Here is a 43196-nt window from a genome sequence, read left to right as displayed (position 1 = left end):
AGCCGTCTTCCGCCGAGCTGCGAGGAGGAACGATGGCTGTTGTCGAGCATGCCGTCGCGCCCGCACACCCAGGACCCCACCCCGTCGACGTACGGCCGCCGTGGCGGCGGCTCGTGCCGCTGAGCCTGCAGCATCTGCTGGTCGCTTACGCGGGCATGGCCACGATGCCGCTGCTGGTGGGAACCGCGCTTCATCTGCCAGAGGACCGGATACGGCTGCTCATCAGCGCGAACCTGTTGGTCAGCGGGATCGCCACCGTGTTGCAGTCGCTGGGTCTGAAGTGGTTCGGGGCGCGGTTGCCGATCGTGATGGGCTCCACATTCACCGCGATCACCCCCGCCATCCTCATCGGGCAGCAGCACGGGCTCGCCGCCGTGTTCGGGGCGACCGTCGTGTCCGGCCTGGTGACTCTGGCCGTCGCTCCCTGGTTCGGGCGCTGCCTGCATCTGTTTCCGCCGCTGGTCACCGGGACGGTCATCGCTGTCATCGGATTCTCGCTGGTGCCTTCGGCGGCCGGTCTTGTCGCCGGGGAGGGGGCCGACGGCAGCGGTGGCCGCGGGCTCGCGCTCGCCGCCGGGACGGTGCTGCTCGTGGTCATTGTGGAGCGCGTCGCGCCGCCCGCGCTCGCCCGGTTCTCGGTGCTTCTTGCCATGGCCGTGGGCACCGTGGCCGCGTTCCCGCTGGGACTGTTCGACGGATCGGGGGTTGCGGACGCGCGCGTCGTCACGGCGCCGGATCCAGTCGCCTTCGGGGCACCCACGTTCGTGGTGCCCGCCATCGCGGCGATGCTCGTCGTGCAGCTCGTGAACATGGTGGAGTCCGTCGGCGATACCCTCGCGGTCGGCCAGATCGTCGGCCGTGGCGACGACGCGCGCACCGTCGTGCGGGCGCTGCGCGCGGACGGGGCCGCCACTGTGCTGTCGGGGACGCTCGCCTCCTTCCCTGTCGTGACGTTCGGGCAGTCGGTGGGTCTGGTGAGCGTGACGCGTGTGAAGAGCCGTCACGTGGTGGCGTTGTCGGGAGCGTTGATGGTGGTACTCGCGTTCGTGCCCGTGCTCGGGGCCGTCGTTGCCGCCGTGCCGGGGCCGGTCCTCGGCGGGGTCTCGATCGTCATGTTCGGGACCGTGGGCGCCGTCGGGCTGCGCATCCTGGCGCGCGCCGGTCTGACCGATCCGCGGAATCTGCTGACCGTCGCCCTCGCCTTCGCGCTCGGCATGATCCCCCTCGGCGCACCGGACTTCTACGCGCCGCTCCCCTCGTACCTGCGCACCGTCCTGGACAGCGGCATCGCCGTCACCGGGATCGTGGCGTTCCTGCTCAACCTGCTGTTCCACCACACGGGCGCGGCCCGTCGCCGGAAGGAGTCCGACCGATGACGCTCGGGACGATCACGGATGTCACCGTCCACAGCGGAGGCCGCTGGCTGCCCGGGATGGACGTGCACATCGCCGGCGGGAGGGTCACGGCGATTTCGGCGCACGGTGAAGTCCCGTGCAGCGGTGAGGTCCTGGCCGGACGCGGCGGACACCTGACGCCCGGCCTGGTCAACACCCACACCCACCTCTTCCAGGCGGGACTGCGCGGCATCGGCGAGGGTCTCGGGTTGCTCGCGTGGCTGAGTGCCGTCGGCGAGGAGGCGGCGCGGCTCACGCCCGAGCGGGCCTACGCGGCCGCGGCCGCCGCGGCGGTTGAAGCGCTGCGCAGTGGCACCACCACGCTCGTCGAGCACATGTGGCCGCACCCGTCGCCCGAGGTGCACGACGCGGTACTTCGGGCCCTCAAGGACAGCGGTGTACGGGCCGTGCTGTGCCGGGGCGTCGCCGACCGGGCCGACCCGAGCCGCAAGTGGGGCTTCGATCCGCGGCTGATGCAGCCATTGAAGGAAGCCCTCGCGCACACCGACGAGCTGATCGCGCGGGCGCGCGGCACCCGGGTGGACATCGGCGTGGCCGTGCCCAATCCGCGGTGCCTGACCCCGAAGGGCATGGGCACCGTGCGCGCGTACGCCGAGGAGCGCGGGCTGCCCGTCTCGCTGCACCTGCTGGAGACCACCACGGACGACACGATGTGCCATGGCCGTACAGGAGCCGGCGCCGTCGAGTATCTGGAGCGGGCCGGGTTCCTGTGGGAGCGACTGCTCGCCGTGCACTGCGTGGAACTCGACGCAGAGGGGCGGGCCACCCTCGCCCGCCACGGCGTCGGTGTCTCGTACAACCCGCTGAGCAATATGCGGCTCGGCAGCGGGATCGCACCGGTGCCCGAGATGCTGGAGGCCGGCCTGAGTGTCGGTCTCGGGGTCGACGGGGCCGCCAGCAACGACACGCAGGACATCCTGGAGGCGCTGCGCATCGGCGCGTATCTGCAGCGGGCCGCGCACCGCAAGGCGGACCTGTTCGGATTCCCCGAGATGTTCGCAATGGCGGCGGGCGGCGCGAACCGGGTGCTCGGGATCGAGGAGAACCCTGACGGCGCGGTGCGGGTGGGAATGCGGGCGGACCTCGTCCTGCACCGCTTCGACCGCGACTACGGCTGCCTTCCGGTCCGCGATCCGGGGGCGACGCTGCTGACGTGCGCGGGCAGCAGAACGGTGGCGGCCGTGCTGGTCGAGGGCGAGGTGCTGGTACGCGACGGGGAACACGTCCGGCTGCCGTCGCGGGAGCTGGCGGCAGGCCTCGCCCGGTGGGGCTCCTGCGGCGACTGACCGGCAGAGCACCGAGACCTCGACCGGGGTCTCCTTGAGCTTTACGGCCGCGTAACAGCACGATCCCCACCGGTAACACACACCGTGCAGGCTGAGCACATCGCGTGCGGGCCCCGGCGACCGGGGCCCGTGCCAGCCCACGGCGCCGGGCCCACGAAGGGGTCCGCCGCGACCGTGCACACGGGCGTCTGAATGCCCGTGCTGGGGATCGCAGGGGCGGTGACTGCATCCCGTACGCAACTCCCTGTCACAGGAGCGACAGCCGCGATGACGAACACCACGTACATACTGGACGAGTTGGCCAAGGAGACGCGCATGGGCGGGGCCGGGACGGAGACGTCCGCCCGGGAGATCCGCCGCATCGACCTCACCGACTTCGAGCACCGCAAAGCGGAGATCACCGAGGAACTGTGGGCCGCCGCCACGGACATCGGCTTCTTCCAGCTGGTCAACCACGGCATCGAAGCCGCCGTCGTGGACGGCGTGTTCGCCGACGCCGAGGCCTTCTTCGCCCTGCCGGAGGAGGCCAAGGCGCGGCACGCCCTGAAGAAGGGGCTCAACTCCGGCTGGGAGTCGATGACCCAGGTGCGGCCCTCGATCGGGACGCCCGACCAGAAGGAGTCGTACCAGGTGACCCGCCCACACATGGAGGGGCTGTGGCCGGACGACGCGCTGCCAGGGTTCCAGGAGCGCGTGCTGGCGTTCGAGGCGCGCTGCCGGGACCTGGCGATGCGGGTGCTGTCCTGCTTCGCGGACCGGCTGGGGATGCCCGAGGGGTTCTTCGCGCGCGCCCACGACCCGGCGAGTCCGCAGTACCAGTCGACCCTGCGGATGCTGCACTACTTCGCCGTACCCGACGACGCCGTGATCCCCGCGAACGTGTGGCGGGCGGGGGCGCACACCGACTTCGACTGCCTGACGCTGCTGTTCCAGCGGGACGGGCAGGGCGGCCTGCAGGTGTGTCCGGGCAAGGAGGCCGAGGCGCAGGAGTGGACGCCGGTCGAGCCGGCGGACTCCGTGATCACCTGCAACATCGGGGACATGCTGATGCGGTGGAGTGACGACCGGCTCCCGTCGAACTTCCACCGGGTCAGGTCGCCGGGGCCCGACGACGACCGGTCGGCCCGCCACAGCATCGCGTTCTTCGCGCAGGCCGATCGCGACGTGGTGATCGAGGGCCCGGAGGGCCGCTACCAGCCGATCACCGCGGCCGACTACATCCAGCAGCGAATCGCTGCGAACTTCGCCCGATAGGCAGGCGGTCGACGTGACGATGCCTGCGAAGGGCGGACAGCGGGCCGGTTTCGGGCGGCTCGCGGTGCTGGGGCTCCAGCACGTGCTCGTGATGTACACGGGATGTGTGACGGTGCCGCTGGTATTCGGCGCCGCAGCCGGACTCGATGCCGCGACGATCGCCCTTCTGATCAACGCCGATCTGCTCGTCGCGGGCGTCGTCACGATGATCCAGGGTGCCGGCGTCGGCCGCTTCCTCGGTGTACGGATGCCGGTGATGGCAGGGGCCGCGTTCACCGCGGTGACGCCGATGGTTCTGATCGCCGGAGAGTACGGCCTCCAGGCGGTGTACGGGTCGATGCTCGCGGCTGGAGTGTTCGGGCTGCTGATCGCCTATCCGTTCGCGAAGGCGGTCCGCTTCTTCCCGCCGCTGGTGAGCGGTGTGGTGATCACGGTGGTGGGGCTTGCGCTGATCGGCGTGGGCGTGAACCTGGTCATCGGGAACGATCCGAAGGCCGCCGATCACGCGGCACCTTCGCGGCTCGCGCTCGCCGCATTCGTGGTCCTCGTGATCCTGCTGGTGGCGCGGTTCGGACGCGGGATCCTCGCTCAAACCGGTGTACTGCTGGGCCTGCTGGCAGGGACAGCGGTCGCCGTTCCGCTCGGCCTGGTCGACTTCTCGGCAGCGCGGACGGCGGACTGGATCGGGGTCAGCGCCCCGTTCCACTTCGGTGCCCCGGAATTCCCTGCGGTCGCCGTGCTGTCGATGTGCGTGGTGATTCTGGTCCTGTTCGCCGAGTCGACAGCCGACCTGATCGCGGTCGCGGAACTGACCGGGAAGCGGCTGACCACTGCCGACATGGCGCGTGGACTCGCCGCAGACGGGCTCTCCGGGGTACTGGGAGGCGTCATGAACGCCTTCCTCGACACGGTGTTCGCGCAGAACGTGGGGCTGGTGACGATGACGAAGGTGCGCAGCCGGCACGTCGCGACGGTCGCGGGCGGCATCCTCGTGCTCCTCGGCCTGGTTCCCAAGCTCGGGGCGCTGGTCGCCGGGTTGCCGCAGCCAGTGGTCGGCGCGGCGGGGCTCGTGATGTTCGCGACGGTCGCCGCAGTCGGTGTCGGCACGCTCCGCAAGGTCGACTTCGACGGCACGCACAACCTGCTGATCGTCGCGGTGTCGCTCGGCGTCGGCATGGCCCCCGAGGTGGCACCCGACCTGTACTCACGCTTTCCCGAAGGCGTCGGCATCGTCCTGGGTTCGCCGGTAACGAGTGCGACGCTGCTGGCGTTCTGTCTCAACCTGTCCTTCAACGGCGGGAATCCACGATGTGACGCCGGGCTCGTGCGGGCGCCGGTGGTGGAAGGAAGGCGCGAGGCGCCCGCGGGGCGGACGGGAATGCGACGACAGCCTCTGGGCCCTTAGAGGCGGTCCGGTTGGCGACCGGGTGCCGCACCCGGCCAGGTGCCGCACCCGGCGCAACACGGCCCTCTCTTGCGACGAACGAAGTCGCGGACTCGGGGAAGCGTCTCACGACGCCACCGCACGCGACAGGATGGAGAAGGTGTGCGGGCCCCGCCGATGGCCCCTCAACTCGCCCTTGGGGCATGGGTTGTGGACGCATTCGGACCCGTCGCATCGAGTGACGGACCCGAGCGTCAGGCCCGGGACGTCGCGTTCATTCCGGGGTGACCGGCGTGAGGTCCGGAAGGCCCGCGGCGGCCAGCACGCCGACGCGGTCGACGGCGAGACGACCGTCCTTGACGACGGCGTGGATGTGGGAGGGGCCGGCGAGACCGTCGAGGTCGGTGAGCGGGTCGACCCCGCAGACGACGAGGTCCGCGGCCATCCCCGCGGCGAGCGTGCCGGTGAGGTCGTCCACCCCGCACACGCGGGCCGCGTCGGCGGTCGCCGCGCGGATGGCCTGGAGGGGCGTCATGCCGCCGAAGCGGACCATGAGGCCGAGTTCCCTCAGGTTCTGGCCGTGCGGTGCGGTCAGTCCGGCGTCGGTGCCCATCGCGACGGGGACGCCAGCCTGCACCGAGCGGGCGAACGCCTCCTGGGCGACGCGGTGCCAGTGCACGGCCTTGGCGTGGATGTGCGGGCCGACCCGGGCGGGATCGGGCTCCGCCATGGTCTCCAGCAGGGTGGGGACGAGGAACTGGCCGCGTTCGGCCATCTCCGCCCGCAGTTCGTCGGTCAGGGCGTAGCCGTGCTCGACGCTGTGGACGCCGGCCCGGACCGCCGCGGCGATGCCCGGCTCCCCGATCGCGTGCACGGCGACCCGCAGGCCCCCGTAGGCCTCGGCCTCCTCGACGGCTGCGCGGACGAGTTCGGGACGCAGGCCCAGCCATTCGGGGCGGTCGTGCGGGGAGGTGACCCCACCGCTGGTGGCGAGTTTGACGCAGTCGGCGCCGGCGGCCACCAGGGCCCGGACACGGGTGCGGATGTCGTCGACGGTGTCGACGATGCCGGAGGGGCTGCCGGGGAAGGCGACGGCGGCCGCGAGTCCGTCGACGCCGCCGGGGAGGCGGAAGTCGGCGTGGCCGGCGGTCTGGCTCAGCATGGCGACGGCGACCAGGAGCCGGGGCCCGGGGACACGCCGTTCGGCCACCGCGCGGCGGAAGCCCGCGTCGAGGCCCATGAGGTCGCGTGCCGTGGTGACGCCGTTGTGCAGGGTCGTCCGGAGCCGTTCGAGCACCTTGAGGGTGCGGTACGTGACGGGCTCGGCGGCGCCGAGGGCGGGGTCGCCCGCCGGGCCGGGCAGGGCGAAGTGCACGTGGGTGTCGATGAAGCCGGGGCACACCGTCCGGCCCCCCAGGTCGATCCGTGCCGCGGACCGCAGGTCCGGGTCGTCCGGCAACAGTGCCGCGGGCCCGCACCAGCGGATCCGGGTGCCCTCCACGACGAGGACCGCGTCCGGGACCGGCGCGGCTCCCGTGCCGTCGATCAGCCGGGCGTGATCCAGCACGACGGGACGCAGGGTCATGGGCTCCTCCGATTCGTCGGAACATGGCCCGCTCCGGTTCCGGGGTGGGTTCGCGAGCTGTTCGAGCCCGCGCGTGTGTGGCTCCCGGGTGGTGGCGGGCCTGCGGGGTTCCGGCTCTACGAGGGGGAAGGGGGCAGCGCGAACCGGAAGACGCCCTGGCCGTTCCCCAGCTGGAGCCAGAGACGGCCGGGCTGGGTGACGACGCGCAGGGCGAGCTGCGCGCATCCCGGACAGCGGCCGGTGAGGCCGGGTCCGGGGCCAAAGACGTGCAGCTGGCCGACCGAGGAGGCGATGCGGCAGTCCGGGCACGTCCACCAGGCCGTGGTGGGATCGAGCGCGAAGACCTGGGCGAGCGGACCGGCGAGGCAGTTGCCGTCGAGATGGTGGACAGGTCGCTGGTTCACGGTGGTGTCCCTCGGATCGCGGGGAGGCGGGCAGGGCGGATGTGCGCGCGCCCGGCTCAGCCGAAACGTTCGGTGCGGATGGCGGCCGACGGATGACCGCGGGACTGGAGGAGGGCGGCGGCGTGTTCGACGAAGCCGGTCGGCCCGCAGACATAGCAACGGGTCTCCGGAGACGCGGACAGGCCCTCCAGGTCGTCCGGTGCGAGGCGGTGGGCCGGACGTTCCTCGCCCGAGGGCGCCTGGCGCGTGTAGAGGACGCGGACGTCCTCGGTGCCTGCTGGGTCGGCAAGCTCCGTCGCGTACCAGAGTTCGCCCAGGTCGCGTACGGAGCAGACGAGCGCGCAGGGATCGATGGAGGCTCTCGCCGCGCGCCGGGCGCGGAGCATCGCCATGAGGGGAACGACGCCGCAGCCGCCCGCGACGAGGAGCAGCGGGCCCCGGGTCTCCGGCGTCCACACGAACCATCCGCCCAGCGGTCCCTTGACCTCGACCTCGGCTCCGACGGGCAGGTCCTCGTTCAGGTACGGGGAGACCTCGCCGCCCGGTGCGGTCTGCACGCCGAGCTCGATCGTCTCGTCGGCGGCGGGTGCCGCCAGCGAGTAACTGCGGACGGCCTGGTAGCCGTCGTCTGCGGTCAGACGCACGTCGAGGTGCTGGCCGGGCCGGTGGCCGGACCAGCCGGGCACCTCGAAGCGGAGGGTGCGACCGGTCGTCGTCTGCTCCCGGCGTGCGGTCAGCCGAGCCCGCCGCCAGCCGCCCGCAGCACTCGGACCGGTCGTGGGGGTGCTCACCGGTCGCCCCGGTAGCGCTGCTCGCGCCAGGGATCGCCGTAGTCGTGGTAGCCGGCCCTCTCCCAGAATCCCGGCTCGTCATGGGTTGTGAAGCGCAGGCCCTTGACCCATTTGGCGGACTTCCAGAAGTACAGGTGCGGGATCAACAGCCGAGCCGGGCCGCCGTGGTCCGGAGACAGCGCGTAGCCGTCGAAGGAGTGAACGAGCCAGGCCTTAGCTCCCGTGACGTCCGCACGGGGCAGGTTGGTGGTGTAGCCGTCGAAGGACTCCGCGACCACGTACCCGGCGGAGGTCCCCACCGCGTCGGTCAGCACGTCGAGGGAGACTCCCTCCCAGCGTGTGTCGAACTTGGACCACCGCGTCACGCAGTGGATGTCGACGACCGGCCGCTCCTGCGGCAGCGCCCTCATCTCGTCCCAGGTCCAGCTCCGGCTCTCGCCGGTATCGCCGGTGACGGTGAAGGACCAGCGGTCCGTGGGCACGTGCGGGGTCGGACCGGCGGAGAGCACCGGGAACGACTCCGTGGGGTACTGGCCCGGGGGCAGTCGCTCGACGAGGCTTCGGTTGTTCCGGCCGTGGAAACCGGGCGACAGACTGGCCATCGGAACTGCTCCTCCGTTCGAGGGCGGCCGCCCGCTCGCGGTCGAGGCCGGACCTGGGCGCGGCGCGAGACCGAGGGCTCCGGCCGGAAGGCGGCTGAGGGGCGTCCCCGGGGCCGCCGCGGGCGGTCCCGGGGACGGGGCGCGGCAAGCGGGGACCGGCCCCGGGGGCGGGGTGCGGCAAGCGGGGACCGGCCCCGGGGGCGGGGTGCGGTCAGCTGTCGTGCAGGGCCGTGCGCAGGGCGTCGACGGCGAGTTTGCGCGCCACGTTCGCCGCGCGGGTGTCGCGCAGGCTGTCCAGAAGCAGGAAGTCGTGGACCATACCGGCGACCCGGACCGAGGTGACGTCGACTCCGGCCTCACGGAGCTTGTTGGCGTACTTCTCGCCCTCGTCACGCAGGACGTCCGCCTCGTCGGTGATGACCAGAGTCGTGGGCAGGCCCCTGAGCTGGTCGAGCGTCGACCGCAGCGGGGAGGCGTAGTGCTGCTTCCGCTCCTCGGGGTCGGTGGTGTACGCGTCCCAGAACCACTTCATGCCGTCGCGGGTGAGGTAGTAGCCCTCCGCGAACTGCAGGTACGACGGCGTGTCGAAGTCGGCGTCGGTGACCGGGTAGAGCAGGACCTGGGCCTTCAGGTCGAGGCCGTCCTCGCGCTCCTTGTTCATCAGCGCGAAGACCGCGGACATGCAGCCGCCGACGGACTCGCCGGTGACCGCCACGCGCGAGGTGTCCATGCCGTGGTCGGCGCCGTTCTTCCGCACCCACTGGCCCACTGCGTAGTTCTGCTCCACCTGGGTGGGGTACTTCGCCTCCGGCGCGCGGTCGTACACCGGGAAAACACCTACCGCACCGGCGCCGACGACGAGCTCGCGGAAGAGGCGGTCGTGGGTCTTGTCGTCACCGAAGACCCAGCCGGCCCCGTGGATGTAGACGACCACGGGCAGCGGGCCGGTGACGCCCTTCGGGCGGATGATCCGGGTGCGGACCGTGCCCCACTGGCCGGCGTCCACCTCCACCCACTCCTCGTCGACCTCCGGGCGCGGCACTCCCTCGCCGCTCTGCAGACCGGCGAGGATGTCGCGGCCCTGCTCCGGGGGGACCTCGTAGATCCGCGGGTGCGGATCGGTGGCCTCGGCCAGTTCTCTGGCGGCCGGCTCGAGGTAGGGGGTGACGGGCGGGGGAAGCTGCGTCATTCTGCACTCCAGGATGTGGGTGGCCCCGGGATGGGGCACGGTCCCCCCTCGGCGATCTCCCCGTAAACCATCCTGCCCGCTCGGGGCGACGGCGCAAGCCGACCTCCGCTCCAAGGAGGGCGGTGGCGGGACGGGTCGTCCATCCCCGAACGCGGACGCCCCGTCTCCGCGATACCGAAGGCCATGCGCGAGCGGGACGCGTCTCGGTGAGCGACGCCCCCGTAAGCGACGCTCCGGGCTTGATCGTCACGCCGTCGGTGCCGTCCTGCGCAGGACGCGGCCGGGGCGGGCCCGGGTCGGCTCGCCGTCACGGAGCACTGGCTCACCGGCCACGAGCCCGTCGCGTACTGACACGGCTCGGCGTAGGTGGACTGGTCGGTGATCCGGTCAGGGTCCAGGACGACGAGGTAGGCGACCTGCCCTGGCGCCACGGTGCCGCGGTCGGACAGGGGGAAGCGGGACGTGGGCAGGGAGGTCATCTTGCGGACGAAGCAGGCGAGTTCGAGGACGCCTCGGTTCCGGGTGCAGTGCCCCAGGGTGCGGGCGAAGGCGCCGGAGTTGCGGGGGTGGGGGCGCCCGTCGCCGGGGGCGTGCAGCACCTAACCGTCGCAGGCCACGGCGGCGGCATGTCCGAGGCGCTGATACAACTCGTCTCCGCTGCGGGGTTCCGGTGCGGGGCCACCGGTCACTCACCGGCCAACCGGGAGGCCGCCCGCGCCTTCGACCCTGAAACGGCCTTCCCCACGGGAGCGCCGCTGCCCGCACCGGTGGATGCCGTGATGGAAAGCGTGGGCAGGGCCGCCCGGAGTCCCTCCCTCAGGGCCCTGCGACCGGGCGGCACCGTCGTCGTCACCGGCGCAACGACCGGGACCGATCCTCCAGCCCTGCTCAACCGCATCCTCCGGCAGGAGTTGTGCGTCCTGGGATCCACCTCCGGATCACCAGGAGAACTGAAGCAGTTCATCACCTTCGTGCGGCACGAGCACCTCAAGCCCACCGTGTCACTCCGACTGCCCTTCGCCCGGGCCATCGAGTGATTCTGATCGATGGCCCGGGCGAAGTGAGCGGAGGCATCTCGCTGACCGGGCGGCCCATGGGCAGAACATCGTCATTGTCGTCACACCATCACCTCCGGTGACTTCGCCGGCGATCAGTTGATCTATGAGATCGTTCCCGTCAACACCGATCTGCTGGAGTGCCCCACCATCGGCATCGATCTGGTCGCCGGTCCCGCCAGCATCACGGTCCTCCCCGTGGAAGCGCTCTGGGTCCTCGGCTTCCGGAACGACGCCCCTGCGGACGACCGGGACGCGGGGATGTCACAAGATCTACGGCCGACGCGGAGGCACATCGGCCGGAATCAGCGGTAGACGAAGCGGTAGCCAGGTGTTGTCCTGGCAACCGGGGCGCCGACGCGCCCGCGTCCGGCCCCCCTTCTCGACGCCGGAGGTGCAGCATGGATCCGGACAACGACCTCCCGAGAACCGAAGCGGTGCCTCACGGCATCCCCAGGACCGTGCAGCTACCGAAGGATCTGTCCCGACTGAACGACCCCTTCCCACTGCTGACCGAACTGCGTCACATCGCCCCGGTGGTACGAGCCCGTCTGCACGACCGTTGGAACGTATGGCTCGTCACGTCGTACCAAGCCGCTCGGCACGTGCTGCTGGACACCGAAACGTTCCGCAGCGACCACTCATGGATCGCCGCCGCCGACGCGAAGTACGTGTCACCCATGCGGATGGGGCTGCTCGACTGGGATCCGCCGCTGCACACCGAGGCCCGTCGTCTGGTTCGGCCCGCTTTCGCCCCACCCGCCGTGCGCGACTTCGCCGACCAGGTGCGTCGCCGCTGTCCGCCGCTCCTGCAGGCGTTGCCCCCGGTGGGGACCGCCGACCTGGTGGCGGAGGTGATCGAGCCGTTGGTCAACAGTGCTGTGGGCACCTTTCTCGGAGTGCCGTGGGACGAGGCCCTGGGCCGCGGAGCCGCCGCGCTCATCGCCCCCGTCGACGACGACACGGCGAGAAAACATGCCGCTCGCGCCCGCGACGCTCTCGCGGCCCATGTCGACGCGTGTCTGAGCGAGTCGTCCAGGCAGCGCACGAGCCTCCTGGCACGCATCCTGACGGAAGGCGGTCCCGGCAGCCCGGAGAGCTGGCTACCCCGTGGTCAGGTGGTGCTGCAGATGTTCGTCGCCGGACGACAGAGCACCGTGGACTTTCTGGCCACGCTGATTCGGGGCCTGACCGGGACAGGGACCCTGGCGCGGCTCCGCGACCCGGGAGCGCCGCTCACTAGTACCGTGGAGGAGTACCTGCGTCACGACGGCCCGATCGTACGCGGCGTATGGAGGTTCGCCGCCCGGGACGGCCACATCGCGGGCACTCCGGTCGCGCGGGGTGACACGGTCCTGGTGTCCCTGGCCGCTGCCAACCGCGACCCCGCCGTCTTCGACTGTGCCGACCAGGTGGCACCACTGGGCCGTCCTCACCCACATCTAGGATTCGGCGCCGGCCCGCACCATTGTCCGGGAGCACCGCTCGTCCGGGTCATGGCCGGGACGCTCGTGACGGAGCTGGCCCGTCGCTTCCCCCGGATGAGTCTCGCTCCGCAGCAGCGGGACGGCTGCACGACGGACAGCGTGTTCCGGGGGCCGCGCGCCGTGTACGTACGTCCGGGCGGCGAGGACGCCGACGCGTGACGACGCACGTCAGGACCGCCGACATCTCTCCGACGTCTGAGAATCCGCATCCGGCCATCCGCACAGGAGAAAATCATGCGACGTGTCAAAATGACCTGGCCACGTCTGGACATCAGCGTCACAGCCCGTCTCGACGAGGCCCGCAACCCCGGGCTCGCCGACATCTGGTGGCGCATGCTGCCCTACAGGAGCATCCAGAGCCACGCCGTCGTCGCCGACGGTCACATGTATCACCTCGCGCCGGACATCAACGCGGTCTTCGCGGAGCGCCAGACGCTCGAGGACCGCACGGACGCCCCGGACGGCAGCGTCTACCTGACCCGCCTGCAGCACCTGCTCATCAAGTACGCCCCGGTCCTCGAACCGACCGTCTGCGCCCGCGTCGCGCAGGTCGAGGACGCGGACGTCCCGGCCCTGGCCACGGTGGCACGGCGCTGCTGGGAAGCCGTCTACCGCGGACCGGGTTACTTCGAGGTCGAGGTCGCACAGGAAGGCCCCCCGTCCGGGACAGGCCTCGGGCTGCCACCCAGCCACGACGCCGAACAACCAGCGGTCCGTGACCTCGTCGGTGACATGCGCCTGGTCACCGAGCGCATCTGGCTGACTCCCGCGCCCGAAGTGGTCGACCTGCATGGCGGGAGGGTGCCGCTGGGCAGCCGCGGCCAGTACTTCTCGACCATGGTCTACGTCAACGGGGAGATGCGAACCCTCGGCTCGACCACGCTGAACCCCCTGGCCCGCGCCGCCCACGACCCCCAGACAGACCTCGCGGGCCTCCTCGCGCTGACCCGCCCGCTGACCGAACTCCAGGCGGAGTTCCTCGGGCACTGCGGCTTCCGCGCACTGCGGAGCCTGTTCGACCGTGTCTACGCAGTGCTTCCGCAGGTGCGCTCGAAAGCCGACTACGGCGCACTGATCGCGGAACTCGCGCTGCACGTCAACTGCCTCCGGCGATGGAACCTGCACTTCTTCCCCTGGCACCACGGTGACGAGCACCGCTGGACGGACGCGCTCTCGGCCAGGGAGCGGCAGGCCGGGGGCCGGTGGTGGACCTGGGACTCGAAGGCCGCGTCTTCGTCCTGACCGGTGCCACCGCCGGACTGGGCTACGCGGCCGCCTTCGCCCTCGTGCACGAGGGCGCCCGCGTAGTGGTGTCCTCCCGTTCTCCAGCACGCGTGGAGGCCGCGGTGTCCCATCTGGGCCGGCAGGCCGTGGGCGTGGCAGCCGCGGTCGAGGATCCGGCCACGCCGACCCTGCTCGTCCGAACCGCACTGCGCCACTACGGGCGCCTGGACGGTGCTCTGCTGGCGACCGGGCCGAGCGCTCGGGGCCGCGTGTGCGATGCCACAGACGAGCAGTGGCGGGCCCACTTCGACCACCTCTTCCTCGGCCTGCTGCGCACGGCCACCACCGTGGCCGGCCACCTGCCGAGCGGCGGCGCCATCGCCTTCGTGCTGTCGACCTCGGCACGCCGTCCCCTACCGGATTTCGGCCTCTCCGACGGACTTCGCCCCGGCCTGGCCATGGCGGCCCGGCAGATGGCCGCAGAGCTGGGACCGGACGGCATACGGGTGCTGAGTCTCGTCCCCGGACGCTTCCCCACGCCCGGCTCTCCCCTGAGCCCGGACGAGAGCTGCGCGGACATACCGCTGAGCCGCTTCGGGACACCTGAGGAGTTCGGCAAGGTCGCTGCCTTCTCCCTCTCCGCCGCAGCCGGCTACGTCACCGGCACGGAGATCGTCATCGACGGTGGCAAGCTGCGCTGCTGAGACGACAGCGCGATACGGCGGCCGGGGATCGTGACGACCTGCTGGGACGCGTGGGCGGTACCGCGCCGTGCCGACGTCATCGAAGCGTCCGTCTGCCCGCCTACGGTGGTCACCACAGCGGTGCCTCGAACCGGCTGCCTACGCGGCGCCGGCGCCTCACGCTTGTCCGGCTCACCGCGCGCCGACCGTCCTGCAGAGACGCAGGAGCGGCGTCGGCGCGCCGGTCGACAGGCCAACGGTGACACTGACGGCGAGCGCGGGCACGGCGAGGTGGATGGAGGGCCGGGGTGTGGTGCAGGGGACGGGCGGGCCCGGCCTGCGAGGCGGGCGCGCCTCGGTGGCGCTCACCCCCGCTCCTCTGGCCGGTTCACCGTCGGTCAGGACGTCCTGGAACTCGTCGATCAGAACCGGCCCGGCCCTTGAGTGCCCTCGGCGGGCCCGAGAGAGCCGGGGGCAGTCGTACGGGAGCAGGCCACGGGTGAGATCACTGTCTGCGCCAAGGACGTCGGCTGCCTGCTGGGGGACGACACAGACACGTACGGCGCGTCCTACCAGAAGACGTTCGGTGAGTTCGCCCGCTCCCACCGCGGCCGGCCGGTCGGTCGGTCGGTCGGTCGGTCGGTCGGGGAGATCGTGCCGCTGCTGCGCGCGGCCGCTGCTGCCGCCCTCTTCGGTTTCACCGGGCTCGATCTCGTCGAGCAGGCCGAGGCCATCCGCACCGGCCGCCCCTGCCACCTGCGCGTCACCGTTCGCTGAACCCGGCCGTCCCACTGCCCTCGACACTCAGCTCCCCCTCGCCGGGACCATCCAACTGCACTGCCTGCTGGCCGTCCTCGGTACGGTCAAGGGCTATGGCCGCCCTTCCATCCCGTGACGCGCGGCGACGCCCCCTCACCTGGGTGAGCCGATGTCACTCTTGTTCGTGCCCCGGCCCAGCCGAGGTCAGAGAGGACGCGGGGCCACGAGGGCCAGGACGACGAGGTTGCCGCAGAACCCGTCTTGATGGCGAACCAGCAGACCGGATTCATGGTGAGTGGCGGGGGGAACGAAAAAGACAGGTCCCTCGACTGTGCCCGACTTTCCACTCAGGTGCTTTCGGACGGCGGTGGACGATCAGTGGTGCATACTTCCCCCGAACCTGGCGCACACAACAAAAACAATGCCCAGGAGGGCGAGGTCCTCGCTCTCCTGTTACGCGTCATCGATGCTCTGGCGGCTCTGGAACGGAGTCAGGAACAGCTCGTACGTGAGCTGAGGTATCTGCATCCGGCCGCGGAGGGCGACGACGACGTGGTGGATGAGCGGGTGGGTGTCGGTTTCACCGACTGGTGCAGAGCGTCCGGTCTGACGGAACGGGAGAGCCAGACACTGGCAGCGCTACTCACTGGGGCGACCAACCGGAAGATGGGACGCGATCTCGGTGTCACCGAGCGGACGGTGAAGAACACCCTGCACTCGGTGTACGTGAAGCTCGGGGTGTCGGGACGGTCGGAGGCGATCAGCAGGACTATGGCGCATCTGGTGAGGCGCCGGGGCTGCTCGTAGCGTCTGGGCCCGGGTAGGCGCGGTGGTCCGGACGCCTCTTCGGTGGTGCGTCCTGCGGTTCCGCCCGGTGCGCGGGGGGATCGGTGCGTCCTGGCACTGGTTCCACGAGTTCCCGGAGGATTTCCAGCGCGGTGATTGCGTGAGGAAAGCCCGCATAGGGCAACGTCTGCAGAATGGCCTCGGAGACTTCCTCCCGGCCCAGGCCCGCGTGGAGGGCCGAGTCGATGTTGGCGCGTGTCGCGGTCACCGGAGCCCCTAGGGCCGTGAGGGCTCCGAGCCGGACGAGAGCTCGCTCCCGCAGAGGCAGGACGGTCCGCGCCCATACGTCCGCGAAGGCGAAGCCCAGTAACAACTCCTCGAAGTCCGGGGCCACCTCACGCAAGTTGTCGGTCATATCACCGCCCAGCCAGGGGGAGAGCAGGTGCATCATGGCGCGGCCGCGTGCGAGCCGGTCCATGGGATCGTTCATTGTCACTCCTCGTGTTCATGGCACCGGCTTCGCCGGACCGTTTCTTCGTACGGGGCCGGGCGGGGCGTCAGCGGCCGGTCGCCGAACCGCCTTGCCACGTCAGTCCGGCGGCCACCATGCGCTGCACGGCCTGGGTCAGGGTTCGTGTCGCCGGTCCCAGGAAGAGGCGGAGCTGGTCCTGTCCGGTTACGGGGAGCGCGCCCGGAGTGGTCATGTGCCCCTCTCCCAGGAGAACGCCGCTGCGGCGCAGGCAGAAGGAGCGGTAGGGCCCGCCCGTTCGGGCGTCGTACCAGGGAGGCGTGCGCATCAGGAGGTAGGGGCCGCACGGGCCGATGAAGAACGCGTCCTGCGGGTAGCCGAGTTCCCCGGTGAGGTGCCGGGCCATGTGGGCTCGTTTGAGGGCGTACTCCCCGCGCTGTCGGGCCAGGTAGTCGTCGCTCTCCCGGCTCCCGAGCCAGGACGCCATGGCTGCCTGGAGGGGGACGGAGGAGACGAAGCCGTATTCGGGAAGGAGCCGTCCCAGCAGGTCTTCCAGCACGGCTGGAGGTCCCGTCAGCGCACCGATTCCCCAGCCGTTGCAGTGGAACTGCTTGCTCAGGGAACGCACCGCTAACCACGGCGGACGCCGTGCCGCAGGAAGGGCACCGAACTCCTCCAAGAGGATCCGCAGAGCGGAGACCGGGGTCACTTTCGGGTCATGCAGAGCGTAGTACGCGTCGTCGACGAGGACGCCGCTTCCCACTTCCAGTGCCGCGCGGATCATCGCGCGTACGGTGTTCTCGGTCCAGTTGGCGCCGGTCGGGTTGTGCTGGGCGTTGACGACGAGGAGGAGCGGGCCCGAGGTTTCCGCCCGCGCCTTCCTCAGGACGCGCGCGACGTCGCCGGGGTCGGGCCGGTATTCCGCCTCGGGATCGAGAGGGAACCGGTGGACGTCGTAGCCGAGCGCTCCGAAGACTCCCGGGTAGTCCCATCCGGGTGAGGAACACACCACGGCCGGCCGGGCGCCCGGCTCACGGGACCGATCGGTCATGAGCCGTCCGAAGTGGAACATGGCGTTGCGGGTCCCGCCGTGGGAAACGGCCACGTCGTACTCCTCCCCTAGTCGGGCCGACGGGGGCAGCCGGTGCTCGGCGGGAATGCGGGAGCGCAGCATCCGCCTCAGCGCGGGGAGACCGTAGGGGCTGAGGACGTAACCGTGAGCGTGCGGCGGAACATCCCTGCCGAGGGCGGTGACCAGCCCCGGAGCGGCCCCGTTCCAGGTCTCCCCCAGGCTGAGATAGATGATGTCGGCCACCTTTCTGCCGGCCGCGGTCGCTTCGCGGAGCAGTTCCGTGTCCTCATAGGGGTTGTAGAGGTCACCGTCCCTGACCATGCTCTCCGGCACGCTCATGTCGTGTCTCCTTCCGTTGAGTCCGTGGCGTTCCTGCCCCGTGGGGAAACGGGAACGGCCGCGGTGGGAGGTCGGCACGCGAAGGACCGGCCGGGGAGGGGGTCGTGCGGCGTATGTCGTCCCACCGGTGTCGCGCCGTTTCAGCGGCCGCAGTTTCCGGTTGACCGGGTTCCTGCCTTCCATGTGGGGACCCGGCCGGTACCTTTGGCCGGGCCGGGCGGTACCCGCCGGCACGCGGCACGGAGACGTGTCCCATGGCGTCCACCGGCCGCACGGCCGGTGCGTGGGCGAACCGGCGCGCGGGTACAAAGCCGGAGGATCCATGCGGTGAGTACCGGGGCGACCTGGCCGTGCCTGCGGCCGCCCGACGCGCTGAAGACGCGGAAGGACGCACAGCCCGCAAAGAGGCTTTCCGGGCTGGACCGGGTGCGTGACGTGGAGGGGACCGCCTCTGTCACAGACCCGCCGATGGCCGGAAGGAAGTCGCTCATGTGGGAAGCTCTCAACCGACTGGCCCAGCGTCGCGATCTGCAGGATGTGGAAGCGAGACGCGCCATGTCGTCGGTGATGCTGGGCGAGGCGTCGTCCCTGCAGGTGGCCGGCCTGGCCATGGGGATGGCGGGGAAAGGGGTCACTGCGGGTGAACTCGCCTCGTTCGTAAGGACGGTGAGGGAGTTCTCAGAGCCCTTCCCCGGCCCTTCCGAGGTGCTCGACACCTGTGGCACGGGAGGTGACAGACACGGCACGTTCAATATTTCGTCCACGGCGGCCGTCGTCGCGGCGGCCTGTGGCGTGCCCGTCGCCAAACATGGCAGTCGGAGCGTCTCCTCCCTGTGCGGTAGCGCCGATGTCCTCGAAGCGCTAGGAGTGAACGTCGAGTTGTCCCCCGGGGCAGCGGCCCGCTGCCTGGAGGAGGCGGGCATCACCTTTCTCTCGGCCACGGTGTTCCACCCCGCCTTCAAGCACGCCATGGGGCCGATACGGGAACTGCGGGTTCGGACCGTGTTCAACCTGCTGGGTCCCCTCTGCAATCCCGCACGGGCGGAGTACCAGATCATAGGAGTGCCTGACGAGGACGCGTTCGAGTTGCTGGCCGATGCCCTGGAGCTCCTCGGGGCCGCCAATGTGATGGTCTTCTGTCCACGGGATGGTTTGGACGAGCTGAGCACTTCGGCGTCCGCCCGGGTGGTGGAGATGAGAGAGGGCCGAACCCGGCGTTATGTGTTCGACCCGGCCGCGCTGGGACTCGCCGCGGCGGCACCCGGTTCGCTCACGGGCGGAACACCGGAGCGGAACGCCGAGCTGACGCGCAGGGTGCTGGCTGGAGAGCGAGGACCGCGCCGCGACATCGTTCTGCTCAACACGGCGGCGGCGCTGCGGATCGCGGGCGGGTACGAGGACTGGGGCCAGGCGATGGCGCGCGCCGCCGAAGCCATCGACGACGGAACCGCGCACGACGTACTCGGCCGGTGGGCACGGGTGTCGCAGTCCCGGTAAACGCTCCCGGTGCGGAAATTCCTGATCCGGTGGCACCGGAAACCCGGACGGGACTTCCGTGGGTCCGGTGCGCAGTTATGTTCCGGTTTCCCATAGGAGGGACTCGAGAGGAAACAGGAAACCACTGGTGCGGAATACGACGCAAGATATCCAAAAAATAATCGAAATGGATTTACATGTCCCCGCGCACGGCGTAGGAAGGAAGCGGAATCCCTTCGGGCAATAATGTGTGGGGCACGTCATGCGAATGGTCGAATCAACATCCGAGGACCAGTGCGTTGCCGAACGGTGGATGAGGGAGTACCTCACCAGGGAGCACGAGGACCTGGGGCGCGAAGGAGCGGTGTGCCCATTCGTCGGGCCCGCTCTGGAGGCGGGGGCGATCCGGACGGAGAGCCTTCGCGCGGAACCCGCGGACGGCACGGAGGAACTGGTGGGGTCCCTGCGCGACCGCCTACAGCACTTCCGGAACCTTCCGGTTCCGGAAGGAAAGGAATCGCTCACCGCGCTGGTGGTCCTGATACAGGGCCTCCCACGGCACCGCTGGCGTCTGCTCGACACGGCGCAGCGGCGTCTGAAACGGGAGGCCGTGCGGGAGGGCCTGATGGTGGGGCAGTTCCATCCCGACTGCCCGGAACCCGCTCACTGGAATCCCTCCTTCGCGGTGTCCAGGTCGCCGCTGCCGCTCGTGGCGGTCCGGCACATGGCCTTCCACGACATCCTTTTTCTGCACACGGACCCGGTTCTGTTCGCCGAGTACCGGAGGAGGTTCGCAAGCCGGTACGAGGACGGCGGGAAAGTGCCGCAGAAGTTCCGGACTCTGTACGAAGGAGCGCCCAGGCTTCCTGCCCCGACCGGCAACTCGTACATCGACTACCAGAGCGTCACCCTGCTCCACGCCCTGCACCAGCCTCGTACGGCGCACCAGGCGGAATCCTCCTTCTACCTGGCCGGACAGGCCAAGGAACTCCTGTTCTCGCTGGTCCTGGGAGAGGTGCGTGCCGCTCAGGAGGGGATCGCCGCCGATGACCTGGGCCGGTCCTCCTGGCACGTGCGGCGGGCCACCGCCGGATTCCGGCTCCTCGGTGAGTTCTGGGAGCTGTTGTCCACCCTGTCGCCGGCCGAGTTCCATTCTTTCCGGGACGCGCTCGGGGACGCCTCCGGCAGCGGTTCCTACAAGTACCGCGAGCTGGAGTTCGCGCTCGGCGTCGCGTCTCCTTCCGCGGCCGTGGCAGACGAGGGGGTGCCCGGGGTCGAGACCGAGGTGTACCGGGCCCTGCACGACGCGAGCCTCTACGACGACGCGCTGGGCCTGTTGGTACGACGGGGGCTGCTGAGCTCGGGGGCTCTGGAACCGGACCGCGACGTGCCGGCGATCCGTGACGCCTGGGCGGGGATCCATCGCGAGGAGACCGTCTCCGGTGAGCTGCTGCGCTGGGCGGAGGCACTGATGGATCTCGCCCAGGCCTTCGGCAGGTGGCGGTGGCTCCACCTGCTCACCGTGGAGCGGATTATCGGGTACAAGCCGGGGACGGGCGGCACCACCGGCGTCGCGTGGCTTCGTCACGTCGCTTCCCAGCACGCCTTTCCCGAGCTGTGGGAAGCGCGTTCTTTCCTGGAAGGCGGCTCCATCGGTGGTTGTCCCGCCTCCCCCCGCTCCCCCTTCGATCCCCGACCGGGCACGTCACAGGAGCAGGAGCGGAAATGAACCGTCAGGACGTAGACCAGAGGATCCGGGAAACCTACGAACGCGCGACCCCCGCCTCCGCCGCCGCCTCGCGCCGCGCGGCACGCTCGCTGCCAGGCGGCGACACCCGTTCGATGACGTGGTTCGCCCCCTATCCCCTGTTCCTCGTACGGGGGGAGGGCACACGGGTCCAAGACGCCGACGGGCACTGGTACGAGGACATGATCGCCAACTACGGGGCCCTGGCTCACGGTCACAACCATCCGGCACTGGTGGCGGCCGTCACCGGACAGATGGCCCGCGGCACCGCACCGGGCGGTCCGGTTCCGCTCCAGTACGAACACGCGGAACGACTGCGCGCCCTCAATCCCTCCCTGGAACGCGTCAGGTACTGCAACAGCGGTACGGAGGCGACCATGTGGGCAGTTCGTACCGCGCGCGCGTACACCGGCCGCGACCTGATCGTGAAGATCGACGGCGGCTACCACGGGACCCATGAGTGGGGACAGGTCAACGCTTTCTTCGCCCCGCACCGGACCGCTCCGGCGCGTTTCACTGGGGCGTCCGAGGCGCGACTGGCATCCGGTGTCGCCCTGTCGACCGCTATCGACGTCGTGGCGATACCGTACAACGACCTCCCCGTCGCCGCGTCGGTCCTGCACCGGCTGGGCGAGCAGGTCGCCGCCGTGGTCGTAGAACCGGTTCTCGGCGTCGGCGGCGGCGTTCCCTCGGCGCCCGGTTACCTCGCCGGGCTGCGGCGTCTCACCCGGGAGACGGGTGCCCTGCTCGTGCTCGACGAGTGCGCCACTCTCCGGCTCGGCCCCTGGCAGGTCAAACACGGCGTCGTCCCCGACCTGACCACCCACAGCAAGATCGTCGGAGGCGGGCTGCCCCTGGGCGTCTTCGGCGGACGCGAAGACATCATGGCCCTCTTTGACCCCTCCGGTTCCCAACCCGTCTACCACGCCAGCGCCTTCGGAGGAAACAGCCTCTCCCTGGCCGCCGGAGCAGCTGCCCTCGACCACTTCGGTGCGGACGAGATCGCCCATCTCGACCTCCTGGGTCACCGGCTGCGCGCGGGACTGGACGCGGCGGCCGCTTCGGTGGGGGTGGCGGGCCGGTCGGTGGGAGAGGGCGGTCTCAGCTACTTCCACTTCGGGAGCACCCCCCCGCGCGACGCGGCCGACACCGCCCGTCTTCGCGAAGGCAGGGCGGAGTTGCGGTCGTTGCTGCACCTCAGTCTCCTGCACGCCGGTTTCCTCACCGCCCCGCACGGTCTATTGTGCCAGCACGTGTCGACCTCGCCGGAAAGCGTGGACGCCCTCGTGGACGCCTACGGCAATGCCCTCGACGACCTGCGCCCCTACATCGCCGTCCACCATCCGGAATTGCTGGAGAAGGACACCGTCCCCACTCGCCGGGACGCGCCGTGAGCCGCCCGTCCGAACCTGCGGACTGGACGCTCGCACAGGCCGTCGCACACCTGCGGACGGGTCGCACCACCCCTGCCGCCTATCGTGAGGCTCTCGCCGCCCGTACCCATGAGCACGCGTATCTCAACGCATACCTCCACGAGACGTTCCAAAGTCACGAAGCCGGACGCGACGGTCTCCTGTCCGGTGTGCTCCTCGCGGTGAAGGACAACATCGACGTGGCGGGTGTGCCCACCACGGCAGGTACTCCGGCTCTGCGGGAACACCTCCCTTCTCACTCCAGCACGGTCTGGGAGCGCTGCGCGCGGGCCGGTGCCGCTCTGGCGGGAAAGACCGCGCTGCACGAGCTGGCCTACGGCACGACCGGTCATCACGCCCTGGGGCCGCCCGCGCTCAATCCCTGTGCGCCGGACCATCTGGCCGGCGGCAGCAGTTCGGGGACCGCCGCGGCCGTCGCCGCGCACTTCGTGCCGGCGGGCCTGGGCACTGACACCGGGGGCTCTGTCCGCATCCCGGCGGCGCTCTGCGGCATCGTCGGGTTCCGGCCCACCCTGGGCAGGTACCCGGCGGACGGGGTGGTACGTGTCTCCACCAGCCGGGACACGGTCGGCGTGATGGCCCGCGACGTTCACGACGTTCGCCTGCTCGACCGGGTCCTGACCGGTTCCCAGGCCCGTGCGAGCACGCCGCCTCCCCGGGTCCCCCGGGCCGTGCTTCCCGCTCCTCTCTGGCAAGACCTCGACCCGCGGGTCGAACAGGTCTGCCGGGCCGCCTGCGAACGGCTGAGCGCCGCGGGCTGGGAACTGGTCGAACGCGCATTGCCCGGTTTCTCCTGGCACGGCGTACTGCGAAGCGCGACCCTCGTCCCCGCGCGTGAGACCCGCTGCGCCCTCGCCGGCTATCTCGCCCGCCACTCCGGCGCGCCCGAGGTGGACGAAGTACTGCGCGCGGTGTCGGGCGAGGACGTCCGCGAACTCGTCCTGCCACTGCTCGGAGGCGGTGGGCCGGACCGGAACGCCTACGAAGAGGCCCTGCACCGCGCCCGACTGCTGGCGAGTCGGCTGGACGCCCTGAGAGGTCGGGAGGGAGCGCACGTGCTGCTGGCGCCGACGACCACGCTTCCGGCTCCCGGAAAGGACGTGCGCACCACCCTGGTCCTCCCCTGGGGCGAGGCGTCCGCCTTCCTCACCTATATCCGTAACACGGCGGTGGCGGCCGTGACGGGGAGCCCGTCCATAACGGTCCCGGCCGGCCGCACCGGCACCGGTCTCCCCGTGGGCCTGCTCCTGGACGCCGCCCCGGGCGCGGACACGAGGCTGCTCGCCGTCGCCGAACGGGCGGCCGGCGTTCTTTCCGGGCGGGAGGGCGTGTGACTCCGGACATGTACGACGACGGTCTGCCCTCACCCTGGGGCCGCGAGCAAGTGGACCTGAGCGTGTACGCACGGCGGATCGGCCTGCGCGACCTGGGCTCCGGTGATTCCGTGGAGAGGCTGCGTGCCCTCCACCGAGCGCACGTGGGCGCCATCCCGTTCGACAACCTCGACCTCGTCGCCGACGTCCCGGTCGGACTCGGCCCCGCGGAGATTCTGCGGAAACTGAGTGGTCCACGGGGCGGCTGTTGCCACGAGCACAACCTGCTGTTCGGCTGCGTCCTGGAACACCTGGGCTATCGTGTGGACAGAATCGCCGCACGGGTGCGGCTGGGCGGTGAGGGACCGCGCCCCCGCACCCACATGGCACTGCGCGTTCGGCGAGGCACTCACACATGGCTGTGCGACGTCGGGTTCGGTGTCAAGGGCTTCCTCGAACCGCTGCCCTTGTACGACGGCGCGACGTCCCACCAGCTCGGCCAGACCTTCCGTGTCCGTGCCCTGTCGTCCCCCTTCTGGACCGTCGAGGTGTACCAGGAGGGCCACTGGACGGCGCTCTACCACTTCACCCTCGAACCCCAGCAGCCCGTGGACTTCGTCGTCGCACACCACTTCCTGGCCACCCATCCGCGCTCGATGCTGCGCAGGACTCCGCTGCTCCAGCTGACCACTCCAGAAACGCGCCTGCACCTGCGGGGACTCGACCTTCTGGAAATACGGGCAGGTGTACAGCACACGCGCAGGCTGACCCGCATGTCGCTGGAAGCGGATCTGGCGTGCTTCGGCATCCGTCTGCCCCCAGATCGGCTGAGCGACCTCGAACGGCGCCTCTTTCCCCTCCCGCTGGAGGGAAAAGAGACACCGTGACGCGGCCGTACATCCGCTTTGCCGGAGCCTCAGCCGATCAGGACCGCCTTGGAACGGTGTCCCGCCTCCCGACTGTGCCGCACGGCGGCCCGGACATCCGAGAGGTCGAACGTCTCGGCATCGGGGACCTCGATCGTGCCGTCGGCCAGTTGGGCGGCGGCCTGCGCCATCATGCCGCCGACCTCTCCGGGAGTGAGTCGTGACAGGTGCTCGGGAAGCCAGAAGCCCGTCATGGTGATTCCGCGGAACAGGAGGTCCTCCGGGCGGACGGTGACGGGCAGGCCGGACAGGAGCCCGTAACTGACGAACCGGCCGCGCGGACGCAGTACCCGGAGCGACAGGTCGGCGACTGGGCCACCGACGGCGTCCACCACGGCGCGGATGCCCCGGGCTGTGGCAATCTCCGAGAGCTGCCGTTCCAGGGCGGGTTCGTCCTCGCGCAGGACGGCGAAAGCGCCGGTCTCCATGAGGGACCGCCGATGACGCCGGTCGCGCACCAAGGCCACGCAGCGCACGCCTTTCAGGTGGGCGAGACGGATCATCATCCGTGCGACCGAGGAAGCGGCCGCGGTGAACAGGACGAGATCTTCCGGCTCCACGGCGAGGCTTTCAAGCAGGAGGTTGGCGGTGACGGGGTTGACGGTCAGCTGGCAGGCCGCGCCGTCGCTCAGCTCCGGGGGCACGGGGTGGGCGTCCTGGTGGTCCGCGACGACGTACTCGGCCCAAGTGCCCGGAGCCGAGAGGGCCACACGCATGCCCACTGGGTGACAAGCGTCCGGTCCGGCCCGGTCGATCACGCCGACTCCCTCGAACCCGACGGGAGCCGCCGCGTGGACGCCGTCGGGGTGGAGTCCCGGGACGAAGGAGGCGGGCCTCCCGTAACGGCCCTCCACCAGGAGGAGGTCCGAAGGGTTGACGGGCCGGGCGAGCATGCGCACGCGCACCTGGCTGGGGCCAGGTTCCGGAACCGGGCGGTGGGCGAGGACCAGCACGTCGGCGGGATCGCCGTAGTGGGCGAAGACGATCTGTCGCACGGCCGGGTTCCTAGCCGAGACCGGTACGGAAGGAGGAGTGGGCGAGGAGGTGGTCGCGGATCTCCCGGACACTGTGGGTGCCCCGGTGGACCATGGCGTTGACCAGGACGTAGGTGGAGTCCCCCGCACCGAGGGCCTCCTGGAGGTGGTCGAGACCGCCGCAGCCGCCCGACGCTATGACAGGAAGGCCCGAGGCGGTGGCGACGGCCCGGACCAGCTCCAGGTCGAAGCCGGCTCCGGTGCCCTCCCGGTCGATGTTGTTGGCGAGGATGGCGGCCACGTTCAGTTCGGCGAGTTGCCGGGCGACGTCCGCGGCGTCGCGTCCGGTGCTCCGTTCGCCGTCGTGGACGTAGACCTGCCACTGGCCTGGCCCGGCGGACCGGCAGTTGACGACGCCCATGAGACGGTGGGCACCATACGCCTCGGCGACCTGCGTCACGGTGTCCGGCTTCTCGATCAGGGCGGTGCTGACGGAGAGGACATCGGCTCCTGCCTCCAGGAGTCCGCCGGCGTGCACCGCGGATGGGATGTCACCGTGGCCTACGGAAACCAGCAGGCTCATCCCGGTCGTGCTGAGGTCGCGCAGCAGGCCGGGGAGATAGTCGACGGCGTCCCAGGGGTCGAACACGTCGAGGAAGAGTTTCTGCGCGCTGCCGGAGGCGTACGCCTCGGCGATGGCCAGGACATCGCCGGGATCGGTCAGATGGGGAATGCCGCTCGGTTCCGTGGCGCGGCCACGGGAGACGTCGATGCAGGGGATGACCAGATCGCCTATGTGGGAGTGCTGGTCATGGAAGACGGGCCGGGACATGGGAGACCTTTCACGTGTCGTCGAGGAGCTGGGCGAGTCGCCTGCTCCGGGGGGCTAACTGGCGGGCGACCGCGATGGCGCTGCCGAGGGCGTTTTCGAGGGTGTTGACGGGTGCGGTGACGTGACCGGCGAGGAAGATGCCGCCGTCCCCCTGGGAGCGCAGGAGTTCCCTTTGTGCTTTCAGCATGCCGGGAGTTGGTTGCACCGTCCGGAAGTCCGCCGAGGCGAGGGGGGTGCGGGGGCGGGGTTTCCTGTGGGTCACCTGGCTGACGAATAGGTCACCGTTCTTCGTGGGGTGCCAGTCCGTGGTCTCCGCCCAGGGGCCGTGGACGGTGACGGTCGAGGGCGCCCAGGTGTCGCGGTCCACGGGCATGTGGCAGGGGTCCAGGTGCGCCTGGTAGAGGAGGGGGCGGTAGGCGTAGGACGCCAGTCGCGCTCGCAGGGGGCCGAAGTGTGGGGACAGGATTCGTACGGCTTCGTCGGCGGGCACAGCGAGGACGAGGGCATCCACCCGGTAGCGGCGCCCGTTCGTGTCGGTCAGTTCCGGTTTCCCTCCGTGCCGGTCGACCATCCGCAGGGCGGTGCCAAGAGCCAGTTGGACGCGGGATGAGCGCGATACCAGGTGCTGGGCGAGCGACTGCATGCCGCCGCGCAGCCGGCAGCTCACCGGGGCCGGCGCGGCGGGATCCTCGGCCCACAGCTCTCCCACGGCACGGGCCGACAACAGGCCGGCTTCCTCCAGGGTGCAGCCGAAGGTCGAGGCTGGCAGGGAGTACACCGCCACCTCCTTCACGTGCTGGGACAGGTCGAAGTCCTCGACCATCTCCCGCAGCGGTACCTCCCAGTCGAGGTGTGCGCTTTTCCAGTGGTGCGCCTGCTCAGCCAGGAGGGCCGCCGCCCGCACGGCCTCCTCGCAGCGCACGGGGGCGAACGGGGAAGCGGTGCAGCGGGAGCCGTCCGTCTCCCCGCGGTCGCTCAGGAGGAGGCGCCCAGAAGGGAGGGGCAGCCATTGCCCGCGGTCCAGGCCGAGCACCCCGGAGAGCCGCGCGACCAGGGAGTCCGGGTCCAGGGGGACCGCCCGCACCCCCAATTCCACGGCTTCGGGCATGCGCACCGGGTCTGGGGGGAAGAACGTGCGAAGATTTCCTCCCGGATTTGCCCGCTCCTCCAGGAGGAGGACATCGTGCGACTCCTCCAGAAGCCACGCGGCGGCCAGTCCTGCTATGCCCGCCCCGGCGATGGCGATACGCATTCGTTCCCTCAGATCGAAGGTGGAAAGGTCCCTTTTCAGGAATCGTTCGCGGCGGACTTCCAGAAGTCGCCGATCGATTCTTCCAGAAGGCGGGCGTGGAACAACGCCTCCTGCGGATCGTCGCCACGGTCCAGGCCGTCCTGGACGACATCGAGCGCCAGCTCGGTCAGCTCATCGGACGCGCCGCCCTCGTAATACTCGACGAACTCCGCGGGAGCGTCGATCCTCAGCTCCCGCACCTGTTGCACGAGGGATGCGCAACCGGAGAAGTACACCACCATGTCCGTATAGGACGAGAGCGCGAAAGAGGCCTGGCTCCCCCTACTCGCCACCCAACTGAGCGTTCCGTTGAACGCGTAGGTTTCGCGGCCCTCGGGCCAGAACCTCTCGAAGGGGTCGGACATGCCGAGAGCTTCGGCGCACTTGCTCAGTTTCGGCTGAGCGTCGTAGACCAGCCGGGAGAGGCTGATGAACAGATCAGCAGCCGGACGGAGCGGGAAGCGCGCCAGCATGGTCCCGTAGGCCGCCAGTTCGGCACGATGACACTGAGCCTCGGTGCCGACCAGGCGCCGAAACAGCTCCGGCGCCCGGTCGCGGTCACCGAGCGCATCGAGAAGGGCGTTGCCCACAGGGGCGCGTTTGCGCTGCTCCCCGAGACGTCGCGCGAGCTCCCTGGCGTCCGAAGGAATGATGTCGGGCATGTAACCTCGTCCTTTTTGGTCGTTTGGAATTTTCTCCGGGTTGACCGCAGGGTGCCTGCAAGATTGATGCGAGCACGTAGAGAGAAATGGCACGCTACGACTGAATAAAGGCTGGGTAAGCATTTGACGATCTCCGTCAGCCCACGCCACGACCTGCCGGGCCCCCTCCATTACTGCACGAACCACAGGGACGGGCAAGGGGGCTATCAAGATTCCATTACCTTGCCGCAACGATTTTTGATCTTTTAGGCAGTAGAGCCGACTCCATCGCCTACCTTACTGGCCCAACCGTCTCAATAAGGGGGGTTAATCCCTTCCGGACCCCTGCTGGACGGATCGCAGGTTAACTACTGTTGCGCATGTTTTACGTGCGCCGGAAGAGGCGAAAAGATTTGGAAATTTTTCCAGCGAAGTGAATCGGATAGCGATACCCGGGTAGGCCCCAAAAGAATCGTCGTGCAGGCATCCGGAACTCAGGGGATTGCGCATTTCTTTGCTGCTTCCCAGGTCGGGCACAGCCGCCGGCAACTGTCCCTCTACCCTCAGTCATCGAGGCGCCGTATGGTCCAGCTCCCTATCCAACTGCCGGACTCCGTCCGGCGGTGGAACGACACCACCACCGATTACCCCCGGGATGCGCTGATTCCCGAACTGTTCGAGGAACAGGCCCGGCTCCATCCTCGCTCTCCCGCGGTGCTGTGGGAGGGAGGAGTCTGGGACTACGGCGAACTGCTGGATCGCGTGCAGCGCGGGGCGGCACGTCTGCGGGCGCGCGGGGTGGAGGACGGGGACCGCGTCGCGCTCCTCCTGCCCCGCTCTCCGCAAGCCGTCGCGGCCGTGTTGGCCGTCCTGGAGGCCGGCGCGGTCTACCTGCCCCTGGACCCTTCACATCCCGCCGACCGTCTCTCCTCGATTCTGCACGACGCGGGCGTCCGCACGGTCGTCACCGCAGACACGGAAGCGCGCACCGGGCAGGCCGGAGAACTCACCCGGATGACCGTCACCGAACTCATGTCACGGGAAGGCCCCGTTCCGGCCGGGAACCGGACAGCGCGACGGCGCGCCACCGATGCGGCCTACGTCATCTACACGTCCGGATCGACCGGCAAGCCAAAAGGCGTCGTCTGTGCGCATCGGGGCCCCGTCCGCCTGGTGCGCGGAACCGAGGTCCTCCGGCTGACACCGGCCGACCGTCTGCTCGCCACTACCAATCTGACCTTCGACGTCTCCTGCTTCGAACTGTTCGCCCCGCTGCTGAACGGCGCCGCCCTGGTCCTGCCCGACCCCGAGACCCTCCTCGACCCGACTGCCCTAGAACAGCTGCTCGGCGACCGCGGGATTACCGTGATGTGGCTCAGCGCCGGCCTCTTCCACCTGCACGCCGAACAACGTCCCGGGATGTTCTCGGGGCTCCGGTGCCTGATCGCGGGCGGAGACGTCCTCAACCCTTCCGCCGTGAGAGCCGTACTGGAGCATGGGGCCCCCACCCTCTTCCTCAATGGCTACGGCCCCACCGAGAACTCCGTGTTCTCCACCACGCACGTCATCGACTCACTCACCCCGGAAGCCCATGGCGTCCCTATCGGCCGGCCTGTGGCTGCCTCCACCGCCTACGTCGTACGGGACGACGGCACCCTGGCTGAGCCTGGGGAGGTCGGTGAACTGTGGGTCGGTGGTGATGGCGTGGCACTCGGGTACCTCGGCGACCGCGCCAGGACGGCGACGGCCTTCCTCCCCGACCGGTTCCGTCCCGGCCCGGGACGGCGCCTGTACCGCACGGGAGACCTGGCCGAATGGCGGACGGATGGGGTCATCGAGTTCCACGGGCGCAGGGACAGGCAGGTCAAGATCCGCGGCTTCAGGGTCGAACTCGACGAGGTCGAGACCACCCTCACCGACCACCCGCAGGTCAACGAGTCCGCCGTCGACATCCTGGGGGAGGGCGCCTCACAGCACCTGGCCGCCGCCGTCGTGCCCGCGCCGGAACAGGACGACGGCCTGCCCGGGCAACTCGACGAGTACCTGCGCGAGCAGTTGCCGCCGCACATGCGGCCCGCGCGCGTCGTCCCCGTACCCGAACTCCCCCTCAACAGCAGCGGAAAGATCGACAGGAGTCGGCTGCGGGAACTCACACACGGCGCGAGCCGGGAACCGGTGGGAACCGCCGAAGGCCCCCAGGGAAAGAACGAGGAGGTTGTCGCCGAGGTCTGGCGCCGCTTTCTCCGCGTCGACGGCGTCGGGCGCCGGGACGACTTCCTCGCCCTGGGTGGTACCTCACTCCAGGCAACCCGGATCGCCGCGGTCGTGCGTGAACGTCTCGGCATCCGGTCGGCCTTCACTCGTGACCTCCTCCGGGTCCTCCTCGACAACCCCACTCTGGCGGCGTTCACGGAGCGGGCGTCCGAGCTGCGCCATGCGCCCGAGGACGCCACCCATGACACTCCGGTCGACTTCGCCACCGAGGCCGTTCTGGACCCGGCCCTGCGGTTCGACGCGCCCACCGCCGACGGTGTCCCGACGGAACGTCACAAGGAGAAGGTCCCTCGTTCCGTGCTGCTGACGGGAGCGACCGGTTTCCTCGGGGTCCACCTGCTCGACCGCCTCGCCGCGTCCGGTGTCCGGCGCGTCTACTGTCTCGTGCGCGCTCGCGACGGTGCCGAGGGCCTCGCCCGTCTGCGGGGCCGACTGCGGCACTACGGCCTCGACCCCGACCGCTGGGCGGACCGTATCGCGGTGGTGCCCGGCGATCTGGGTCTGCCGCATTTCGGACTGGACGACGGAACCTGGGACGACCTCGCTCATGAGTTGGAGGTCGTCCTCCACAACGGCGCCCAAGTCAACTTCGCCTACCCATACGAGGCCCTGTCCGCTGCGAATGTCGAGGGGACCCGGACCGTCCTGGCCCTGGCGACGGAACGGCGGCTCAAGGCCGTGCACCACGTCTCCAGCATGAGCGTCATCGCCGGTTCCGGACTCGCCGGTGTGCGGCGGGTGGACGAGGACACCCCTCTGGCCCATCCGGAACTGCTCTCCCAGGGCTACACCGAGACCAAATGGGTCGCAGAACGCCTCGTCTCCCTGGCGGCGCGGCGCGGACTTCCGGTCACCATTCACCGGCCCCACGAGATCACAGGTGCCACGGACAGCGGCACGTGGAACACCGGCACCATGATGTGCGCGCTCTTCCGCACCGTAGCGGAAACCGGAACGGCCCCGGACGCCCCTCTGCTTCTGGACTTCATCCCGGTGGACTACACCGCGGCCGCCGTGGTCCACATCCTCACCCACCAGCCCTGCGAGGGTCGCGTCCACCACCTCGCCAATCCCCGCCCCGCGTTGTTGCACCTGCTGGTGGAGCGGCTGCGTGCCATGGGTTACCGGGTCCGGGAGCAGCCCTACTCCACCTGGACCCGGCAGATGGCCGAGCTAACAGCCCGCGATCCCGAGCATCCCCTGGCCCCGTACGTTCCGATGTTCACCGAACCAGCGCGTCGTTCCACCGTCTCGATCGCGGAGATGTACTTCGCCGGCACGTTTCCACGTTTCGGCCGGGACAACACCGAGGACGCGCTCACCGGAAGCGGTGTCGTCTGCCCGCCCGTCGACGCACGGCTGATCGACACCAATCTCCGGTTCCTGAGGGGGGCCGGTCTCCTTCCCGCCCTCAGGACACCGGACAAGGACGAGGACCGCGGGAGGGAGCCAGCCGGGTGACGCCCGGCCCCAGCCGGCCGACAGACGCCTCTTGCGCCGGTTGCCGGGCGGGGTTCCCCACCCGGCAACCGTTCCCAGACCTATGGCCGAAGGAAATCCTTCTCACGCACATCGACCGCCCGCGCCACCGCTGCGGCGAAGTCCCGGACGTCCTCTTCCGTGGTGTCGAACGAACACATCAGGCGCACTTCGTTCCGGTTCTTCTCGTCGGGGCGCAGGTCATACCGTCCGGAGAGCGCGGCCGGAACGGCTCCGGAGAAAATGACGAACACGGCGTTGGCCTCGACCGGCCGGACGACCTTCACTCCTTCCACCCGTGCGAGGAGGGAGCCCAGCAATCTCGCCATGGCATTCGCGTGAGCCGCGTTGCGGTGCCACAGGTCTCCGCCGAGGAGCGCCTCGAACTGGACGGAGAGGAAGCGCATCTTGGAGGCGAGCTGCGTGGTGCGCTTGCGCAGGCGGGCCACGCCCGAGACGCGGGACGGGTCGAGGACCACCACGCACTCGCCGAAGAGGAGACCATTCTTGGTTCCGCCGAAGGACAGGATGTCCACCCCCGCGTCCGTCGTGCAGGCCGACAGGGGGACGCCCAGGGACGCGGCCGCGTTCGCGAGGCGCGCCCCGTCCATGTGGACGGCGAGATCGTGCGCGTGGGCGCGCACGGCGAGATCGCGGATCTCCTCCGGGGTGTAGCAGGTTCCCAGTTCCGTGGCCTGGGTCAGGGAAAGAACCTGCGGTCGGGCACTGTGCTCGTCCGCCGACGCCTGCAGCACCGCTTCCACCGCACGGGGCCCAATCTTCCCGTCCAAGGAGGGGACCCCCAACAGCTTCAGTCCCGCGACATGCTCCGGTCCCCCTCCCTCCTCCTGGTTCACGTGGGCCCGGTCGGCGCAGACGACCGCGCCCCATCGGCTGGTGACGGCCTGCAGCGCGACGACGTTCGCTCCGGTGCCGTTGAAGACCGGAAAGACTTCGGCGACAGGTCCGAAATGACGGCGGAAGGTGTCCTTCAGATGAGTGGTGTAGTCGTCCTTTCCGTAGGCCTCCTGGTGTCCACCGTTCGCGAGGAGCAGTGCGGAGAGGATCTCCGGGTGGGCGCCCGAGCAGTTGTCGCTCGTGAAGTCGCGCCGTCCGGGGTCGTGACGCAGGATCGCGTCGGTGGGCAGCGACGAAGGCCGTGCGGATGAAGTCACGCGGATCGGGGAGGCCTGGCTGGTAGGAGCGGCTGCTCTTCAACCACCCGCGACGTAGCTCCAGTACGGGTCGAGGAGCGTTCCGAGCTGCCGGGCGGTGTGCAGGACGCGGGCGGGTTCCTCGCCTTGGGCCAGACCGTACTCGAGGACCTCCAGTGTTCCTTCGGCGACCTCCGGGGGCGGCCTGTCGCCCCACGACTCCATGTAGGTGAGCACGGGGACCGGGACACCGGGTAGTTCTCGTGAGGCCTCGATGATGCGGGAGAACAGCGTGCACCAGGTCGACAGGTCTGTGTGGAGGTAGAGGGCGGCTTCGGCGGGGCCGGCCTGGGTGCCCATCCAGGTCAGGTCCCGTACCACGCGGAAGAGCCCTTGGTCGACTGGGACCGGCGGGATGTCGGGGCCGGGGATGTCGACGGACGGTGCTGCTTCGCGCAGGAGTCCGCGTGCGGTGGCGATGGTGTGCTGAACGAACGAGAACATGGTGGCGGGTATCTCGTGGCGGTGCCGGGCCACCAGGAGCGCGTAGGTGGACAGCTCGGCCTCCTGACACTGGTACTCGGCCAGCAGGATCCTCCTGAAGTGCTCGGGACCGATCTGTCCGGAGCGTGCCAGTTCGACGATCCTGTTGCCGCTGACGAACCGTTCGACGTCCGGTTTCATCGCTTCGACAAGCTGCTCAGGTTTCATGATGTTCTCCTTTACGGGTGCGGGTATGTAGGGAGACGGACGGCTCGCCTCGGAGGGAAGCGGCCGATTACCGGCGTACCGGACGGCCCCGTTGGATCACGTGCCGTGCGCGTCCGGTGGCGGTGATGTCCTGGAAGGGGTCGCCTTCGAGGGCGACGAGGTCGGCGGTGGCCCCGGGGGTGACGGCGCCCAGGTCGGGCCGGCCGAGGAGGTCGGCCGCGGTGCTCGTGGCTGCCCGCAGGGCGCGCAGAGCGGTGTAGCCGTGGTCCATCAGGGTGGGGAACTCGCGCCAGTTGTCGGCGTGCGGGAACATGCCGGCGTCGGTACCGAACGCCGTCTTCACATTCGTCCGGGCGGGCCGCAGGAGTCCTTCGCGCAGCGCCGCGGCATGTTCGCGGTAGTTCTCGCGTGCGAAGACCATGGAGCCGCCCCAGAAGGCGTCGTCGTCGAGCCGGTCGAGGAAGTAGGTCTGCACGTACTGGGTGGGCACCAGGAACGTGCCGGCTTCTTCCATGGCCCGGTAGGTGGGTGCGGTGGCGAAACAGCCGTGCTCCACGCTGCGCACTCCTGCGGTGACGGAGCGCATGACGGCGCGGTCGGTGAAGACGTGCGCCGCGCAGGGCAGGCCGAGGTCGTCGGCGGTGGCGACGATGGTGTGGACCTCGACGCGCGAGTAGGAGGTGCTGGTGGGGCTGTCCACTGGTGACGAGAATCCGCCACCGCCCGCGAACTTGATCCAGTCCGCTCCCGAGCGGGCCTGCTCGCGTACCGCGCGGCGCAGCCCCTCAACGCCCTCCGCGAGGGTGCCGATCCGATGGCCGTACCGCTGGGCGAGATCGGGCTTCTTGTCGCCGTGCCCGCCATGCGGAGAAAGGATGTTGGGTGCCGCGAGGATGCGCGGTCCCTCGATCAGGCCGTCCTCGACCGCGTCGCGCAGTGACACGTTGAGGGGGAGGTGGGCGCTGCCGAGGTCCCGGACGGTGGTGAACCCGTTGTGCAGCAGCGTGCGAAGCACGGGCACGGCGGTGAGGGTCTGGTACGCGGCAGGTCTGGTCTCCGCTCCTTCGTCGAGCAGGTGGACGTGACAGTCGATGAATCCGGGTAACAGCGTGCAGCCGGGCATGTCGAGCACGTCTGCCTCCGGACCCGGGACGAGGTCGTGCGCGACGGAGGCGATGCGGCCGTCGCGTACGAGGACGGCCAGTCCCTCGACGGGGGCGTCTGCGATCCCGTCCCATAGGCGGTCAGGTCGCAACAGGATCTCTCGGTCGGGGGGTGTGCGCACGAATACCTCCGGAGCGGCGGACACGGCGGGACAGGTACGGGGGCGGGCGGCGTGGGCCGGGCGTTGCCGCTCAAGGGGCGGTGAGTGGGGTGTAGCGAGGGTCGCTCCAGACGTCGCCGGGGCCCGGATTGCCGGGCTCAGGGCGGGCGCCGAGCTGGTGCAGTACTCCCCAGGCGGCATTGAGACCGGAGGCAAGGGCGTGGTCGAGCCAGCCGGGCGACCAGGACGTGTCGTCGCCGGCCAGGTAGAGGGCGTTGGGCGGTTCGCCTGGTATGGCCGGGGAACCGGTGAAGTCCTTGAGGAAGTGGGCGAAGAGGTCCCGCTGGTAGGGGTAGTCACCCGGGCAGGACCAGCGGCACAGGCCGCGGAAGTTCTTCTCGTTCTCCCACGACACCGTCACCGCCTCACCCGTGCGGACTTGGGCACGCAGTTCGTCCGCCAGCGAGGGGTGGATCTCGGCGAGGTCGCGGACGAAGAGGGCGACCCTCTCCTCCAGGTCGGAGGGGGCGACCTTCAGGGCGTCCTGGGCCCAGCTGAAGCTGAGGTCGAGCACGCCCCGGCGGCCTCCGGGGCCGCGGGCGGGCCCGTAGTCCATGGTGTAGGCGGCGCGCGGCAGCCGATCGGTGAGGGTGACGCCGTCCATGGTCGTCGCCTCCCAGAACGGGTGTTCCACCACGAGGGCGGTCTTGGCGGACTGCCAGTAGGAGAGGCGGCGTATTGCCCTCCACAACCGGGGACCGAAGACGGGGACGCGCGGGTCGGTGGAGCGTACCTCCACCCCGGTCTCCAGGAGGCGCAGCTGCGGAGTGAACACCACTGCAGCGAACCGTTCCTCCCGTCCGTCCGCATCGTGCACCACCACACCGCGCGCCGCGTCCGGCTCGACTTCCAGAAGACGTACGGCGGGTCGCGGCGCCCCTTCGCTCGCCTCCTCCAGGCTGCGCGTCCGTCCGCGCGGGTCGACGACGGGACGGGTCCAGAAGCCTTCGGCGAGCCGGCTGATGCCGTCGGGCGCGTACAGGGTGTCACTGCCTTCGGTGCACAACAGCAGTCGCAGGATCTCGATCACGCTGATCTCGAAGAAGGAGTCCCAGACGGCGGGTCCCACTCCCGCGGTACCCAGGAGCCGTGCCTGGTCGTGGGTCAGACCCGCACCGTCCGGCTCGCGCAGGAAGCGATAGAAGGACCAGGACTCGAACTGAATGAGTAGTTGGTTCCAGCGACGTCGCGCCGCGACCAGGTCACGCGCGGCCAGGTCCCGCAGGATCTGCGGGAGACCGATCCGGGCGAGGACGCGCTGCCAGTGCGTATGCACCTCGCGGAAGTCGTCGTGCCGGTCGTAAAGGTCCTGGATCTTCGCGGCCGGGTACTGGACGCCGTCCACGTCCAGCACGGTCAGCGGTGTGACGGGGGCGGCGTAGTTGTCGCGGAACGGCTCCATGCGGACGCCGAAGGTCCGGGCATATTGGCGTAGCAGGGTGGCCGAGTCGGGAAAACGCATGCAGCCCAGTTCCACGACGGCGCTGTCCTCTTCACGGAGACGGCGGCTGTACATGCGTCCCCCCAGGCGTCGGCCGCCCGGCCCGTCCGTGCTTTGCTCGGCCTCGTACAGGACGGGGTGGCAGCCGGCCCGTAACAGTTCGTAGGCGGCGGCCAGCCCGCTGCCGCCGGCGCCGACGATAGCGACGCGCGCCCCTCGGATCTCCTCGGGTAGTCGCCCCATACGTCGGCCGTCGCCGACGTGCGCGGCGTAGTCGAAGGGGAAGTCGACCTGGAGATCGGTGGCGGACGGGAGCGGGATCGGGCTCATCGGTGGCTCCGGAGTGGAAGGGTGGGTGGTTTCCAGGTGTGCACCGGCGTGGCTCCTGCGGCGAGCTGTGCGTAGTGGACCGTCAGTTCCGCCAGTTCGGCGGAGTCTCGTTCGCGCTCGGACCGTGGGGTGTTTGGTGGGCTGGGCCGTGCGGTTCCCCCCGTCATTCGTTCTGCGGGTTTCCCCTCCGCCGTCCCGCGTCTGCGCAGCGCCTCGCGCGTGCGCTGTTGCCACCACGCGCCCGTACGGCCTGTCGCGACCCGGTGGTGCAGCAGGTCCAGCAGGCCATCGGCCTCGTCTGTGGCCACAGAGAGGAGTGCCAGTCCCTCCCGGGCGCGCGGCAGCAACTCCTCGACCAGGGTCCCGGCCCTGTACTCGCGTGGTGCCGTTCCGGGCGAGGGCCACCATAGGGAGGCGTGCAGGCCGTCGCGCGCGGCGCGGTAGAAATTGGTCTTGGCGAGGGTGAACGGAAGTTCCTGGGCCACGTCGCGCCCATCGGCTGTCAGGAAGAGGGTGAGGCCGACCAGGAAGGCGGCGTTCGCGGCCATATCCAGCGGTGTGGGTCCGGACGGGAGGGCCCGGAACTCGATCCGCAGGTGGCCGAGGGGGTCGTACACCGGCCGGTTCCACCACCACACCGTGCTCAGGTGCAGGCGGAGTTCCTCCAGCGCCGGCCAGTGGCCGGTCGCGTCGTGGTCGTTGGCGGGCGAGACCTCCGGCAGCAGGACGTCGTAATGGCGTGTGGCCACCTCGAACGCCGTGAGAGGGCCGCCCCGCATCCATCCGGGACCGAACCCGACCCGGGGACGCCGGGGGCCGGAGCCGGGGGAACTGCGGTCGCCGAAGCCGTGTTCATACACCGGAATGCGGGCCTCCTGCCATCCGGGCCGGCCCAGCGGGAAGGGGGAGTTCCCCGCAGCCGCCAGGGCCGGTCCGGTGGCGAGCTGAGCGGCGTTGAAAGCGCGGTGGAAGAGGTACGGGGCAACTGTCAGATGTACCTGCCAGGAGCATGCCGCGCCTTGGACCGCTACGGACTCCGCCCTGAGCAGGCCCCGTTCCCCCACAGGTAGGTCGAAGGGCACGGAGCGGCGGTGGCTCCAGGCCTGCTCCAGCGCGTGGTAGCGCGGGAGGTCGGTCAGTGCCTGCGCCGTCAGGTCGGCCGGTGTAAGGGTGGGCAGGGTCCCGATCGGGACCGCTGTGACCCCTCGGTGCCGCGGTGCCGCGGTGGTGATCCCTGTCAGTGTCCGTGTGGCCTGTGCGGCCAGGGCGGTGAAGGGGCGTCCTCGCGCCGGAACCGGCGTTAAATTCGCCTCAAGGTTGAAACGGGCCACCTCCAAGGTGAGCAAGTCGTCCTGGGCGGCTTCGCGGACAGCCGCGTTCACCGGGGCCGGACGGCCGTCCAGCTCGATGAGGGAGAACTCGAGCTCCGCCCCCAGTGTGGGCGGCTCCGCCCCGAAATCGGGGTCGGTCACCGCTTTCCCCAGCAAGGAAAGGCACTCCGTCAAACGGGACCGGAACTGTGCGTGGTCCTGCTCCGTGAATGCCACCCGTCCGACTTCGCGGCCCATGTCACTCCCCTGTACGGCCTTGTGTCCTCTTCCGGTCCAGTCGTGGTACGGCGCTGTTCAGGCGAGTACGGCGACCGCTCGCCACCAGTCCCGCAGTGCTGGCTCCATCCGCACCGCGCTGCGGGTGATCCAGTCGTCGGGTTCGTGATGTTCCCTGCCGTACTCGATGACCTCCAGGACGCCGTCCGCCACCTCCGGCGGGTTGTCCCGGTAGGCGTCGACGTACGCCACCATGGCCTCCGGCACCTGTTCCGTTTCGGCGAGGATGTCGGCGAGGACCGCGCAGGAGTTGCACCACAGCGTGAAGTCGGTACGGGCCAGAAGGGCCGCTTCCCCTGCTCCGGCGTGCAGGGCGACCCACGAGATGAATTCGGTGAACCGCCGTACAGCCTCCAGCCGGGGCTCCCGGCGCATCCGGTCGACCGACATCCCCAACGCGGGCGCCAGGCCGGTCACCATGCGTTGACGAGCCTTCATCAGCTCGCCCGTGACGAAGGAAAAGAATCCGCCAGGGACCTCGTGCGGGAACCGAGAGATCAGCAGGCCATAGGCGGTGAACTCCGCTTCTTGTGACTGAAACTCCGCCAGCGCGAAACTCCGCAGATGTCCTTCCTCGATCATCCCCTCCCGAGCCAGTGACAAGAACTCATTGGCACTGAGGTGATCGGGAATGTTCGTTCCCACACGGTCGATGAACTCGGTGGCAGGCAAGAGAAAGACCCCCTCGAAGGGAAGATCACGGTTGGCAGCAGGGACAGCACATCGAAACCCATAGGTGGATCCGGCCAGCAAGCACCACGTTTTCGGCGTGACACCTGAGCGTCCTGCTCGCACGACCAAGAATTGCCCTTGAGGACGGAAGAGGCAAGCGGATCCGATTATTCCGATCCCCATCCCCTTCTCGCTCGATCACTCGAACCCCGCACCGGAACAGCGAGACTGGGCATCTGAGCTGCGCAAACCACTTCTTTCCCACCCGCATCTTCGCAGAGCAAAGGGGGAGGAAAAATCTATGAGTGCCCGAATTCCATTTGACACAGATTTCACACGGGACACTCCCGCATCTCATCGAACCACTTTCTCATCCCTGACGCCCGCGAGGGTCGATTTGCAACGAATGATGCGGCAGGGGCTTCACCCCATGCTCCAGCCTCCGACACTTTCAGGACAATTTCAGGTCACCGATTTCACCGGTCTCCACATGCAACCATCCATGGAATGTAACGACCCCCGGCCAAATGATTCGGCGCAGTCGTGTGACGCCCGGTGCGCGAGAACAGGCCGGGCGAGAGATAACCGGACGGCAACGAGAACGGCTCACAGGATCATAGAGCCGTTTTCATCCTGATTAGCTGCAGGTCAGGAGCGTGTGGACGGCTTGGACGATGGTGCCGATGCGGCGGGTGGAGCATCGGGCCCGGCGGAGGATGCGCCAAGACTTCAGCTGCGCGAAGGCGCGTTCCCCGGGAGGGAGGGGCCTTGACCCCGGATTTTGGACACCGGAGAGACTTGGATCTTGATGGTCCAGGAGAACGGAGTCCCTGTGGGGATGAAGCACTATCCCGCCGAGTTCAAGGCGGACGCGGTCGCGTTGTACCGGTCGAGGCCGGGAGCGACGGTCAGGTCGGTCGCGGCTGATCTCGGGGTGAACACCGAGACGCTGCGGAACTGGATCCGGGTCGCCGACGGCCGCCGGCCCGGCGCCCACTCCACGCCGCCGATCCCTGCGCAGGCCGGCGGTGACGACGTTCAGGCGGAGCTGGCCGCAGCCCGCAAGAGGATCCGTGAGCTGGAGGAAGAACGCGACATCCTTCGCGAGGCGGCCCGGTATTTCGCGACGGAGACGCGCTGGTGAACCGCTGCCAGTTCGTCGAAGACCACCAACGCCGTCACGGCGTGAAGCGGCTCTGCGACATCCTCGGGCTTTCCCGCTCGAGCTTCTCCTACTGGCGCCGCACCGCGGCCGCACGGGCGGCCCGGCATGCCGTCGAGGCCGGGATCGCGGCCCGGATACGCAAGGTCCACCAGGACTCCGACGGCACCTACGGCGCCCCCAGGATCACCGCCGAGCTCCGCGAGGAGGGTGGCCCGGTGGTGAACCACAAGCGCGTCGCGAGGATCATGCGGACCATCGGGCTCGAGGGGTGCGTCTGCGCCGCCGGCACCGCACCACCCTCGCGGACCGGGCGGCGCCGAAGGCACCGGACCTGATCGGCCGTGACTTCTTCGCGTTCGAGGTGAACATGAAGTACGTCGGCGACATCACCTATCTGCCGGTCAGCGGTTCGAAGCCGCTCTACCGCGCGACCGTCATCGACCTTGCCTCACGCCGACTGGCCGGGTGGGCGATCGCCGACCACATGCGGACGGAACTCGTTATCGACGCCCTGACGGTCGCCGAGCGCACCTGCGGAAGCCTCGCCGGAGCAATCATGCACACCGACCACGGATCCCAGTATTCGAGTAGAGCATTCGCCGAACTTTGCAGGTCAGCAGGGGTTCAGCAGAGCATGGGTGCGGTCGGCTCCAGCGCCGACAACGCCGCCGCGGAAAGCTTCAACGCCGCCTTCAAGAGGGAGACACTCAAAGGGAGGAAGGCCTGGCCGAACGAGCGTGAGGCCAGACTCGACACCTTCCGCTGGCTGACCCGATACAACACCCGCCGTCGGCACTCCCGCCTCGGCCAGCGGTCCCCGATCGCCTACGAGAACGCCCTCCGACCAGCAGCAACTACCCTGACCCCAGCCGCATAGACGTGTTCAACATCTGGGGTCAAGGCCCCTCTGAGGATCCGAGACGCTGTGACTGATTCCCAATCGTCGTTGTCAAGCAGTCGTAGGGTTGTGCGGGAGAGCGAGCTCGCGGTCAGGGACGTGCGTCTTGGTGGTCCTCAGTGCTGACGCCGAGGGCGGCTCGGGCCACCGCCAGGCGCTCCTTGAACTCGGATATCCACCCTTCACCTGGTGTTCGACTGCCTTCAGTGGCACGACATCGACGTGGAGGACCCGGACGGGACGGTGCGCCGCCGGCCCGATGCAAAAGGTCCGCCGGCGGCACAAACTCCCGCTCCATCCCAGCGACGGCCAGGTCATCACCTGCCAGCAGGACCACCTGCGGCGCCATTCCCCGCACCTGTTCCATGAAGACGGACGGCCCCGCTCGACCTGCACGGTGCTGTTTCCCACCCCGCGCCGCTCCCGCGCCAACGCGCTCGGCGAGCGGCCCTACGACAGCAGCACGATCGGTTACTGGCTTCAGACCTGGCTCGACCAGTTCGCAGTGACCGCCGAACAAGGTAAGCCCTTCGACCCGGCACGGGTGCTCCCCTACGCCCTCCGGCACACCTATGCCCAGCTCCGCGCCGACGGGCACGGCTGCCCGGTGTACAACGGCTGCTTCTCCTGCACCTTCTACACCACCGACTTCACCCACCTGCCCGAGCTGCGCCAATTGCGCGCCGGGAAGGCGGAGCAGCTCGCTGCGCTGGAGAGCGCCTACGGCGGCGTGCTTACCGCGGGGCCGTTGAACGCGGCGGGCCTGGAGCTGCTGCGCCAGGAGGTTCAGCAGATCGACGAACGCGTCGGCAAATGCGAAGCCGACATCAGCTCCCTCACTCCCGAGAAAAGGACCACGTAGGAATCCTGGCTCCACACCAGAGACTGGTTTCTCACCGTCATCCCCGTGGCGGCGATTCTGGCCGGGCAGCAGCGTCTAGACCAGCCGACCGTCGACCCGATCGTCACCGAATCGACGACGGGATGACGCGCCCGGCCACCCCGCACAGGCAACCAGGTCGGGCGCCAATCCCCGCCCGTCGGGCCGAAGTCCTCGACGCGGGCAGGGCGGCCGCCGTTCAACGGCGCCGTGCCGACAGCGAACAATGCCGACAGCGGGTCCTCGCCGTCCTGGCCGCGATGCGCAAGAGCCGCCAGGCCCTTTCCGACGCGGAGATCACCCGGCGGGTCGCCGTCAACTCACAGTACCTTCAACGCCGCCGCGATCTTAAAGTCGCAGCCGAGGCCGTCCGCGCCCATCTCGCTCAGAATCCGTCACGAGCTGCGGCAACTGCAACCGCCCGTAAGGAGGCAGCACTCGAAGTCGAAAACCGCATGCTGTTGGAACAGAACGCCGCCCTGCAACGGACCCTTCACGAGATCCAGAACGAGCTACGCACGCTACGCGCCAACGACCTGGGTGCCCGCCTCCGCGACGGCATGAACGCCCCCTCGCCGCGGGACTCGGAGATGGAGGAACTGCGCGCGCAACGAGACGCAGCACTCGCAACCGGCCGTCAAGCAGAGACTGCCATGCAGGCACTCCGTAACGTCAACCAGCGGCTGATGATCGAGAACGGCCGGTTGATCGCCGCGGATACTGCAGAGCCCCTGATCAATCAGTAGATGCCTGTCAGGCACGGTTCGCTGCGGGCTACTTACCTCCCACGCTCCTGTCGCGTCTCTCGCATCCAAGGTAGTGCTGACAGCGTGGGCGAGGTTCC

General features: G+C 69.5%; 35 protein-coding genes and 2 pseudogenes. 19 read left to right on the top strand and 18 right to left on the bottom strand.

Going from position 1 to position 43196, the window contains the following annotated elements; genetic code table 11:
- The first annotated feature begins 32 nt into the window (after nucleotides 1-32).
- The 4 genes from AB0398_RS32710 (at nucleotide 33) to AB0398_RS32695 (ending at nucleotide 5360) form a co-directional block, all read left to right on the top strand.
- Nucleotides 33-1376, top strand: a complete 1344-nt coding sequence (locus AB0398_RS32710; RefSeq protein ID WP_366379302.1) for a nucleobase:cation symporter-2 family protein — start codon at nucleotides 33-35, stop codon at nucleotides 1374-1376.
- A complete protein-coding gene (locus tag AB0398_RS32705) occupies nucleotides 1373-2701 on the top strand; it encodes an amidohydrolase family protein (protein WP_366379301.1) in 1329 nt (442 codons plus the stop codon). The genes AB0398_RS32710 and AB0398_RS32705 overlap by 4 nt, the downstream gene beginning before the upstream one ends.
- A 267-nt stretch (nucleotides 2702-2968) precedes the next feature.
- Nucleotides 2969-3955: a 2-oxoglutarate and iron-dependent oxygenase domain-containing protein gene (locus AB0398_RS32700; RefSeq protein WP_366379300.1), complete on the top strand. Its 987-nt coding sequence runs from the start codon at nucleotides 2969-2971 to the stop codon at nucleotides 3953-3955.
- Between the two features lie 19 nt (nucleotides 3956-3974).
- Complete coding sequence (locus AB0398_RS32695) at nucleotides 3975-5360, top strand: nucleobase:cation symporter-2 family protein (protein ID WP_366379304.1); 1386 nt, start codon at nucleotides 3975-3977, stop codon at nucleotides 5358-5360.
- A 253-nt stretch (nucleotides 5361-5613) separates the two neighbouring features.
- Here the strand turns inward: AB0398_RS32695 and AB0398_RS32690 are convergent, their stop codons facing one another.
- The 5 genes from AB0398_RS32690 to AB0398_RS32670 all read right to left on the bottom strand — a co-directional run bounded on the left by AB0398_RS32690 (nucleotide 5614) and on the right by AB0398_RS32670 (nucleotide 9910).
- On the bottom strand, nucleotides 5614-6924 hold the full coding sequence (locus AB0398_RS32690) for an amidohydrolase family protein (protein ID WP_366379299.1): 1311 nt from the start codon (nucleotides 6922-6924) through the stop codon (nucleotides 5614-5616).
- Between the two features lie 116 nt (nucleotides 6925-7040).
- The gene (locus AB0398_RS32685; RefSeq protein WP_366379298.1) at nucleotides 7041-7328 is read right to left on the bottom strand and encodes a DUF6510 family protein; all 288 of its coding nucleotides are present in this window, start codon (nucleotides 7326-7328) and stop codon (nucleotides 7041-7043) included.
- 56 nt (nucleotides 7329-7384) lie between these two features.
- A complete protein-coding gene (locus AB0398_RS32680; RefSeq protein WP_366379297.1) occupies nucleotides 7385-8119 on the bottom strand; it encodes an FAD-binding oxidoreductase in 735 nt (244 codons plus the stop codon).
- Nucleotides 8116-8721, bottom strand: coding sequence for a sulfite oxidase-like oxidoreductase (locus AB0398_RS32675; RefSeq protein ID WP_366379296.1), 606 nt, complete (start codon nucleotides 8719-8721; stop codon nucleotides 8116-8118). The genes AB0398_RS32680 and AB0398_RS32675 overlap by 4 nt, the downstream gene beginning before the upstream one ends.
- Nucleotides 8722-8932: 211 nt before the next feature.
- Nucleotides 8933-9910 carry an alpha/beta hydrolase gene (locus AB0398_RS32670; protein WP_366379295.1) on the bottom strand — a complete coding sequence of 326 codons (978 nt, stop codon included), beginning with the start codon at nucleotides 9908-9910 and terminating at the stop codon, nucleotides 8933-8935.
- A 626-nt stretch (nucleotides 9911-10536) separates the two neighbouring features.
- Here AB0398_RS32670 and AB0398_RS32665 point away from each other — a divergent pair.
- From AB0398_RS32665 to AB0398_RS32640, 6 genes are all read left to right on the top strand, one after another.
- The gene (locus AB0398_RS32665) at nucleotides 10537-10947 is read left to right on the top strand and encodes a zinc-binding dehydrogenase (protein WP_366379294.1); all 411 of its coding nucleotides are present in this window, start codon (nucleotides 10537-10539) and stop codon (nucleotides 10945-10947) included.
- 419 nt (nucleotides 10948-11366) lie between these two features.
- Nucleotides 11367-12611, top strand: coding sequence for a cytochrome P450 (locus AB0398_RS32660; RefSeq protein WP_366379293.1), 1245 nt, complete (start codon nucleotides 11367-11369; stop codon nucleotides 12609-12611).
- 75 nt (nucleotides 12612-12686) lie between these two features.
- Entirely contained in the window at nucleotides 12687-13694 is a 1008-nt protein-coding gene (locus tag AB0398_RS32655; RefSeq protein ID WP_366379292.1) for a hypothetical protein, read from the top strand.
- Nucleotides 13658-14380 (top strand): SDR family oxidoreductase, encoded by a 723-nt coding sequence (locus AB0398_RS32650; RefSeq protein ID WP_366379291.1) that lies wholly within the window; start codon nucleotides 13658-13660, stop codon nucleotides 14378-14380. The genes AB0398_RS32655 and AB0398_RS32650 overlap by 37 nt, the downstream gene beginning before the upstream one ends.
- 633 nt (nucleotides 14381-15013) lie before the next feature.
- The gene (locus AB0398_RS32645) at nucleotides 15014-15136 is read left to right on the top strand and encodes a hypothetical protein (RefSeq protein WP_366379290.1); all 123 of its coding nucleotides are present in this window, start codon (nucleotides 15014-15016) and stop codon (nucleotides 15134-15136) included.
- Nucleotides 15137-15382: 246 nt separating this feature from the next.
- Nucleotides 15383-15925 carry a LuxR C-terminal-related transcriptional regulator gene (locus tag AB0398_RS32640; RefSeq protein WP_366379289.1) on the top strand — a complete coding sequence of 181 codons (543 nt, stop codon included), beginning with the start codon at nucleotides 15383-15385 and terminating at the stop codon, nucleotides 15923-15925.
- Here the strand turns inward: AB0398_RS32640 and AB0398_RS32635 are convergent.
- Together AB0398_RS32635 and AB0398_RS32630 are read right to left on the bottom strand one after the other, a co-directional pair.
- Complete coding sequence (locus tag AB0398_RS32635; protein WP_366379303.1) at nucleotides 15888-16319, bottom strand: carboxymuconolactone decarboxylase family protein; 432 nt, start codon at nucleotides 16317-16319, stop codon at nucleotides 15888-15890. The two genes, AB0398_RS32640 and AB0398_RS32635, sit on opposite strands and share 38 nt — an antisense overlap.
- A 142-nt stretch (nucleotides 16320-16461) precedes the next feature.
- Complete coding sequence (locus AB0398_RS32630) at nucleotides 16462-17784, bottom strand: pyridoxal phosphate-dependent aminotransferase (RefSeq protein WP_366379288.1); 1323 nt, start codon at nucleotides 17782-17784, stop codon at nucleotides 16462-16464.
- 489 nt (nucleotides 17785-18273) lie between these two features.
- Here AB0398_RS32630 and trpD point away from each other — a divergent pair, with 489 nt between their 5' ends.
- The 5 genes from trpD to AB0398_RS32605 all read left to right on the top strand — a co-directional run bounded on the left by trpD (nucleotide 18274) and on the right by AB0398_RS32605 (nucleotide 24640).
- Nucleotides 18274-19281, top strand: coding sequence for an anthranilate phosphoribosyltransferase (gene trpD, locus AB0398_RS32625; protein WP_366379287.1), 1008 nt, complete (start codon nucleotides 18274-18276; stop codon nucleotides 19279-19281).
- Between the two features lie 241 nt (nucleotides 19282-19522).
- Entirely contained in the window at nucleotides 19523-20989 is a 1467-nt protein-coding gene (locus AB0398_RS32620; protein WP_366379286.1) for a tryptophan 2,3-dioxygenase family protein, read from the top strand.
- Between the two features lie 113 nt (nucleotides 20990-21102).
- Nucleotides 21103-22401, top strand: a complete 1299-nt coding sequence (locus tag AB0398_RS32615) for an aminotransferase class III-fold pyridoxal phosphate-dependent enzyme (RefSeq protein WP_366379285.1) — start codon at nucleotides 21103-21105, stop codon at nucleotides 22399-22401.
- Nucleotides 22398-23774 carry an amidase family protein gene (locus tag AB0398_RS32610; RefSeq protein WP_366379284.1) on the top strand — a complete coding sequence of 459 codons (1377 nt, stop codon included), beginning with the start codon at nucleotides 22398-22400 and terminating at the stop codon, nucleotides 23772-23774. Before AB0398_RS32615 ends, AB0398_RS32610 begins: the two co-directional genes overlap by 4 nt.
- 8 nt (nucleotides 23775-23782) lie before the next feature.
- A complete protein-coding gene (locus AB0398_RS32605; protein ID WP_366379283.1) occupies nucleotides 23783-24640 on the top strand; it encodes an arylamine N-acetyltransferase in 858 nt (285 codons plus the stop codon).
- Between the two features lie 29 nt (nucleotides 24641-24669).
- On the opposite strand, the gene AB0398_RS32600 is transcribed toward AB0398_RS32605, so the two are convergent.
- The 4 genes from AB0398_RS32600 to AB0398_RS32585 are packed head-to-tail and all read right to left on the bottom strand — an operon-like array spanning nucleotide 24670 to nucleotide 28438.
- Nucleotides 24670-25674, bottom strand: coding sequence for a zinc-dependent alcohol dehydrogenase family protein (locus AB0398_RS32600; RefSeq protein ID WP_366379282.1), 1005 nt, complete (start codon nucleotides 25672-25674; stop codon nucleotides 24670-24672).
- Nucleotides 25675-25684: 10 nt separating this feature from the next.
- A complete protein-coding gene (locus AB0398_RS32595; RefSeq protein WP_366379281.1) occupies nucleotides 25685-26485 on the bottom strand; it encodes a HisA/HisF-related TIM barrel protein in 801 nt (266 codons plus the stop codon).
- A gap of 10 nt (nucleotides 26486-26495) precedes the next feature.
- Complete coding sequence (locus tag AB0398_RS32590) at nucleotides 26496-27737, bottom strand: FAD-dependent oxidoreductase (protein ID WP_366379280.1); 1242 nt, start codon at nucleotides 27735-27737, stop codon at nucleotides 26496-26498.
- Between the two features lie 35 nt (nucleotides 27738-27772).
- A complete protein-coding gene (locus AB0398_RS32585; protein WP_366379279.1) occupies nucleotides 27773-28438 on the bottom strand; it encodes a hypothetical protein in 666 nt (221 codons plus the stop codon).
- 561 nt (nucleotides 28439-28999) lie between these two features.
- Between AB0398_RS32585 and AB0398_RS32580 the strand changes: the two genes are divergently transcribed.
- A complete protein-coding gene (locus tag AB0398_RS32580) occupies nucleotides 29000-32152 on the top strand; it encodes an amino acid adenylation domain-containing protein (RefSeq protein ID WP_366379278.1) in 3153 nt (1050 codons plus the stop codon).
- A gap of 80 nt (nucleotides 32153-32232) precedes the next feature.
- Here the strand turns inward: AB0398_RS32580 and AB0398_RS32575 are convergent, their stop codons facing one another.
- From AB0398_RS32575 to AB0398_RS32545, 7 genes and pseudogenes are all read right to left on the bottom strand, one after another.
- Complete coding sequence (locus tag AB0398_RS32575) at nucleotides 32233-33345, bottom strand: beta-eliminating lyase-related protein (RefSeq protein ID WP_366379277.1); 1113 nt, start codon at nucleotides 33343-33345, stop codon at nucleotides 32233-32235.
- A 39-nt stretch (nucleotides 33346-33384) separates the two neighbouring features.
- Nucleotides 33385-34035, bottom strand: coding sequence for a hypothetical protein (locus AB0398_RS32570; protein WP_366379276.1), 651 nt, complete (start codon nucleotides 34033-34035; stop codon nucleotides 33385-33387).
- A 67-nt stretch (nucleotides 34036-34102) separates the two neighbouring features.
- Nucleotides 34103-35320 (bottom strand): amidohydrolase family protein, encoded by a 1218-nt coding sequence (locus tag AB0398_RS32565; RefSeq protein WP_366379275.1) that lies wholly within the window; start codon nucleotides 35318-35320, stop codon nucleotides 34103-34105.
- A gap of 70 nt (nucleotides 35321-35390) precedes the next feature.
- A complete protein-coding gene (locus AB0398_RS32560) occupies nucleotides 35391-37130 on the bottom strand; it encodes an NAD(P)/FAD-dependent oxidoreductase (protein ID WP_366379274.1) in 1740 nt (579 codons plus the stop codon).
- Nucleotides 37127-38698, bottom strand: a complete 1572-nt coding sequence (locus tag AB0398_RS32555; protein WP_366379273.1) for a glutamate--cysteine ligase — start codon at nucleotides 38696-38698, stop codon at nucleotides 37127-37129. The genes AB0398_RS32560 and AB0398_RS32555 overlap by 4 nt, the downstream gene beginning before the upstream one ends.
- A 57-nt stretch (nucleotides 38699-38755) precedes the next feature.
- Entirely contained in the window at nucleotides 38756-39409 is a 654-nt protein-coding gene (locus AB0398_RS32550; RefSeq protein WP_366379272.1) for a hypothetical protein, read from the bottom strand.
- A 637-nt stretch (nucleotides 39410-40046) separates the two neighbouring features.
- A pseudogene (locus AB0398_RS32545) lies at nucleotides 40047-40166 on the bottom strand (IS5/IS1182 family transposase); the annotation flags it as partial.
- 75 nt (nucleotides 40167-40241) lie between these two features.
- On the opposite strand from AB0398_RS32545, the pseudogene AB0398_RS32540 reads away from it, so the two are divergent.
- The 3 genes and pseudogenes from AB0398_RS32540 (at nucleotide 40242) to AB0398_RS32530 (ending at nucleotide 43098) form a co-directional block, all read left to right on the top strand.
- A pseudogene (locus AB0398_RS32540) lies at nucleotides 40242-41451 on the top strand (IS3 family transposase).
- A gap of 280 nt (nucleotides 41452-41731) precedes the next feature.
- Nucleotides 41732-42334, top strand: a complete 603-nt coding sequence (locus tag AB0398_RS32535; protein ID WP_366379271.1) for a hypothetical protein — start codon at nucleotides 41732-41734, stop codon at nucleotides 42332-42334.
- Between the two features lie 278 nt (nucleotides 42335-42612).
- The gene (locus AB0398_RS32530; RefSeq protein WP_366379270.1) at nucleotides 42613-43098 is read left to right on the top strand and encodes a hypothetical protein; all 486 of its coding nucleotides are present in this window, start codon (nucleotides 42613-42615) and stop codon (nucleotides 43096-43098) included.
- The last annotated feature ends 98 nt before the right edge of the window (nucleotides 43099-43196 follow it).

Origin of the sequence: Streptomyces sp. NPDC086147 (genome assembly GCF_040702165.1) — a bacterium.
In the GTDB taxonomy this organism is placed as follows: domain Bacteria; phylum Actinomycetota; class Actinomycetes; order Streptomycetales; family Streptomycetaceae; genus Streptomyces.
Note: the sequence above shows the minus strand (reverse complement) of the source record. Positions and strands in the feature narration are given on the sequence as shown.

What these genes read in the sequence shown, in the direction of transcription:
- AB0398_RS32710 (WP_366379302.1), top strand. Translation starts at nt 33, where the DNA reads ATGGCTGTTGTCGAGCATGCCGTCGCGCCCGCACACCCAGGACCCCAC.
- AB0398_RS32705 (WP_366379301.1), top strand. Translation starts at nt 1,373, where the DNA reads ATGACGCTCGGGACGATCACGGATGTCACCGTCCACAGCGGAGGCCGC.
- AB0398_RS32700 (WP_366379300.1), top strand. Translation starts at nt 2,969, where the DNA reads ATGACGAACACCACGTACATACTGGACGAGTTGGCCAAGGAGACGCGC.
- AB0398_RS32695 (WP_366379304.1), top strand. Translation starts at nt 3,975, where the DNA reads ATGCCTGCGAAGGGCGGACAGCGGGCCGGTTTCGGGCGGCTCGCGGTG.
- AB0398_RS32690 (WP_366379299.1), bottom strand. Translation starts at nt 6,924, where the DNA reads ATGACCCTGCGTCCCGTCGTGCTGGATCACGCCCGGCTGATCGACGGC.
- AB0398_RS32675 (WP_366379296.1), bottom strand. Translation starts at nt 8,721, where the DNA reads ATGGCCAGTCTGTCGCCCGGTTTCCACGGCCGGAACAACCGAAGCCTC.
- AB0398_RS32670 (WP_366379295.1), bottom strand. Translation starts at nt 9,910, where the DNA reads ATGACGCAGCTTCCCCCGCCCGTCACCCCCTACCTCGAGCCGGCCGCC.
- AB0398_RS32665 (WP_366379294.1), top strand. Translation starts at nt 10,537, where the DNA reads ATGTCCGAGGCGCTGATACAACTCGTCTCCGCTGCGGGGTTCCGGTGC.
- AB0398_RS32660 (WP_366379293.1), top strand. Translation starts at nt 11,367, where the DNA reads ATGGATCCGGACAACGACCTCCCGAGAACCGAAGCGGTGCCTCACGGC.
- AB0398_RS32655 (WP_366379292.1), top strand. Translation starts at nt 12,687, where the DNA reads ATGCGACGTGTCAAAATGACCTGGCCACGTCTGGACATCAGCGTCACA.
- AB0398_RS32640 (WP_366379289.1), top strand. Translation starts at nt 15,383, where the DNA reads ATGGCGAACCAGCAGACCGGATTCATGGTGAGTGGCGGGGGGAACGAA.
- AB0398_RS32635 (WP_366379303.1), bottom strand. Translation starts at nt 16,319, where the DNA reads ATGACCGACAACTTGCGTGAGGTGGCCCCGGACTTCGAGGAGTTGTTA.
- AB0398_RS32630 (WP_366379288.1), bottom strand. Translation starts at nt 17,784, where the DNA reads ATGAGCGTGCCGGAGAGCATGGTCAGGGACGGTGACCTCTACAACCCC.
- trpD (WP_366379287.1), top strand. Translation starts at nt 18,274, where the DNA reads ATGTGGGAAGCTCTCAACCGACTGGCCCAGCGTCGCGATCTGCAGGAT.
- AB0398_RS32620 (WP_366379286.1), top strand. Translation starts at nt 19,523, where the DNA reads ATGCGAATGGTCGAATCAACATCCGAGGACCAGTGCGTTGCCGAACGG.
- AB0398_RS32615 (WP_366379285.1), top strand. Translation starts at nt 21,103, where the DNA reads ATGACGTGGTTCGCCCCCTATCCCCTGTTCCTCGTACGGGGGGAGGGC.
- AB0398_RS32605 (WP_366379283.1), top strand. Translation starts at nt 23,783, where the DNA reads ATGTACGACGACGGTCTGCCCTCACCCTGGGGCCGCGAGCAAGTGGAC.
- AB0398_RS32595 (WP_366379281.1), bottom strand. Translation starts at nt 26,485, where the DNA reads ATGTCCCGGCCCGTCTTCCATGACCAGCACTCCCACATAGGCGATCTG.
- AB0398_RS32590 (WP_366379280.1), bottom strand. Translation starts at nt 27,737, where the DNA reads ATGCGTATCGCCATCGCCGGGGCGGGCATAGCAGGACTGGCCGCCGCG.
- AB0398_RS32585 (WP_366379279.1), bottom strand. Translation starts at nt 28,438, where the DNA reads ATGCCCGACATCATTCCTTCGGACGCCAGGGAGCTCGCGCGACGTCTC.
- AB0398_RS32580 (WP_366379278.1), top strand. Translation starts at nt 29,000, where the DNA reads ATGGTCCAGCTCCCTATCCAACTGCCGGACTCCGTCCGGCGGTGGAAC.
- AB0398_RS32570 (WP_366379276.1), bottom strand. Translation starts at nt 34,035, where the DNA reads ATGAAACCTGAGCAGCTTGTCGAAGCGATGAAACCGGACGTCGAACGG.
- AB0398_RS32560 (WP_366379274.1), bottom strand. Translation starts at nt 37,130, where the DNA reads ATGAGCCCGATCCCGCTCCCGTCCGCCACCGATCTCCAGGTCGACTTC.
- AB0398_RS32555 (WP_366379273.1), bottom strand. Translation starts at nt 38,698, where the DNA reads ATGGGCCGCGAAGTCGGACGGGTGGCATTCACGGAGCAGGACCACGCA.
- AB0398_RS32535 (WP_366379271.1), top strand. Translation starts at nt 41,732, where the DNA reads ATGCAAAAGGTCCGCCGGCGGCACAAACTCCCGCTCCATCCCAGCGAC.
- AB0398_RS32530 (WP_366379270.1), top strand. Translation starts at nt 42,613, where the DNA reads ATGCGCAAGAGCCGCCAGGCCCTTTCCGACGCGGAGATCACCCGGCGG.